General features: G+C 65.9%; 43 protein-coding genes, 1 tRNA gene and 1 pseudogene (2 of these 45 running past the window's edge). 28 read left to right on the top strand and 17 right to left on the bottom strand.

The window, feature by feature from the left end; genetic code table 11:
* Positions 1–1,596 carry the 5' portion of a M23 family metallopeptidase gene (locus tag WT26_RS00555; protein WP_069269469.1) on the bottom strand. It extends 786 nt beyond the left edge of the window, so 1,596 of the gene's 2,382 nt are visible here — the first part of the coding sequence; its start codon is at positions 1,594–1,596; its stop codon lies off the left edge, out of view.
* A 3-nt stretch (positions 1,597–1,599) separates the two neighbouring features.
* Positions 1,600–3,951: a type VI secretion system Vgr family protein gene (locus WT26_RS00550; protein ID WP_069269468.1), complete on the bottom strand. Its 2,352-nt coding sequence runs from the start codon at positions 3,949–3,951 to the stop codon at positions 1,600–1,602.
* 590 nt (positions 3,952–4,541) lie between these two features.
* On the opposite strand from WT26_RS00550, the gene surE reads away from it, so the two are divergent.
* Positions 4,542–5,357 (top strand): 5'/3'-nucleotidase SurE, encoded by an 816-nt coding sequence (gene surE, locus WT26_RS00545; RefSeq protein ID WP_069271971.1) that lies wholly within the window; start codon positions 4,542–4,544, stop codon positions 5,355–5,357.
* A gap of 10 nt (positions 5,358–5,367) precedes the next feature.
* On the opposite strand, the gene WT26_RS00540 is transcribed toward surE, so the two are convergent.
* The 12 genes from WT26_RS00540 to WT26_RS00485 all read right to left on the bottom strand — a co-directional run bounded on the left by WT26_RS00540 (position 5,368) and on the right by WT26_RS00485 (position 19,397).
* On the bottom strand, positions 5,368–6,609 hold the full coding sequence (locus tag WT26_RS00540; protein ID WP_069269466.1) for a DUF6895 family protein: 1,242 nt from the start codon (positions 6,607–6,609) through the stop codon (positions 5,368–5,370).
* 72 nt (positions 6,610–6,681) lie between these two features.
* Positions 6,682–6,915 (bottom strand): hypothetical protein, encoded by a 234-nt coding sequence (locus WT26_RS00535; RefSeq protein ID WP_010094708.1) that lies wholly within the window; start codon positions 6,913–6,915, stop codon positions 6,682–6,684.
* Between the two features lie 47 nt (positions 6,916–6,962).
* The gene (locus tag WT26_RS00530) at positions 6,963–7,346 is read right to left on the bottom strand and encodes a DUF4150 domain-containing protein (protein WP_059529696.1); all 384 of its coding nucleotides are present in this window, start codon (positions 7,344–7,346) and stop codon (positions 6,963–6,965) included.
* Between the two features lie 12 nt (positions 7,347–7,358).
* Positions 7,359–8,027, bottom strand: a complete 669-nt coding sequence (locus tag WT26_RS00525) for a DUF3540 domain-containing protein (protein WP_069269465.1) — start codon at positions 8,025–8,027, stop codon at positions 7,359–7,361.
* A gap of 40 nt (positions 8,028–8,067) precedes the next feature.
* The gene (locus tag WT26_RS00520; protein ID WP_069269464.1) at positions 8,068–9,150 is read right to left on the bottom strand and encodes a pentapeptide repeat-containing protein; all 1,083 of its coding nucleotides are present in this window, start codon (positions 9,148–9,150) and stop codon (positions 8,068–8,070) included.
* Positions 9,147–11,594, bottom strand: a complete 2,448-nt coding sequence (locus WT26_RS00515; protein ID WP_069269463.1) for a DUF2169 family type VI secretion system accessory protein — start codon at positions 11,592–11,594, stop codon at positions 9,147–9,149. The genes WT26_RS00520 and WT26_RS00515 overlap by 4 nt, the downstream gene beginning before the upstream one ends.
* 31 nt (positions 11,595–11,625) lie before the next feature.
* Positions 11,626–13,926, bottom strand: coding sequence for a type VI secretion system Vgr family protein (locus WT26_RS00510; RefSeq protein ID WP_069271970.1), 2,301 nt, complete (start codon positions 13,924–13,926; stop codon positions 11,626–11,628).
* Between the two features lie 71 nt (positions 13,927–13,997).
* A complete protein-coding gene (locus WT26_RS00505) occupies positions 13,998–15,014 on the bottom strand; it encodes an ImpA family type VI secretion system protein (RefSeq protein WP_196774766.1) in 1,017 nt (338 codons plus the stop codon).
* Between the two features lie 62 nt (positions 15,015–15,076).
* Complete coding sequence (gene tssG, locus WT26_RS00500) at positions 15,077–16,180, bottom strand: type VI secretion system baseplate subunit TssG (RefSeq protein ID WP_069272161.1); 1,104 nt, start codon at positions 16,178–16,180, stop codon at positions 15,077–15,079.
* Between the two features lie 2 nt (positions 16,181–16,182).
* Positions 16,183–18,072 (bottom strand): type VI secretion system baseplate subunit TssF, encoded by a 1,890-nt coding sequence (gene tssF / locus WT26_RS00495; protein WP_069271968.1) that lies wholly within the window; start codon positions 18,070–18,072, stop codon positions 16,183–16,185.
* Between the two features lie 28 nt (positions 18,073–18,100).
* Positions 18,101–18,682 carry a type VI secretion system baseplate subunit TssE gene (tssE, locus tag WT26_RS00490; protein WP_069271967.1) on the bottom strand — a complete coding sequence of 194 codons (582 nt, stop codon included), beginning with the start codon at positions 18,680–18,682 and terminating at the stop codon, positions 18,101–18,103.
* 28 nt (positions 18,683–18,710) lie between these two features.
* Positions 18,711–19,397, bottom strand: coding sequence for a TagK domain-containing protein (locus tag WT26_RS00485; protein ID WP_080485590.1), 687 nt, complete (start codon positions 19,395–19,397; stop codon positions 18,711–18,713).
* Positions 19,398–20,033: 636 nt separating this feature from the next.
* Here WT26_RS00485 and tssH point away from each other — a divergent pair.
* The 9 genes from tssH to WT26_RS00440 all read left to right on the top strand — a co-directional run bounded on the left by tssH (position 20,034) and on the right by WT26_RS00440 (position 34,808).
* Positions 20,034–22,778 (top strand): type VI secretion system ATPase TssH, encoded by a 2,745-nt coding sequence (tssH, locus tag WT26_RS00480; RefSeq protein ID WP_069271966.1) that lies wholly within the window; start codon positions 20,034–20,036, stop codon positions 22,776–22,778.
* A gap of 33 nt (positions 22,779–22,811) precedes the next feature.
* Positions 22,812–23,366 carry a type VI secretion system contractile sheath small subunit gene (tssB, locus tag WT26_RS00475; protein ID WP_069271965.1) on the top strand — a complete coding sequence of 185 codons (555 nt, stop codon included), beginning with the start codon at positions 22,812–22,814 and terminating at the stop codon, positions 23,364–23,366.
* A gap of 33 nt (positions 23,367–23,399) precedes the next feature.
* Entirely contained in the window at positions 23,400–24,893 is a 1,494-nt protein-coding gene (tssC, locus tag WT26_RS00470; protein ID WP_069271964.1) for a type VI secretion system contractile sheath large subunit, read from the top strand.
* A 105-nt stretch (positions 24,894–24,998) separates the two neighbouring features.
* Positions 24,999–25,484, top strand: a complete 486-nt coding sequence (locus tag WT26_RS00465; protein ID WP_069271963.1) for an Hcp family type VI secretion system effector — start codon at positions 24,999–25,001, stop codon at positions 25,482–25,484.
* Between the two features lie 90 nt (positions 25,485–25,574).
* A complete protein-coding gene (tssJ, locus tag WT26_RS00460) occupies positions 25,575–26,087 on the top strand; it encodes a type VI secretion system lipoprotein TssJ (protein ID WP_069271962.1) in 513 nt (170 codons plus the stop codon).
* A 27-nt stretch (positions 26,088–26,114) separates the two neighbouring features.
* A complete protein-coding gene (tssK, locus tag WT26_RS00455) occupies positions 26,115–27,461 on the top strand; it encodes a type VI secretion system baseplate subunit TssK (RefSeq protein WP_069271961.1) in 1,347 nt (448 codons plus the stop codon).
* Positions 27,462–27,600: 139 nt separating this feature from the next.
* On the top strand, positions 27,601–28,830 hold the full coding sequence (gene tssL, locus WT26_RS00450; protein ID WP_069271960.1) for a type VI secretion system protein TssL, long form: 1,230 nt from the start codon (positions 27,601–27,603) through the stop codon (positions 28,828–28,830).
* A 19-nt stretch (positions 28,831–28,849) separates the two neighbouring features.
* Positions 28,850–32,968: a type VI secretion system membrane subunit TssM gene (gene tssM / locus WT26_RS00445; RefSeq protein WP_069271959.1), complete on the top strand. Its 4,119-nt coding sequence runs from the start codon at positions 28,850–28,852 to the stop codon at positions 32,966–32,968.
* Positions 32,969–33,191: 223 nt separating this feature from the next.
* Positions 33,192–34,808, top strand: coding sequence for a hypothetical protein (locus WT26_RS00440; protein WP_155123019.1), 1,617 nt, complete (start codon positions 33,192–33,194; stop codon positions 34,806–34,808).
* A gap of 64 nt (positions 34,809–34,872) precedes the next feature.
* Here WT26_RS00440 and WT26_RS00435 read toward each other — a convergent pair whose 3' ends face one another.
* Positions 34,873–36,060, bottom strand: a complete 1,188-nt coding sequence (locus tag WT26_RS00435; RefSeq protein ID WP_069271958.1) for a beta-propeller fold lactonase family protein — start codon at positions 36,058–36,060, stop codon at positions 34,873–34,875.
* 483 nt (positions 36,061–36,543) lie between these two features.
* On the opposite strand from WT26_RS00435, the gene WT26_RS00430 reads away from it, so the two are divergent.
* The 15 genes and pseudogenes from WT26_RS00430 to WT26_RS00370 all read left to right on the top strand — a co-directional run bounded on the left by WT26_RS00430 (position 36,544) and on the right by WT26_RS00370 (position 50,063).
* The gene (locus WT26_RS00430) at positions 36,544–37,572 is read left to right on the top strand and encodes an L-tyrosine/L-tryptophan isonitrile synthase family protein (protein WP_230461545.1); all 1,029 of its coding nucleotides are present in this window, start codon (positions 36,544–36,546) and stop codon (positions 37,570–37,572) included.
* A gap of 2 nt (positions 37,573–37,574) precedes the next feature.
* Complete coding sequence (locus tag WT26_RS00425) at positions 37,575–38,411, top strand: TauD/TfdA dioxygenase family protein (RefSeq protein WP_059489797.1); 837 nt, start codon at positions 37,575–37,577, stop codon at positions 38,409–38,411.
* Positions 38,408–39,850 (top strand): FAD-binding protein, encoded by a 1,443-nt coding sequence (locus WT26_RS00420; protein ID WP_069269454.1) that lies wholly within the window; start codon positions 38,408–38,410, stop codon positions 39,848–39,850. Before WT26_RS00425 ends, WT26_RS00420 begins: the two co-directional genes overlap by 4 nt.
* A 138-nt stretch (positions 39,851–39,988) precedes the next feature.
* Positions 39,989–40,474 carry a hypothetical protein gene (locus WT26_RS00415; protein WP_069271957.1) on the top strand — a complete coding sequence of 162 codons (486 nt, stop codon included), beginning with the start codon at positions 39,989–39,991 and terminating at the stop codon, positions 40,472–40,474.
* Positions 40,475–40,740: 266 nt separating this feature from the next.
* Positions 40,741–42,204, top strand: a complete 1,464-nt coding sequence (locus tag WT26_RS00410) for a PepSY-associated TM helix domain-containing protein (protein WP_069271956.1) — start codon at positions 40,741–40,743, stop codon at positions 42,202–42,204.
* A gap of 70 nt (positions 42,205–42,274) precedes the next feature.
* Positions 42,275–44,388: pseudogene (locus WT26_RS00405) on the top strand (TonB-dependent receptor family protein).
* 23 nt (positions 44,389–44,411) lie between these two features.
* Positions 44,412–44,573: a hypothetical protein gene (locus WT26_RS37920; RefSeq protein ID WP_196774770.1), complete on the top strand. Its 162-nt coding sequence runs from the start codon at positions 44,412–44,414 to the stop codon at positions 44,571–44,573.
* A gap of 217 nt (positions 44,574–44,790) precedes the next feature.
* Complete coding sequence (locus tag WT26_RS00400) at positions 44,791–45,045, top strand: DUF2282 domain-containing protein (RefSeq protein WP_059751681.1); 255 nt, start codon at positions 44,791–44,793, stop codon at positions 45,043–45,045.
* 37 nt (positions 45,046–45,082) lie between these two features.
* On the top strand, positions 45,083–45,979 hold the full coding sequence (locus tag WT26_RS00395) for a DUF692 domain-containing protein (protein ID WP_230461543.1): 897 nt from the start codon (positions 45,083–45,085) through the stop codon (positions 45,977–45,979).
* A complete protein-coding gene (locus WT26_RS00390) occupies positions 45,963–46,826 on the top strand; it encodes a DNA-binding domain-containing protein (RefSeq protein ID WP_155123018.1) in 864 nt (287 codons plus the stop codon). Before WT26_RS00395 ends, WT26_RS00390 begins: the two co-directional genes overlap by 17 nt.
* A gap of 151 nt (positions 46,827–46,977) precedes the next feature.
* Positions 46,978–47,433: a four-helix bundle copper-binding protein gene (locus tag WT26_RS35025; RefSeq protein ID WP_080409406.1), complete on the top strand. Its 456-nt coding sequence runs from the start codon at positions 46,978–46,980 to the stop codon at positions 47,431–47,433.
* A gap of 175 nt (positions 47,434–47,608) precedes the next feature.
* A complete protein-coding gene (locus WT26_RS38980; RefSeq protein WP_080414895.1) occupies positions 47,609–48,028 on the top strand; it encodes a DUF2946 domain-containing protein in 420 nt (139 codons plus the stop codon).
* A 103-nt stretch (positions 48,029–48,131) separates the two neighbouring features.
* On the top strand, positions 48,132–49,040 hold the full coding sequence (locus tag WT26_RS00385; RefSeq protein ID WP_418219974.1) for a hypothetical protein: 909 nt from the start codon (positions 48,132–48,134) through the stop codon (positions 49,038–49,040).
* A 2-nt stretch (positions 49,041–49,042) separates the two neighbouring features.
* Entirely contained in the window at positions 49,043–49,417 is a 375-nt protein-coding gene (locus tag WT26_RS00380; RefSeq protein WP_059956631.1) for a copper resistance CopC family protein, read from the top strand.
* Positions 49,418–49,691: 274 nt separating this feature from the next.
* Positions 49,692–50,063, top strand: coding sequence for a CopD family protein (locus WT26_RS00370; RefSeq protein WP_080411459.1), 372 nt, complete (start codon positions 49,692–49,694; stop codon positions 50,061–50,063).
* A gap of 17 nt (positions 50,064–50,080) precedes the next feature.
* Here the strand turns inward: WT26_RS00370 and WT26_RS00365 are convergent, their stop codons facing one another.
* Positions 50,081–52,414: a hypothetical protein gene (locus tag WT26_RS00365; RefSeq protein WP_069269452.1), complete on the bottom strand. Its 2,334-nt coding sequence runs from the start codon at positions 52,412–52,414 to the stop codon at positions 50,081–50,083.
* Positions 52,415–52,432: 18 nt separating this feature from the next.
* Positions 52,433–52,504, bottom strand: a tRNA-Gln gene (locus WT26_RS00360).
* A gap of 195 nt (positions 52,505–52,699) precedes the next feature.
* On the opposite strand from WT26_RS00360, the gene WT26_RS00355 reads away from it, so the two are divergent.
* The 3 genes from WT26_RS00355 to WT26_RS00345 form a co-directional block, all read left to right on the top strand.
* Positions 52,700–53,611, top strand: coding sequence for a hypothetical protein (locus WT26_RS00355; protein WP_069269451.1), 912 nt, complete (start codon positions 52,700–52,702; stop codon positions 53,609–53,611).
* A 244-nt stretch (positions 53,612–53,855) separates the two neighbouring features.
* Entirely contained in the window at positions 53,856–55,961 is a 2,106-nt protein-coding gene (locus tag WT26_RS00350) for a putative bifunctional diguanylate cyclase/phosphodiesterase (protein WP_069271955.1), read from the top strand.
* Between the two features lie 53 nt (positions 55,962–56,014).
* A protein-coding gene (locus WT26_RS00345) for a putative bifunctional diguanylate cyclase/phosphodiesterase (protein WP_069271954.1) crosses the window boundary here: on the top strand, positions 56,015–57,671 show its 5' portion. 674 nt of this gene lie beyond the right edge of the window; only the first 1,657 of its 2,331 coding nucleotides appear in the window; the start codon lies at positions 56,015–56,017; its stop codon lies off the right edge, out of view.

The raw sequence follows: 57,671 nt of genomic DNA, 5'->3' as shown, positions 1-57,671 counted from the left end.
TAGAGGAATCAATTGGAGCATTTCTTTTTCGCTAAGCCACCCACATTTCCTAAAATGCCGGATGAACGCTAGCGGATGGAAATACCATAGCTTTTTCCCGCCTGCGAGCGGCGTCTGGTCGAGAAACTGGAACTTCTTCAGGAAATCCAGGAACTTGCTGTATCCATCCGGGGCGGTGTCTGCCCGGCTACCGAAGTAGCCGTCCGGTTCGTTGAGCCCACCGTAGCGCTGATCGTTGTTGGCTGGGTCCCATTCGCTTGTCGCATGGCAGACGAAGCCCTTGAGTTGCGCCCGAACCGCAGTGCTTCCCTGCAAGTAGGCCGCCAGTTCCTCGTCCGCGTTGAGTGTCGCGTTATCGTGGTTGCCTAGGTAAAGATTCTCGGCGTCGTCCCCGACGAACTGACGGAGCCGATTCATCTCCCACAGCCCCCGTGGATCAACCGGTGCGTTCGCGGCATCGACCTTTCTCCAGCCCATGAAGAACGGGAAATCAGCATCCGACAGCTTCACAATGGCGCTCTGATTGATATCGACGTAGCCCATTCTGCCCGTCTCGTCGAACGGTACAGCGACATAGGTCGCCCGGGAATTTTCGGGCAGCGTTGGATTCTCCGAGAGAATTCGGCCGAAGCGGATCAGTTCATAACCGTCGCTGGGGCAAGTGGGGTACAAATCAGTCGCACGCTGATACAGGTTGTACTCGTAATCCTTGCAAGGATCCTGGACCACCTCCGGCGTCAGGAGTGTGAGCTTGCCCTGTCCGTCCGGGTCAAGGAACGCGCGCATGTAGCGCTGCCCCTTGTGGAACCACGCCTCGACGTACAGCGTGCAATTCGCGTCGAGCGCACCGCCTGGTTGACTCGGGAAGTGTGAGCTGTCCGCTTGCCTTGGCGGCGCTGCGAGAAACGTCGTTCCGCCCGGGATCACGAAATACGTGTGCCCCCAATAATCCGAGGACGTCGGCTGAGTCGGGTGCTGGTCGCCAAGCTTCGTCTCGCCGAACCACGCATTGAAATCCTCGTCGGTCATGAATATCTCGAAATGCAGGTGCGGGTACCCATGATTACACCCCATGTATCCGAGGATGTCTTTCCGGTAAACCTTTTTGCCGTGTCCCGCCTGCACACCGCCTGTGTCGGTCTCCAGCCACTCCGCTAGATCCGTCGGCGAGGAATTGGCCGGCGGCTCGGTTGTCCGTGGTCGGTCTCTGGCCAGGGTGCCGATGTCCAGCAGATGCATGTACAACGAATAGAACGTGATCGTCCGCCCGTCACCCGTGTCGGTAGTGTGCTTGAGCAGCACGAAGCCGTTGTTGCAGTTCAGGGGGTTACCCTGCTCGTCAGTTTGCCCGTCGGATATGGCGTTCTGGCTAACCCGGTAGGCAACGAGTTCCCCATCGGCAATCGCGCGCACCGGCTCATACTGCTCGTCCGGCACCAGATGAGCACCACAGTGCCAGCGCCGATCCTCCGCAATCGGATAGCATCCGTGATGCGCGAGCTCAAACTGGTCCACAGCATCCATCATCGGATCGGTCACCTCCCGGGCACTGGAAGTCAAACCCGCTGCTGGCAAGAATGGGGGGCTGATAATCATGACTTATCGCGACGAAAAATATTGATCACTGGTTTTCAAGGTGCTCTTGGGGAGAGCGGGTAACGAGATATTTTGGTTGCCAGGCCCCCGGAACACGAACGAGCCGGCCTTGATCTTGAACGCCCCCGGACCGATGAATTCGAACGTACCGTCCTCGATCTTGAGCGCGGCGCCGCCGCTGGCCAGCACGATCTTCTTGCGTGCGACCACCAGCACGTCCTCGTCCGCGCTCGCCAGCTTCAACTGCTTTGCGGCAGCCAGGTCCATCGCATCGCTCTGCGACTGGATTTCGACCTTGCCACGCGCGGCAAAGATCTTCAGGCCAAGCTTGTGCGCGCACAGTGAAATCAGCTCGCCGGCGGCCACGGTGAAGCGCTTGAGCACGCTCACGTCCGCGTGCTGCCCAGCCGTGACGATCACGTTCTCGCCAGCGGCCTGCTGGATCGACTTCGGTGTGACAAACGCCACCCCGGCCGGCGCGCTGGCCAGCAGCCCCGCGCCCTTCAACTGATCCAGCACGTCCATCAGGCTCGCCTGCGTCGCCTTGTCGGCTGGCGTCGCCCTGGCCTGGGTCGTTGCATTGACGAGGGCCGTCACACGCTGGATGGAGGCGCGCAACTCCCGGATTGCCGCAGCCATTTCGAGATGGGGGGCGCTCGGACTTGCCGAATCAGCCGACCAGAACAACCCCTTCGGCGCGCGCACCGTGCCCCAATGCTGGGTCGCCAGTTCAAAACCTTCGCCGCGCTTCTTTTTGCCGCTATCGACCAGATAGCCCATGTTCAGCGACGACTTCCCGAACACCGTCGCCAGCCGGATACCCTCGTGGTCTTTCAGATCCTCGAAGCGCAGCTTGTTGCCAAGCAACGGCGAACGGAACACCGTGCGGCTGTACCAGCCTTCCTTGCCGTGCACGAGATCGCGCCGCGCATAATCATGCAGGGCGCCAAGAATGAAAATTCTGTCGATATTCGATTGCGAGGCCGCGAGCCTGACTTCCGTGCGCGGAAGCAAGGGGATATGCAAGCCACCGCCGTGTGAGGCCGACGGGCGCAGCAGACGCAGCAGCATGCTGTTGGTGCCGCGCTTGCCGGTGTGCCGCGCGAACTGGAACCGCACCCGGTAGCGGCCGTGTTCGTCCAGCCATGCGTAAGGCAGATCGTCGCCCGATTCGATAACGCCAATCAGTGTGCCGCCCACCCATCTCCAATGCGTTGCCGGCACAAATTCGGGACGGTACGTCAGATGTGACGGGATCGCTTCGAACCGGTTGGTCACCGATTTCGCGCGGCCGCCTGTCGTCACCAGTTTCGTGATCACCATGCCATGCGGCGCCTCGGGCACCGTGTCGTTGGTCAGCCGCACGACCATTCCGGGCGTCATGCCTATCACGTTGCTCTTGCCGGTGATCTGCGTCTGCCGCGTCAGCAGTTCATCACGCCGCGCATCGACGAGCGCCTGCCCCTCTTCGATCGAATGGTAGTGCTCGTTGCTGCGATTCACGCTGCCGAACACTGAACGGTCGTCGTGAGCCACGACCGATTCGACCTGCAGCGGATCGTCCGGCCGGCGGTAGTCGTGATCCCAGCCGCGCACGATCTGCGGCACCAGCGCGCGCGTCACGCTCAATTCGAGCACGGCTTCGTGCCAGCTCACGAGACCCGAATGCGGCAGCATCGGCACCTCGAGCGCGCGCATGTAGCCGCGTGGCGAGTTGCCGAACACGAGCGTGTCGCGTTGCGGCCCGTCGCCTTTCTTCGCGTGCTTGAAGTAGTAGTAAGCGCCAGCGCGGCGAGCATGCCGATCCACGAAATTCGCGACCGTCTCCTCGTACATGAGGGTCTGCTCGAATTTGTGGTCGAGGCCCTCGAGCGCGAACTCGACGTCGTAGGATTCGAACAGATTACGGTCGACGATCGCATCGGTGAGCAGTTCGCGAACGGAGCGGTCGAGGAACACTGCCGAATCATGGATCGACTCGAGCAGCGCGAAGCGCGGCTTCAGATGCAGCTGATAGGTTGCCTCGTCCCGCGTCGTCTTGATCCGCGTCCACTGCGTGACGATACCGTGCACGGTGCGTGCGGTGTGAAGCACGGGGTCGATCAACCCCGGCAGGGACGGCACCGACGCGTGCTCGTCGATCGTGAAGGTCGCCGGCCGGCCGACGCAGGCCGCGCCGTCGATATGCTTGTCCGACGACGTGACCGTGATGTCGGCCAGAAATGGCGTATTCATCGCCTCCGTGAGCGTGAATTCGAATACCGAGAGCGGCGAGGCGAGCGTCGCGATCTCAAGGTGGAGAGGCTGGGTGACGATTGCGCTCGGGTGTTTGAGCACATCCTGAATGGTTCGCATGGCCGCCGTTGCATGATCGGTTACACACACCGGCACGCCCATTTTCCGTAACCTTATGGATACGATGCCGTCATATTTTCCCGAGTTAAGCAAATCTTCATAACAAAGTCCACGAGATTAATATGAGATAAGAAGAATTAACATTTTTTTGCACAAGTGAACAACTTCGATTTCCTAATTTGATGATTACACTTCTGCTGAATCGACGACATTCCAGCCTGTAGAACAGCGAAAGATTCACGACCGCACGCGCGGACGCGCCAAGAGGCCTGCACTCGATCTCAAGCGATTCTTCCCTGCAAGACGTTCGCACAAGTTTCCATGGGACTCTTTCCGACTGAGGATAGATCCGCATCAGACAAGTCAGAAATTAAAAGAATTGCCTTTCGGCAATGCGAATTTGATTGATAGGCTCGGACACGGTCGCGCAGTCGGGCCACGAATTACGAGTGGGCCATCCCGAAGCGATTCGAAAATTTCCCGATATCGAACGATTCCATATCGTCATCGCTTCCCGATCTCGCATCGCTGACCGGGCTGCATGCGTGGTACGCTGGCGCCGGTCCATTGCGTCTCCACAAGGATTCCCGATGTCAGAAACCGCGCCGATCTTCAACCGCGTCCTGCTCACCAACGACGATGGATACGATGCACCGGGCCTGAAGATACTCGAACAGGCCGTCGCGACACTGGCGCGAGAAGTCTGGGTCGTCGCGCCCGCCGAGGACCAAAGCGGCACGTCTCACTCGCTGAGTCTTCATGAGCCGCTCAGGGTCCATCACAAAGGCGAACGACGGTTCGCGGTGCGGGGCACGCCGGGGGATTGCGTCGCCGTGGCAGTCGGCCATCTCATGGAAGACGCCAGACCCGATCTGGTGCTGTCCGGCGTGAATCGCGGCGCGAACCTCGGCACCGAAACGGTGTTCTCCGGCACGGTCGGCGCCGCGATGACGAGCATGCTGGTCGGCGTGCCGGCCATCGCGCTGAGCCAGGCGTTTACCGACCGCGAGTCCGTTCCATGGAACACGGCGCTGGAACACGCGCCGAACGTCATTCGTCAGCTCGCCGCGCTCGGCTGGGACAGCGACGCGTGCCTCAACGTGAATTTCCCCGCGATTCCGGCAAAAGACGTCGGACCGATCAGGATGACGAGCCAGGGCGCCGGCGTCCTCCAGGGTGTCGACGTGATTGCGCGCCGAGATCCGCGCGAGCTCGACTACTATTGGCTCAAATTGAGCAGAGCGCCGCGCGAGGATGCGGCGGATTCGGAAACCGTCTCGCTCAGGGCCGGACACGTCACCGTCACGCCGCTGAAGTTCGAGCGGACCCATGAGCATGCGCTGTCGGGCCTGCGTTCCCGACACCTTGCCGGTGAGCAAAAGACGAGCGACGATCCGACGTTTTGAATTCCCTGTCTTATTCGACGGCAACGTACGCAGCAGATCCTCGTTCGGTCGCGCGATCCGAGAAGTAACGAACCAGGAATTGCCCGCGGCGGAGCAGCGCAGCCGCCTGCACGGCGGACGGCGAACCGCACAGGTCATGCTTGACCGCGACAGCCAGCGCCTGTCGCACCAACCGCATATCGCCGCCGTTCTTTGCTCGGCGAAGGATGGTGGCGAGCAGCAATGGCGAGACCCGATCCTGTTCATCCGGCGTGAGCGTGTCGAACAGCCGTCGCCACGGAAGCGTTTCGGCCGCGTCGCCGACGAGATCGATCAGGGCGGCCGCCGCGCCCCGATAACGCCGATCCGCGGACACGGAAACGGTTGGCGTGCCGCCGCGTCGCAAAGCCAACGCGCACAGGAATCCCATCACATAGTTTGCGTGATACGACGTCACGAGCGCATATTGCCTCTGCTCGTCACCCGTCAGCTCGTCGTATTCGGCCGCAACGAAGTTGTAGCCGGGCAGAAATCCCCGTTCATCCGCCACGGCGGTGAGCCGCCGAAACGCGAATACGGCCGTGGGGCTCCATGGCCGACCGAGCATGGGCCATGTCAACAGCACCTCCGCCGCGAGATCCAGGTCGTCGGTGTCGAGCGCGAACGCAAGCGCGGTCTCGGCATCGAGGACAATCGCGGACAGCTTGCGCGGCAGCCTCGGACGGCGATCGCCAAAATCCGTTGCATACATCAGCGCATGCGTGAACGCATAAACGTCGAGCCGGCTCGAACCGAACGCGTCGAGCGCCCGGCCCAGCATCGATTGAACGAGAAGCGCTCGCTCGCCATGATCGGGCCGATGCGCGACACCCCACAGGCGGGCAAGCCACTGCTGTTCCAACTGCCGATGCGGCAGCCGTTCCGGGCCCACCGCCGCGCCGCCGGCGTGGCACAGCGAAAACAGCTGGTCGAGCTTCACATCCGGATAACCCAGGCGGCCGAGAATGATGTGCGCGACCGCATGTTCCAGCGCCCGCCCCGGATCGACGCATAGCGCGCTCACCACCTGCTCGCTCCTCGCGAAGCGATGGATCGGGCCGATGACGGCGTCGACGCATTCCGATATTCGCCGATCGTGATTTGCCGCCCCTTTCGCGCATAAAACGAGCATCGCGGATTCCGCGACGATCTTGTCGCGGCAGGTTGCCTGAAAACCCGGAATGCCCGGATCGCCTCCGCGCGACGGCCGCGCCTCGTCGATCGACGCAAGCATCCGCGCGGCAATGTGAAGGGCGTTGAGGACTCGCCCGACCAGGTCGGGCGAGCGAGCGTGCTCTCGCATCGTTCAGGTTTTCAATTCCCGCTCGGATACGCGCTCGACGAATTGCTGTTGATACGGTTCGGGCGGGATGCAGAAATCGATCAGCCGCCAGTTGATCACCAGCCCGATCGCGTCGCCGGTGGCGGCCGCTCGAGGGCCGAACTTGGCAATGATGGTCCCCAGCGCGTCGAAGTCGACCGCATTGCTTTCGTTAAGCGCACGGACCACTTCCGCCTGCAGCTCTGTTCGCTTCGTCATATCACCTCCAATGTAGGCTGATGGCCGATGTCGCGGCGGCAATCCAGTCACGAAAGAACGAGCACCTTCATCTGGCTCGGCGACACGCCCGCGCCGCTGGCGTTGCCGGTATTCTGCAGCGTCGGATCGGTCATCCGGGTGACCGGGCTGCCGGACAGGATCACCTTGCCCGACCCCTGCGGATTGCGGGACGTCCCCCCTACCGTTCCCGACGCGACGCCGCCCATCGCCCCGCCTGCGTCGCCGCTCGACGACGGAACGATCGTCGCGGCATTGTGAGCGGGGCCGCCGACCAGAATCACGTTCGGAACATTCGGCACCGCGCCGGCACGCTGCGCCTCGTTCTGATACGCGACAGGCGTGCTCGCCGGCGGCGTCAGGTTGACGCTCGTCGCCATGTTCTTGCCGCCCGCACTCGAATTCGCAAACATGAATACGTCCTCCTAACCGAGATGGATCTGTCCGGCATCGATCTTCGAAAGCTGCGCGGACGTGATCAACGTGTTGTTCGCATGCAGCCGCATGGTCCCGGTCGCCGCATGATCGACATGCGACGCGCGCAGGTGCTCGACGGTTTCCACCGTGCGGAAGCTGCTGCGGCAGGACTGGACGACGCGGTCCATCACCATCTCGAGAATCTTGCCGATCAGCCGGATCTTGCCAACCCTGCCGTGGAATTCCACGCTCGTCATCGTCGCCCGCTCGGACGACAACGACGCCTCCTGCGCCGACATCGCGAGCCGCGCCGTCTTGATCGACACGTGCTCGCCGCTTCGCAGCAGGAGCGCATCGCGGCTCTTCACGCAGACGTCGCGCGTCGACTCCAGCACGAGATCGCCGTCGACGACGATGTGCACGCCGTCCGCGTCCGGACGCTCGAGGATCGCGGTCACGTACGTCACATGCGCGCCTCGCTCGTCCGCTCGCGAAATCGCGACGCGATCGCCGGGCCGGGGTTCGACAAGGCAACTGAATGCGCGCCGGCAATGCAGCTTCGCGCCGTCGCATGCCGCGACGAACCTGCCGTCGGGCAGCACGTCGACGATCGTGGCCACCGTTTCCGGCGTCGCGGGCGAAACGCCGGCGGGCCGTTCTGCGACTGTTGGATGCATCTTCTCTCCTTCGAATCAAGACGGTTCGAACGCGTCACGCCTACCGATCGTCGCGCTCGCTGCGTTCATCCCGGCGCCGCGACCACGCCTGCGCGTCGGCCAATTCCTGATCGCGCTCGATCGCGCCGGGATGCGCGCGCCACGCGATATCGGGCGAAATCGCCCCATGAAAACCGGTCCTTGCAAAGCACGCGTCGTCGAATTCGGCCCCGGTCAGGTTCGCATACGAGAAATCCGAACCCTCGAGGCTCGTGCGCGAAAAGCGCGTGCCATTGCATTGCGCATGTTGAAGCACGGCCCGGTCCAGTTTCGAGCCGCTGAAATCGACGTTGCGGATATCCGCCTGAACCCAGATGCTGTCGCTCAACGCGGCGTCGCGGCAGGCCGCGCCCTGCCCGTCGGCCTCGTAGAAAATGCTGAACGGCGCGTCGACGCCGTCAAGCCGCGCCCCCGACAGCTTCGCGCCGTGGAAATTGCAGTACGCGAGATTGGCGGCGGTGAAATCGGCATCGCGCAGATCCGCGCGCACGAACTGGCAGCGATGCATCCGCTGGCCGCGCATCTGCTGGCCGACCAGACTGGATTCGGCGAAGACCGTGTCGTGGAAGCTCGCATCGGCCAGCCGCAATTGCGTCAGGTCGAGCTGGTAGAAAACCGCCTTGCGCACGTCGGCCCGCGTGAAATCGGCGCCCGCGAGCCGCGTCTCGCAGAACACGGCGGCTTCGATCCGCCCGTCATGAAACCGGCAATCACTCAGGTCGCTCCTGATGCAGCTGAATCCGTCCGCCTGCGCGCCGCTGAAATCCGTACCGGCGGCCTGCGTCGCATTCATCACGCAGCCGTTCAGATTGCCTTGCGCGACGCAGACGTCGTCAAGGCTGCATTGCTCGAACACGCAGTTCGACAGGTCCGCCTGCGTCAGGTCGACGCGTTGAAACCGGCATCCGTTGAACACGGCGTCGCCGAACCGCGCGCGCGTCATGCCGGCGTTGACGAGGCTGACGCGCTCGAACACGCCTCCGGAAAAGTCCAGCGCATCGTAACGCGCCGAATCGATCACGATATCCCGGATGACCTGACCCTGGCGGATCGCTTCATGCAACTGTGCTGCGCTCGTTCTCATGTGCGTTTCTCCGCCAATGGATACCGCATGGCCTTATTGAGGTAAGCGTCGTCCCAGCGCGTGTCGTCGTCGGCCAGGATCTGCGCGAGGTTCGCGCGAAACAGGTTGGCCCGGCGCAGGTCGGCGCCGTCCAGCGTCGAGCGCCGCATGAATGCGCCGATGAGGTCGGTGTCGCGAAGGTCGGCTTGCGTGAAATCGGTTCGCACGAGATTGCTCCCTTCGACTTTCGCACCGCGAAGTCGGGCAGCGCTCAGGCATGCGTCGGTAAAGTCGCAGTTGCTGATGTGCGCGCCGCCGAAATCCGCGCCGCCGAGATTCGTTTCGCGGAAATTGACTTCATTCAGCATCGCGCACGAGAAATCGGCGCCGCCCAGGTCGCAGTGCCGGATGAAGCAGGCCTTGACCACGCGCGCGCGATCGAAGCGAAGCTGCCCGTTCGCCTGCGTGTCGACGATCCCGAATCCCTCGATGTCGGCGGCCGAGAACCGGACGTTGACGATCGAACAGTTCATCAGCAGCATCTTGCGGATCGTCGCGCCCGAGAAATCCACGTCGTCGAAAGACTGCTCGATGAAAATCAGGTTGCGCAGCGTCGCGTGACTGAAATCGACGGCGTGGAAACGGCATTCGCTGAATCGCGTGTTGTCCAGCACGCCGCCGTTCAATCTGCACTCGCGCCATTGAACGCGCTCGACGATGCCGTCGCTCAGGTTGGCCCCGGCGAAATCCGTGTGGTCGCACGCCGCGAGAGACAGGTTTGCGCCGGTCAGGTCCGCATTGCGGAACGTCGTCCGGTTCAGGTTGGCGCGCACCAGCACGGCATGGTTCAATGCCGCGCCAGTCAGGTCGGCGTCGCTCAGATCGGCGTTTTCAAGCATCGCGCCGGAAAGCCTTGCGCCGCGCAGATCCATCCTGGAAAGATCGACGCCGGTGAGGTCGGCGCCCTCCAGCGATTGTCCTGCAGCGACAGCCGCGGCGACGCGTTCGCGATGCGGTCGCGACGCGGCCGCACTCAACCGGTCCGGCGCCTCCTGATGATGCGCGGACTGCAGGTACAGCTTGCGCAGGCTTGCATCCGCGTCGTGCTGCATTTGTTGCATGCGTGAGCGACCGGCCGGTCCGGCTCCGTCATCCGGCGCGGCAATGCGTTCCGGCGGACCGCGCCGCGCCGCCTTTGCGATTGCTTCGTTTGCCGAAGCTTCTTCGCGCAATTTTTCCAGACGGGCGCGCTGCGCTTCAGCCTCCGCCTCCTGACGTTCGACGAACTCGACCAGCTGGTCGGGACGCGGTTCCTCGATCACGCGGGCGTCCGGGAAAGCGCTCAACTTGTCCTTCAGGATCTGCTGCCTCACGCTTTGCGACGCCGCGCCGGACATCCCCGGTAATCCGGGCGACAGATAGCGCTCGGGCAGCAAATCCTGATCACGCAGCGCATAGAGCGCGGCCTTCTCGTGCCGGGTTCGCCAGTCGATCACCTGGCGATACCAGTCGGCCGGCCTCGGCTGCCCGCTCGCATCCGCGCCGAACAGCAGCGCGTCCACGTCGCTCGCGTCGAATTCCCGGACCGTCGTGACGCCGTGGTAGATCATCAGCACGCGTTCGCGGTGCGGGATGAACCATGCGGTCGTCAGGCGCATCGGGATTTCCTCGGGCGTGTCGCTGCCCGCGCGCACGATGAACGACCGCGCGCGCAGCGCCGGCAGGTGTCCGGTCAGCAACGCGTGGTCGGGATGCAGGTGCACCAGTTCGTAGGCCGCGCCGTCAGGCCATTCGTCCTGTTCGATCCATTGCTGGTCGGCCGGCGCGATGTTGAAGTAGCGCGGGTCGAGCGAGCGCGGAAAGCCCGGGAAGTCTTCCTCCAGCCATTGCCGGTCGTGTTCGCCATACAGGCTCGCGCGCTGCGGCCACGCGGCGTCGATCGGGCAGAAGCCTGCCGGCGCGGGGCGCTGGTCACGGAAGCGCATCGGGTCGTGCGGAGATTCGATGTTCGGCAGAAGGTGCACGGCGTCATCGGGCATCGCGATGCCACGGCCGCGCGGATTGTCGGCGCAGCCCACGCCGCCGTAGGCGAGATCCCAATCGAGCTTCAGGCGCTCGAATGGCTCCGGTGCGGTGATGCGCGAGCCGTCCCATCGACGATCGCCGGATACTCGCAGCCGCTTCTCGATGCCGTTGAAATGGACGCCAACCTCGCAGGTCCCGCCGCCGTTGCCGTACGCGTAGCCGGAGACGAGAAATTCCGGATGCGCTTTCGGCAACGCCATGTCGAGCGTGTAGTCGCCCAGCTCCTCGCCGGCCAGACTCCAGAGCTCCGTATCCATCAGCAATTGCGGGGCGTCGCCCAATGTCGCGACCATCAGCGCCGCGATGCCGAGACGCTCTTCGCCGCGCATCCGGTAGAGGCGTGTCAGCGGGCTGAGCCTGAGGGGTTTGATGATTTTCATTCGAAGCGCGGGTGCTTGTGGGACATTTCTGTCAGAACTTGACTTCGACGCCGTCGATCTTTTCTACACGGAAATTCTTGGTCTCAATCTCTTTTCCCGTTTCAGATATCTTCAATCCCACTACCTCGATGCTGGCTCCAAATGCAAACATATAGGCACCCTTCGTGTCGACGCTCGTTCCCGCATGACTCGAACTGAAGCCGACGAGATCCGTGCTGATCCCCGTCATCGAAACGCTGCTCCCCTTGATCGAGAAATCCGTTCCATTCACTTCCGACCGCGCGTCGCCACTGGTGACCGTCACGGTATCGCCGACGTAGACGCCCTTCGTGTCGCCGAATGTCACGGACGCGGATGCGCCTTGCACGGTGTTCACCGACGCCGTCGCGGAAGGGCTCATGAGCACGCCGATGATGCCCTGCAGCGCCGCCCCTACGTTCGCGGCGAGCGTCTGGAACGCCCCCGTCAATTGCAGTTGACGCTGCTGCTTCAGCGGCTGGTATTGCCGCTGCTGTTGTTGCTGCTGTTGTTGCCGCTGTTGCTGCTGCAACGCGGGCCGCTGCCCCGAAGACCCGGCAGGCGCCGCGCCCCCTCGCCGCAGCACGTCGACCAGCCGATCCAGCGGCGACTTCGTGGACGACACCGGCGGCAATTCGAGCCCCACCAGCGTCAGGTGCTTGCGCCCGACCGCCGTCGTCGCATCCCTTTCCACCGACACGTCGTAATTGCGCTGCGCGTGCAGCTTGACCTGCTCTTCACCGGGCTTGTCCTCGAAGCGCAGCATGTTCGCCTGCTCGCCGCTGCCGGCGGGCGTGCGGCTCAGCATCCCGCTTTGCGTCGCATGGTCCGGCAGCGGCCACGGCGGCATGTGCAGCGCGTTGAACACCTGTCCGGTCACGATCGGTCGATCCGGATCGCCGTTTTCAAAATCGACGATGACCTCGGTGCCTACTCGCGGAATATGGATGCCGCCGAAGTTGCTGCCGGCCCACGGATACGACACCCGCACCCAGCACGACGAGTTCTGGTCACGCACCGGCGAGCGGTCCCAGTGGAACTTCAGCTTCACGCGCCCGTACTGGTCGGTCCAGATGTCCTGCCCTTGCGGCCCGGTCACGACCGCCGTCTGCGGGCCGCGCGTGCGCGGCCGCGGCACCGTGCGCGGCGGCCGGAACACCGTGGTCGCGGGCTGCACGACGAACGACGTGCCGATCCGGAATTCGCCCGGCCCGGTCGCGCCGACCGTTTCCACGGCTTCGAACGACGCGTCGAGCACCAGGTACTCCCGGTTCGCGTCGCCGTGCGGATAGCCCTCCAGCGTGAACGTCGTGCCGCACACCACGTCGCGCACGTTGCCGCCGCCCGACGCGCGCTCCCCCTGCGCGCGCACTTCCTCCATCCGCACCCGCGCGAAATGCTCGCCGTGCGCCGGGTCCGCATAGTCGCCCGGCCATTCGTAGCGTTCGAGCCCGTTGTGCGCGGTGTCCTGCGGCAGCGCGTTCTCGACGCCGAGCCGCGCGTTCGGCTTCTCGAAATCGAAGTCGTTCGTGGTCCAGCGGCCGGACTGGATGCGCTCCGTCATGTTGAACACGTCAACGTGCTCCATGTCGATCTTGTGCCCCGGCGGGTAGTACCGCAGCGTGCGGTACGCGGCGCTGTCGACCGGCTTGTGCGCGCCCAGGTGATCGACGAGCACCATCCGGTGCACCTTGTTCGAATGCTCGAAGAACCAGTAGATGCCGTGCTCCTGCATCAGCCGCTGGATGAACGCGAAATCCGTCTCGCCGTACTGCACCTGGTAGACGAGCTTCGGATACCGGCCGCTCAGCCGCTTGTCATAGGAATACGAATACGCGTTCAGCACGTCGTCGATGATCTCGTCGACGCTCTTGTTCTGGAAGATCCGGTAGTCCGAGCGCTGGTCGGCGAGGTAGATCCACGGCTGCATCGTCAGGCGGTAACGGCACTGCCGGTTCAACTGCCCTTCGAAGCTCGCGCCGGTCACGATGCCGCTGATCTCGCGCTTGCCCTGCCCGATATGGGCGGCGCCGGAGACGCCCGGCATCCCGGGCACGAACGAACCCATGCCGTCGAGCTGCACGGTCACGGTCAACTCCTTGCCGATCATCGCCTTCAGGTCGAGGTTGGCGGCCTGCTCTTCCGGCATCGTCAGGTCCGGCGGCGTCAGGCAGTCGAGCGTGTACGCGTAGATCTCCGACAGCGCTTCGTTGCCGTGGATCGCGCTCAATTGCAGCGCGGGTTCGCCGACGGGCGTCGTCGGCAGCGCGGGGCCGCCGACCATCACGGTGCGTGCGGCAGGAACGTTCGGCATGACGGAATCCCTCCAGAAACGGTATCAAGCTGTGAAGCGCGCCGAAGTGCGCGCGGCGTGTCCCGATGCTGTCACGGCGCGTCGCCGGCCCATAGCGACAGCAGCTCGGCCGGAATCGCATGCACCACTTCCGCATAGCGCTTCCCGACCAGATGCTCTGCACGCCTGAGCAGCACCGGAACCGGGCTGCTCGGCTCGTGCTGCTCGAACCACAGGCGCGCGTCGCGGATCAATTCGGCTGCGGCGATACGATCCGGCGGCGTCCCGCGCACGCCGGGGCGCACGGCATCCGCAACGCCTTCGGCGAGCGCCGGCCGCGCTTCGTCCGGCTGCGCGCCGCCGGCGTCCTGCATCGGCAGCGCGTCGTCAGGCGCCGCCTCCAGCGCCGCATCCGCCGCGCGCGCCTGCCGTCTCGCGACGAGCCGCAGCAGCGCATCGAGCGCCGACAGGTCGGGCGCATACGCGTCGAGGTGGTCGCGGCTCCAAGCGTCGATCGCGGCGACGCTCGCGAGCGCATCGTCGAAGCCCGCCAGCGCGGCCGGCTGCTGCGCGCGCAATTCGTCGAGCTGGCGCAGCACGGATTCCGGCGCCAGCGCATCGGCCGCGCGCGGCTGCGCGAACGCGCGTTCGACGTCGCGCATCTGCAGGCGGATCGCGGTCGACCGGGCCAGCGTGATCTCGCGCACGTCCGCGAGCAGGCCGTCAGGGTCGGTCAGCGCCTGCAGCGCGTTCATCCGGATTTCCAGCGCGGCGTCGCGATCGGCGTCGACGCCGGGCTGCGGGTGAATGCCGTCCGCAAACGCGGCCAGCCAGCCGGCGAGCAGCCCGGCGCCTTCCGCGAGGCCCGCCGCGCCGCCGAGCCGGGTGCGGCAGCGGGTGAACAGGATCGCGAGGCGCATGTCCTTGCTGCGCATCATCAGCCGCCGGCAGTCTCGCTCGATCTCGCTCCAGTTGAGCGGGTCCGGCGAACCGACGAAGGCGCCGTACTGGGCTTCCGCGCGCGGCGCGACCTTCGCCGCCAGCACGACGAACTCGGGATCGTATTCAAGGTCCGCGCCGCAAGGGGCCGCGGGATCGACCGGCGCCATCCAGTCGTGCGTGTTCGGCGTGCGCGCGGCGGCGAACTGGCCGGCGTGGGTTCGGTGGTGGCTCATCGTATGCATTCCTGCGCAGTGGAATCGTGCGGGCCGCCGTGTCGGACGAACTGGTCGACATAGCGCTCGGGCTCGAAACGCATGCCCGTCACGGGCTCGCCGGAGGGCGAACGCCCAAGCCATCCGGACCAGCCGAGCTGCTGCGGCCCGCCGATCACGGCCGGCGGCGCACCGTTCGGCCGGATGCGCAGCTCCAGCTCCCATTCGAATTCGTAGCCGACGAATGCCCGCACCCATTCGACGAGTCGCGGCAGGTCTTCGCCTTGCGGCGTGAAGCGCAGGTAATCGGCGATGTCGAGCGGCCCGACGACGAGGCGGAACTTGTGCTGACGGTCCGGCACGAGCTCGCCGAGCAGCGCGCCTTCGGCCATCGTCGACGCGCTGCCCGGCCTGCCCAGACGGCTGTGCTCGAGCGGGTCCACCGCGATCCAGTGCAGCACGTTCTCGTCGAGCGCGACCGGCACGCCGAAGTAGCGCTCGAGCGTCATGCGCAGGCCGTCCGGATTGCGCGCCTCGCGCACCAGGTGCGGCGACGCCGACAGCCGCGCATGCGCGGGCAGCAGGCGGCGGCCGATCTCGCCGGCGTCCTGGCCGGTGAGGCACGCGACGTAGAACGAGAACCGTTCGTCGCCGGGCCGGTCGAGGCCGGCCGCCGCCTGCGCCGATGCCCACGCGCGGTACAGCAGCGTCAGGTAGCGGTGGTGGAAGATGTCGAGGAAATTGCCGAGCGTCGGGTCACGGCGGCTTTCCTCGCGATCGCGCGCGATCTCCGTCACGTGGATCGGCAACGGCCCGTTCGGCCCAAGCATGCCGAGGCCGAACAGCCGCACCCGGATTCGCCCGCCCGCATCGCCGACGCTCGCGATCTCGCGCGGCGAGAACGCGAGGCTCGGCTGCTGGCCGAGCCGGAACGGCTCCGCCTGCGGGCGCTTCGCGGTGCCGACCGGATCGATGCGCGGGTCCGCGCCGATGCGCCGCAGCAGCGACAGGAAGCCGTAACGCCACGGCTCGGCCTGCAGGCACGCGCGCAACTGCGGCGACAGCGCGGCTTCAGGCACGGCGGGCACGGCAGGCACGTCGGTCTCGGGTGTCGCGCGCATCGTCATGCTCCTCCCCGCGCGCCCATGCGCACTGGCCAGCGGGCGATCCGGCCGCGTTGCATCGAGTGCAGCTCCGTCTGCGTGAAGACGTTGATCGACACGTGCCGCGCCAGATAGTGTTCGAGCACCACGCCGAACAGGTACGGGCTCACGCCGGAAAACCCCGGCTCGTCGACCGTCAGCGCGCATTCGATGCCGCGGCCGAACACGAGCGGCCCCGCGCCGGGCAGCTTGCGGGTCACCGGCCGCGTCTTCACGCCGATCAGGCTCTCGATCTGCCGGCGGTTGTCGGCCTCGTCGCCGGCCACGAACAGCCGCAGCAGGTCGCGCAGGCCCTGTCCGCCGGGCCGGTGGTCGAGTTCCTCGAGCGGCAGATAGTTGAAGTTCAACTGGCGGATCAGGCGCCACGCCAGCTCGCGCTCCGCGAACGGCGGCTTCGGCACGCTCGGCGCGCGGATCAGCCCGACGCTTTCGAGCGGCGCGGATTCGGCCACCGTCAGGTCGTTCACGCCGTCGCGCGGCACGAGCGTGGCGAGATCGCGGTTCGTCAACAGTGCCTCGACCGACAGGAAGCGGATGTTTTCGCCATACGGCGCTTCGTTCTGGTCGACGAGCGACACGAACATCTCGGTGCCGACGTATGGCGTGCGCGTCCCGTAGCGGCGCGCCGAATCCGATGCGAGCCGGCTTTCGCGGCGCGTCGAGAAATAGCGGCCGTGGTTGCCTTCATCGTTGTTCAGCGTCTGGTAGAGCGGCCGGAACTCGAGCTCGGCCGAAGTCGCCGCGACCTGCCCGTACATCGCCTCGACCGAATACACCTCGTAGTCGAGCGGGGTGAGTCGAGCCGGTACCAGATGGAATTCGGTCTGCCCGGACGACAGCTCGATGCGGTCCAGGTGGCGCGGAAACAGGTTGATCACCGGCGTGCAGAAGAGCGCGAAGCGCGACGCATCGACGAGATTGGCGAGCGGCCCGGGAGCCCGGTCGAGCAGGACGACGATCTCGACTTCCGGCCCGCTCACGCGGCGCAGGCCCGCCTCGAGCCCCGTCAGCGCGAAGAAATAGAACCGCGCCGGGCACGCGAAGTACTCGTGCAGCAGGTTGTGCCCGTGGAACTTCGACCACGTGAGCGGCAGCAGGCCCTGGTCGGCGCCGAGCCCTTCGTGGACGACCGCCTCGGCCGTCACCGCGGCAAGCGGCCGGCCCGGCGTCGCGAATTCGCCCGGCGCGCCGGTGATCGTCGCGATGCTGCCCGCATGCAGCAATTCGAACAGATGCGACGCGACCTGTTCGTCGCCTGCCAGATAGACCGGAAGCCGGTCGAGCCCATTCAGGTCGGCGATGCGGGCGTTGCCGGTCGTGCGCAGCCGCAGGCGCAGCGCGCCGCGCACCTGCGTGCCGGCCGGCACGTAGCGGTCGAGCGCCGGGATGTCGGGCGGAATCCCGGTCAGCCGCGCGTCGGCGATTTCCAGCGGATAGAGCACCACGTCCTGGCTGCTGCGGAACTGGCAGGCGGTCTTCTCGCCGGCCGGCACGCGCGCGGCGAACGCGGTGCCGCGCGCGATCCGGAAGCCGTCCGCGAGATTGCCTTCGGTGCGGCTCGGATACAGGCGCGCGACCGACATCGACGGCGTGGGCGCCACGTAGTTCGGATACAGCACTTCGAGCAGCCGTTCCGTGAAGCGTGGAAACTCCGCGTCGAGCTTGATCTGCATGCGCGCCGCCATGAAGCTGAACGATTCGATCAGGCGCTCGACGTAAGGGTCGGCCACTTCGCCGGCCTGCATGCCGAGTCGACGTGCGATCTTCGGATGCGCATGCGCGAACTCGGCGGCGAGCTCGCGCATGTAAATGAGTTCCTGGTTGTAGTAATCGAGCAGTCGCGGGTCCATTGGATAGCCTCGTTGGTCGGGTCGCGCGTCAACGCGCGCGCATGCCGGTAATGCTCACCTGGCTCGTTTCCAGGTCGAGCGCGCTCTGCACCATGAATTCGAGCGGATACGGATCCATGTGAATCAGGCCGCGCACTTCGAAGGCGAGCACGTTGGCGCGCTGGCCGGCCTCGATCTCCCGCGACGGCGCGACGACGAGCGTCTCCGGTATCAGCCGCGGCTCGAAGTCGAGAATCACGCGGCGGATCACCCGCTCGATCTCGGCCCATTTGCGCGACGCCATGAACGCGCCGGCGAGCGGCGGCATCCCGAAGTTGACGGTCGAGGCCGCCGCTTCGGGATAGCGCTCGCGGTCGATGTGCGAGTCGATGTTCATCGCGTTGAGCAGGAACGCGAGATCGCGCTGCACGATGTCGCGCATCTGCTTGCGCGTCACCGCGTACTCGCCCGGGGCCTCCGTCTGGCGGCGCGGCGCGTCGTCGCGCAGGCGGTCGAGCAGCGTCGGCAGCAGGTAGGCGTTCGCGCGGCGCGGCGGCGCGACGCCGTCGCTGCCCGGGCGCGCATCGGGGCCGCCGCGCGGCGCGCTCGTGCCGTTCTCGTGTGGGTTCATCGGCGCCTCCAGTGCATGCCGGTCGTCATCACGCGCCGCAGGCCGGGGCCGGCGGGCAGGCCGGCAGCGGGCTGTCGATCGCGAGCGTCTGGTGTTCCTGCCGCGTAAGCGCCGGCGGCAGGCCGCCCTGCCGGCGCGCGGCCGTCGCGTGGTACTCGGCCGGCGCGAACAGCCGCAGGATCTCCGGAACCGGCTCGGTGGCGGCCGGATCGGGTTCGTCGCCCGGCGTCAGCGGGCCGAACGCGTCGTCGAGCACGCGCGCGCCTGACAGCAGCCCGTCGATCGAGTCCGTCGCGTCGACGCCCTCGCGCGCGTCCGCCCGCAAGTCGGGCAGCGGCCGGTGCGCCGCCGTCATCTGCGCCGCCCAGCCGGCCGACAGCGACGCCTGCGGATTCTCGAGCGCGCCGCAGTATTGTTCGTACAACGAATGCATCAGGTCCCGGGCCGGGATGGGGCCGCCGGCCGCCGGCGCGTCCGCGATCGTGTCGTCGGCCTGGCGGGACGCGAGCGCATCCGCGGCGATCACCGCGTCGATCAGGTCGAGCACCGCGTCGGCGTCGCGCGGCATCGCGTCCGGCGAATCGGCAGGTCGCACGTCCAGCGCCGGCGCGTCGTCGGCGCCGGCGGCTTCCGCCCATGCATCGGCGCGATACGGCCGTGGCTCGGTGTAGTGCCAATCCGGCTCGATACGGCGAACCGTTTTAAATGCGCGCATGCCCGCCTCCTCATACGCAATCGATCAAGGATGATTATTTCAATCCAGCGCTCGCATATTTATCGATTCGAATTCTTAAAATATGCACTCGAACAATTCAATCGACCAAAAATCCCGATTCGGCAATTTTCAATATTTAACAATCTGACGCATCGCTTCCCGAAACCTATCGATTAATTTAACGGAGTTTTGCAAATCCGCCACGCGAATCCGCCGCTTCATGTTCCGAAACAGTCGAGCCGGACGTTGCACATTTCATGTTGCCCCGCTGCCGCGCCCGGCTGGCCTTCCCTTGCACCGTGCTCAACCGCGAGCCGGGGTTCCTGAAAGCAGATCATATCGATTGAATTTCGCATGCGTCGCCGTCGCGAATGAAAATGAGACATATAAACGTGCCGCGCGAGACAAATCGCCCGACACCCATTTTCATGAAACCGCGCCTTATTCAAGAAAAACTCAAATGAGACACGCAGGCGCATCATGCGAGACAAATTGCTTGTCACCCTTATTTAAGACGATTGATTTCGCATTCAGTCGGCAGATAGCATGTGTCAACGGATTCACGCAGCACATCGCATCACCCGCATATTCCGGCGACAAGGAAAATCCGGAATCAACCCACGCAAGGATCTGCTCATGGCGATTTCGCGTCTGGCGCTGTTCGGCAAGCTGGGGGGGACGCTCTTCAAGGGCGTCGAATCGGCGACGGCATTCTGCAAGCTGCGCGGCAACCCCTACGTCGAGCTGGTTCACTGGCTGCACCAGTTGCTGCAGCAGACCGACTCGGACCTGCACCGCATCGTCCGGCATGCCGGCATCGACCGCGACGCGCTGGATCGCGACGTGGCCCGGGCGCTCGCGGCGTTGCCGGCCGGCGCGAGCTCGATCAGCGACCTGTCGCATCACATCGAAGCGGCGATCGAACGCGCGTGGGTGCTCGCGACGCTGCGCTTCGGCGACCGGCGCATCCGCGGCGGGTGGCTCGTCGCGGCGCTCGTGAGCACGCCGGACCTGCGGCGCGTGCTGCTGTCCATTTCGCCGTCATTCGACAGGATTCCTCTGGATCAGATCGACGCGCTGCTGCCCGCGTGGATCGAAGGATCGCCGGAAGCGTCCGACGCGCCGCACGACAACAGCGATTTCGCCGCCGCGGCGCCCGGCGAGGCGTCCCAGGCGATGCCGGCCGCCGCGAAAGGCTCCGCGCTCGAACAGTACTGCACCGACCTGACCGCCCGCGCGCGCGACGGCGAGATCGACCCGGTGATCGGCCGCGAACTCGAAATCCGCACCATGATCGACGTGCTGCTGCGTCGGCGACAGAACAATCCGCTGGTTACCGGCGAGGCTGGCGTCGGCAAGACGGCCGTGGTGGAAGGGCTCGCGCTCGCGATCGCGCAGGGCGACGTGCCGCCCAGGCTCGCCGACGTGCGGCTGATGAGCCTCGACGTCGGCGCGCTGCTCGCCGGCGCGAGCATGAAGGGGGAATTCGAGGCTCGCCTGAAGGGCGTGCTCGAGGCCGCGGCAAGATCGGCGGCGCCCATCATCCTGTTCGTCGACGAAATCCATACGCTGATCGGCGCGGGCGGGCAAGCCGGCACCGGCGATGCCGCCAACCTCCTGAAACCGGCGCTCGCACGCGGCAAGATCCGCATGATCGGCGCGACGACCTGGGCCGAATACAAGCGACATATCGAGAAGGACCCGGCGCTGACCCGCCGCTTCCAGGTGCTGCAGGTGCCGGAGCCGGAAGAGCCCGCCGCGATCCACATGGTGCGCGGCGTCGCGCAGACGTTCTCGCGGCATCACGGCGTCGTCGTTCGCGATGAAGCGATCCGTGCCGCAGTGACGCTGTCGCAGCGTTACATTCCGTCCCGTCAGTTGCCCGACAAGGCGATCAGCCTGCTCGACACCGCGTGCGCGCGGGTAGCGCTGTCGCAGCAGGCCGCGCCGCGCGAGCTGCAGGACGTCCGCCAGCGCCTGCAGGCCGCGCACGCCGAACTCGCGCTGCTCGCGCAGGAAGCGCGCATCGGCCTCGCGGCCGACCACGCGCTCGCCGCCGCCCGCGAGCGGATCGCCGCGCTGTCGGCCGAGGAGGCGGCGGTCGAGACGCGCTGGAACGCGCAGGCCGACGCCGCGCAGGCGCTGCTCGCCGCGCGCGAGGCGGCGCTGTCCGACGCGCCCGAGCAACCGGCCGATGCAGGTGACGCCGCGTTAGCCGTGTCGACCGATGCGCTGCGCGAACTCGAGCGCGCGCTCGCCGAGGCGCAGGGCGATGCGCCGCTCGTGTTCCCGGAAGTGAACGAGGCGATCGTAGCGGAGATCGTCGCCGACTGGACCGGCATCCCGGTCGGTCGCATGGTCACCGACGAGATCGCGGCGGTGCGCGCGCTGCCCGCCACGCTCGGCGCGCGCGTGATCGGCCAGCCTGATGCGCTGCACCTGATCGGCGAGCGCGTGCAGACTGCGCGGTCGGGCCTGACCGATCCGAAGAAGCCGCTGGGCGTGTTCCTGCTTGCCGGCCCGTCCGGAGTAGGCAAGACCGAGACCGCGCTGGCGCTCGCCGAGGCGCTATACGGAGGGGAACAGAACCTGATCACGCTCAACATGAGCGAGTATCAGGAAGCGCACACGGTGTCGGGTCTGAAAGGCGCGCCGCCCGGCTATGTCGGCTACGGCGAGGGCGGCGTGCTGACCGAAGCGGTGCGCCGTCGTCCCTATGCGGTCGTGTTGCTCGACGAGATCGAGAAGGCGCATCGCGACGTGCACGAAATGTTCTTCCAGGTGTTCGACAAGGGCTACATGGAGGACGGCGACGGCCGCCATATCGATTTCCGCAATACCACCATCCTGCTGACGAGCAACGTCGGCGCCGACCTGAGCGCGAGCCTGTGCGCCGACCCCGCGCGCGCGCCGGACGCCGCGCGCCTGCGCGATGCGCTCGCGCCCGAGCTCCTGAAGGTGTTCCCCGCCGCGTTCCTCGGGCGCGTCACCGTCGTCCCTTACCGGCCGCTCGAACCCGCCGCGCTCGCCAGCATCGTTCGCCTGCATCTGGACCGCGTCGTGCAACGCATGGCGGACAGCCACCGGATCGCGCTTGCCTACGACGACACGGTCGTGAACTACATCGTCGGCCGTTGCCTGGTTCAGGAGACCGGTGCGCGCGTGCTCATCGGATTCATCGAACAGCACGTGCTGCCGCGCCTTTCCGCGCTCTGGCTCGACGCGTACGGCGCGCAGGATGCGCTCGCGCGCATCGACGTCGGCGTCACGGACCCGGCCGCGCCGGCCGCGGACGCGCTCGCGTTCCGCGCCGGCCGCGCAGGCGATGCAGTTGACGCCGCGTCCGCGGCGGCGCCGCTTTTCGTCCGGCAGGTCGACTGATCCTGCCCCCTTCCCTCGTTGATGGAGCCACGCATGTCCACATCCAGCAGCTCTCAGAAGTTCATCGCGCGCAATCGTGCGCCGCGCGTGCAGATCGAATACGACGTCGAAGTGTATGGCTCGGAGAAGAAGGTCGAACTGCCGTTCGTGATGGGCGTGCTTGCCGACCTGTCCGGCAAGCCCGTGACGCCGCTGCCGGCCGTGGCCGACCGGCGCTTCCTCGATATCGATATCGACAACTTCGACGAGCGCATGAAGGCGATCCGGCCGCGCGTCGCGTTCGGCGTCGACAACACGCTGACCGGCGACGGGAAGCTGATGGTCGACATGACCTTCGAAAGCATGGAGGACTTTTCTCCGGCCGCGATCGCCGACAAGGTGGAGCCGCTGCGGCAGCTGCTCGAGGCGCGCACCCAGCTCGCGAATCTGCAGACGTACATGGACGGCAAGTCGGGCGCGGAGGCGCTCGTCACCCAGTTGCTGCAGGACCCCGGGCTGCTGCGCTCGCTCGCGGCCGCCCCGAAGCCCCAGGCCGCGAGCGAAGCGGATGCGGCCGACGCCGCCGGCCGCGAAGACAACGCCCTCTGACCGGCCGAACGGCGCAACCCGGAGAAACGCATCATGAAAAAAACACACACGCAAGCGGCCGTCGCCGAATACGAATCGCAGTCCGACTTCGCGCAACTGCTCACGCACGAGTTCCGGCCGAAGACCGAGCAGGCCCGCGAGGCCGTCGAGTTCGCGGTCCGCACGCTCGCGGAGCAGGCGCTCGTGCAGTCGATCACGATCAGCGACGACGCGTACAAGAGCATCGCGGCCATCATCGCGCAGATCGACCACAAGCTTTCCGAGCAGATCAACCTGATCCTGCATCACGACGACTACCAGGCGCTCGAATCCGCGTGGCGCGGCCTGAACCACCTCGTGTCGAACACCGAGACGGACGAGCACCTGAAGATCCGCGTGATGGACGTCTCGAAGACCGAGCTGCATCGCACGATGCGTCGCTACAAGGGGCTGGCGTGGGACCAGAGCCCGCTCTTCAAGCAGATCTACGAGCAGGAATACGGCCAGCTCGGCGGCGAGCCGTACGGGTGCATCGTGGCCGACTACTACTTCGACCATACGCCGCCGGACGTCGACCTGCTCGGCTCGATCGCGAAGGTGGCGGCGGCCGCGCACACGCCGTTCATTTCAGGCGCGTCGCCTTCAGTACTGCAGATGGAGTCGTGGCAGGAGCTGGCCAACCCGCGCGATCTGACGAAGATCTTTACGCAGAACCTCGAATACACCGCGTGGAATTCGCTGCGCAATACCGAGGACGCGCGCTACGTCGGCCTTGCGATGCCGCGCTTCCTCGCGCGCCTGCCGTATGGCGCGAAGACCAATCCGGTCGACGAGTTCGATTTCGAGGAAGACACGAACGGCGCCGACCACCGCCACTACGCGTGGGCCAACGCGGCATACGCGATGGGTGTCAACATCAACCGCTCGTTCAAGCAATACGGCTGGTGCTCGCTGATCCGCGGCGTCGAATCCGGCGGCACGGTCGAGAACCTGCCGTGCCATACGTTCCCGACGGACGACGGCGGGATCGACATGAAGTGCCCCACCGAGATCGCGATTTCGGATCGTCGCGAGGCCGAACTGTCGAAGAACGGTTTCATCCCGCTCGTGCATCGCAAGAACACCGATCACGCGACCTTCATCGGCGCCCAGTCGCTGCAGAAGCCGGCCGAGTATCACGACGCCGACGCAACCGCCAACGCGAACCTGTCGGCGCGCCTGCCGTACCTGTTCGCCTGCTCGCGCTTCGCGCACTACCTGAAGTGCATCGTGCGCGACAAGATCGGCGCGTTCAAGGAGCGCGAGGCCATGCAGCGCTGGCTCAACGAATGGATCATGCACTACGTCGACGCCGATCCCGCGAACTCGTCGCAGGACACGAAGGCACGCCGGCCGCTGGCGGCGGCCGAGGTGCTCGTCGAGGACGTGGAAGGCAATCCCGGCTACTACCAGGCGAAGTTCTTCCTGCGCCCGCACTTCCAGCTCGAAGGGCTGACCGTTTCGCTGCGGCTCGTGACGAAGCTGCCGTCGATCAAGGAAGCCGCCTGAGCCCATGCAGGCCGGCGTCCCCACCGCCGGCCGGAATCACGGCCCCGCCGCATCCGGCGCCCCGTGAGACCGGCCGTTTTTACCTTCACCTGAGAGAGCAAGCACATGGCACAGGACATTTTTCTGAAGATCGACGGCATCAACGGCGAATCGCTCGACGACAAGCACAAGGACGAGATCGAGATCCTGAACTGGGACTGGGAAATCCTGCAGGAATCGTCGATGCATTCGGGGAGCGGCGGCGGCGCGGGGAAGGCGACCGTCAGGGATCTCACGTTCGAACACAACATCGATCGCGCGAGCCCGAACCTGATGAAGTACGCGCTGACGGGCAAGCACATCGACCAAGCCGTGCTGGTGATGCGCAAGGCCGGCGGCAACCCGCTCGAGTATCTGAAGCTCACGATGAGCGACGTGATCGTCACGCGCGTGAAGCCGTCGGGCAGCCGCACCGACACCGAACGCAGCCGCGAGACGGTGTCGCTGTCGTTCTCGAAGGTCAAGCAGGAGTATGTCGTGCAGAACGCGCAGGGCGGTAGCGGCGGCGCCGTCACGGCGAGCTTCGACATCAAGGGCAACAAGGAAGCCTGAGCGGCGGCCCCGCGGCCCCGGCGGAGCGTCGACGACGCCCGCCGGGCCGCGCCCGCCTTCGACCGACCTCCCCCGGCACCGTGCACCCGAATGCGCCCGATCACTCCCGTTACCGCCGCTACCGCCGTGGCCTGCGCGCTGCTGTTCGCCGCGTGCGCGAGCGGCACGCCGAAGCCGAAGGAACCGCTGCTGCTCGACCTGGCCGTGAACGCGGCGCCCACGGTCAACCCGGACGACCGCAACCGCGCGGCGCCGATCGTGGTGCGCCTCTACGAGCTGAAGACCGACGGCGCGTTCAACGCCGCCGACTTCTTCACGCTGCAGGACCGCGACAAGACCGTGCTGGCCGACGATCTCGTCGCGCGCGAGCAGTTCCTGCTGCGCCCGGGCGAGCACCGCGCGATCAAGCGCAAGGCCGATCCCGCGACGACCGCGCTCGGCGTGGTCGCGGCCTATCGCGACCTGCCGAACGCGGTGTGGCGGTCGGTCTACCCGCTGCCGGCCGCGCACGACGCGGCGTGGTATCGCGTGTGGTCGTCGAAGCTGAAGCTGACCATCGATCTCGACAGCAACGCGGTCAAGATCACCGAACCCGCCAAATGACACTGACACGAACGTCGGAAAGAAACCATGAGCTGGCATAACAAGGTCGTCTGGAGCGAGGGGCTGTTCATGCGCCCGCAGCTGTTCCAGCAGCAGGAGCGCTACCTCGAACACTATGCGCACAAGCGGGCGGCGCCGCTGTCGCCGTTTTTCTTCGGCTTCAGCCATTACAGCCTCGACACCGAGGCGCCCGCGCTCGGCAAGATCGTCGTGAAATCGGCGAGCGGCGTGTTCGCCGACGGCACACCGTTCGATGCGCCCGGCAGCACGCCGCCGCCCGCGCCGCTCACGATCCGCCCCGAGCACCTCGACCAGCTGATCTACCTGGCCGTGCCGATCCGCGTGCCGAACGGCGAGGAGACCGCGTTCGAGCATGCCGCGGACTCGCTCGCGCGCTACGTCGTGTTCGACACCGACCTGCGCGACACGAACTCGATCGGCCAGGGGCCGAAGACGGTCCAGCTGTCGAACCTGCGGCTGCGCCTGGTGCCCGAGAAGGAATTGACGGACGCGTGGATCGGCCTCGCGCTGACGCGCGTGAAGACGATCCGCGCCGACGCGAGCATCGAGCTCGACGACACTCTGGTGCCGCCGGTGGTCGGCTACGGCGCGAGCGACCTGCTCGCGAGCTGGCTCGCGAAGCTCCACGACTTGACGCGGCTGCGCGCGAACGCGCTCGCCGAGCGCCTGACCGGCGCGGACGGCAAGCCCGGCACGACCGCCGAAGTGTCCGACTACCTGCTGCTGCAGATCCTGAACCGGTACGAGCCGTTGCTGCAGCACATGCTGCGCGTGCCGACCACGTCGCCCGCCGACCTGTATGCGCTGTTCGTCAGCATGGCGGGCGAGCTGTCGACCTACGTGCGCACCGACACGCGCCGCCCGCTCGACTCGCATCCGCCGTACCAGCACGTCGCGCCGCATCTTTGCCTGAAGCCGGTGGTCGACGACACGCATCGGCTGCTCAACGCCGTGCTGGTGCGAAGTGCGCAGAGCATCGCGCTCGCCGACCAGGGCCACGGGATGCGCAACGCCGTCGTCGACCCGGCCGACATGCAGGGCTTCAGCGCGGTCGTGCTCGCGGTGCACGCGCAGATGCCGCCCGACCTGCTACAGCAGCAGTTCGCCGCGCAGGCGAAGGCCGGGCCGTCCGAGCGCCTGCCGGACCTGGTGCGCAGCCACCTGTCCGGCATCGCGCTGCAGGCGCTCCCGGTGCCGCCGCGGCAGATTCCGTTTAACGCGGGCTACGTCTACTACGAGCTCGCGCGCACCGGGCCGCTGTGGGAGGAAGTCGCGCGGCACGGCGGGCTCGCGCTGCACGTCGCGGGCGAGTTTCCGGCGCTGAAGCTGGAGCTGTGGGGCATTCGCGGCTAGCCGCGTAGTGCACGAGCGGACGGCCGTTCCGCATGGTCCGTCATCCTGACGAATCGAACCAATCGGGGGAAAGCCAGTGACCTCAGAAGCCGTGTACCGTCCGGAGCCGTCCGGTCCGGAAACGCGTGGCGCTGCCACCATGACGCCCACGCCGCTCGCACCGCGCGGCGCCGCGCCCGTGCCGCCGGCGGAGCCGCCCGCCGCCCGCCTCGCCGCGATCCAGGCCGCCCGCAACCCGCTGCTGGAAGCGAGCCGGCCGCTGTTGCGGGCGCTGGCCGACATGCCCGACCAGCTCGACCGCGAAGGCATCCGCCAACTGCGGCTGCTGCTCGAACAGGAAGTGCGGCTGTTCCAGCGCTTCTGCGAGCAGGCGAACCTGCGCCGCGATCACGTGCTCGGCGCGCGCTACTGCCTGTGCACCGCGCTCGACGAGGCCGCGATGCAGACCGCGTGGGCGCGCTCCGGCGACGGGAGCCTCGGCGCATGGATCAGCGAAGGGCTCGCGACCACCTTCCACGAGGACCGCCAGGGCGGCGACAAGGTGTACCTGCTGATCGGGCGGCTGATGAACGCGCCGCAGGAGCACCTCGACCTGCTCGAAGTCATCTACCGGGTGCTGAGCCTCGGCTTCGAGGGCCGCTACCGCTACGAAGCCGACGGCCAGCGCAAGCACGAGGCCGTGCGCCAGCGGCTCCACAACGAGCTCGCGGCGCAGCACGGGCCGGTGTCCGTCGCGCTGTCGCCGCACTGGCAATCCGGCGCGCGCGGCAGGCGCCTGTCGATCCACGATTTCCCCGTGTGGATCACGGCCACCGCGCTGTCGGTGCTGCTGCTCGGCGCGTTCGGCTACTTCAAGTACGCGCTGCTGACTCGCGGCGAGGAAGTCGAGAAGCAGATCGCCGCGATCGGCCGCATGACGCCGCCGCCGCCCCCGGCCGCGCCCGCGCTGCGTCTTGCCGCGCTGCTCAGGAACGAGATCGCCGCCGGCACCGTCAGCGTCGACGAAGACGCTCGCCGCAGCGCCGTCACGTTCCGCGGCGACGCGATGTTCCGGCCGGGCAAGGCGGCAGTGAACGCATCGAGCGGGCCGCTGATCGCGAAGATCGCCGCCGAGATCGCCAGGGTGCCGGGCAAGGTGACGGTGCTCGGCTACACCGACAACGCCCCGGCCAGGGGCAGCGCGTTCCCGTCGAACGAAGCGCTGTCCGACGCGCGCGCGACGCAGGTGATGCAGATGCTGCAGGCCGCCGGCGTGCCGGCGAACCGGCTCGCGGCGCTCGGCAAGGGCGCGGCGAACCCGATCGGCGACAACCGCACCGCGCAGGGGCGCGCACAGAACCGCCGCGTCGAAATCACCGTCGCGCCCTAACTGCCACTCGACTACCGACATGAACAAGGTCCTGTCGTTTCTGGCTTCGCGCCAGTTCCTCGCGTTCGCCGCGCTCGCCGTCGTCGCGCTGGTGATCTGGTTCGTCGGTCCGTTTTTCGCATTCGGCGGGCTCAAGCCGCTCGCCGGGGCTGGCATGCGCGTCGTCGTGATCGCGCTGCTGCTGGCCGGTGTGCTGCTCTGGCTCGTGGGATGGTCGATCAGCATCGTGTTTGTCGCGCTGCTGTGCCTGCTGATCTGGCATGCGTCGCCGCTGCTCGCGTTCGGGCCCGCCACGCCGTTCGCGCCGGAATCCGCGCGGGTGATCGCGATCGCGGTCGTGCTCGCGCTGTTCGTCGTCTACCTCGCGTTCCTGCTGCTGCGCAAGATGCGCAGCGACCCGGACTTCCTCAAGCACCTCGTCGAGTTCGGCAGCCGCAGCGAGGCGTCGCCCGCCGCCGGCCGGCTGGTGCGCGTGAACGCTGCAGTTGCCGGCGCGCTCGCGCGCCTGAAATCGATGCGCACCGGCGCACGCGGCCTCGGCAAGCTGTTCCAGGGCAAGCGCTATTTGTACGAGTTGCCCTGGTACATCACACTCGGCTCGGCGGCGTCCGGCAAGACCAGCGCGCTGCTCAACGCCGGCCTGTCGTTTCCGGTGGCGTCGCAGATGCAGCGCGCGGCAGGCATGCCCGCGCACCATGACGGCGCCGTCGACTGGTGGCTGACGAACGACGCGGTGCTGATCGACACGGCCGGCCATTACACGCGGCACGGCACGTCGCGGCATGCGCTGCCGCCGCGCCCGGCCGCGCCGTCGACCGCGCCGTCGACCGATCCATCGGCCGCGCAGCGGGACGCGGCCGGGGCCGCAGGCCACGCCGACGCCACCCGTCACGATGCGCAGGCTGCGGCCCGGGATCGCGCCACCGCGTCGGCCGGCACCGGCGGCGCGCAGGAAGACGACCGCGCATGGCGGCAGACCGTCGACGAGGCCGAGTGGCTCGGCTTCCTGCGCGTGCTGCGCAAGCATCGCCCTCGCGCGCCGATCAACGGCGCGCTGCTCGCCGTCGACGTCGCCGAGCTGGCCGGCGCCGACGAGCATGCACGCGACGCCGAAGCCGCCGCGTTGCGCGCGCGGCTCGCCGATCTGCGCACGGAGCTCGGCATCCGCTTCCCCGTCTATCTCGTGATCACGAAGATGGACCAGCTGCCCGGCTTCAGCGAGTACTTCAGCTCACTGACCACGGAAGGCCGCGCGCAGACCTGGGGCTTCACGCTCCCGTACGGCACGGAGACCCTGGCGACCGACGGGTTCCGCGCACGCTGCGCGGCCGAGCTGGACGCGCTGGCCGCGCGGCTCGCCGCCGGCGTCAATGCGCGCTTGCTGGAGGAGCACGATACGCTCAGACGTCGCCGGCTCGCCGCGTTCGCCGAGGAATTCCTCGTGCTGATGCGCTCGCTCGACGCGTTGATCGACCACGTGTTCGTCGATTCCCGCTACGACGACACGCAGCGCCACGCGACGCTGCGCGGCGTGTACTTCACGAGCGCCGCGCAGACCGGCGACGAGATCGTGGTTGAGCGGCGCACCGTGGTGCAGCGTCTCGCGGCCGTCATCGGACGCGTGCCGGCCACGGCCGCGCCCGCGCACGAAAGCAACCAGGGCTTCTTCCTCCACGACCTGCTCACGAAGATCGTGTTTCCGGACATGCATCTCGTGTCCCCCAACCTGCGCTGGGAGTACCGCTTCCGCACGCTGCGCCTGACCGGCCACGCGCTCGCGCTGCTGCTGTTCGCGTGGCTGGCGATCGGCCTGCGCGTCAGCATGGGCAACAACAGCGACTATCTCGACGCGATCGCGCGCAAGACCGCCGCGCTCGGCGCCCGGGTCGGACAGCTGTACAAGGCGCCGAAGCCCGAGGCCGTGCCCGACGTGCTGACCGACGCGCGCTACCTGCCGACCTTCCCCGGCCTCGACCTGTCGGACCCGTCGGGCGGCTGGCGCTTCGGCCTGTACACGCCGCCCGGCGTCGTCGCGGAAAGCCGCCGCACCTACGATGCGCTCGAAGACAACCTGCTGCTGCCGCAGCTCGTCAAGCGCATCGAGGCCGTGCTCGCGCAGGCGATCGCGAACCGCGACCCGAAGGCCGCCTACGATGCGCTTCGCGTGTACCTGATGCTGTACGACAAGACGCGCTTCAATGCCGCGCAGGTCGAGACGTGGGTGCTCGACGACTGGGCCCGCACCGACAGCGCGGCGGTGTTCGGCGGCCGCGCGTCGATGGTTTCCCACGTCGGGCAGCTCTTCTCCGGGGAGCGTGTCGTGCAGTCTCCGCTGATTCGCAATGACGCTCTGGTACAGCAGGCACGTGCCTTTCTTGACGGCAGCAATGCCACCGACCGCCTTTACCAGCGCGCGAAGGCGGCAATGCTCAAGGAAGCACCCGATGAGTTTACGTTGCTGCGCGCGGTTGGCCCGCAGGCCGGCACGGTGTTCACGCGTGCGAGCGACGCACCGTTGTCGCGCGGCGTGTCGGGTCTTTTCACGTTCGATGGCTATCGGAATCTGTTCGACAAGCGGCTGCCTGAGTTCGTTCAGATCGCGCGCGACGACGACGCATGGGTGATGGGGCGCTCGTACTTGGGCGAGGCTCAAAAAAAAACGGCGTCGCTCGCGCGTGACGTGACCGGCGCGGACGATCCGCTCACCGAAGCGATCCGCCGCCAGTACCTGATGGAGTACGCGCAGCAGTGGGACGATTTTCTCGGCGACATCCGCACCGTGACCGGCACGAGCCTCGGGTTCAACCTGAAGGTGCTGCGCAGCTTTGCCGCGCCCGATTCACCGCTTGCGCGCCTTGCGCGCGCGGCGGTCCGCGAAACCACCCTCGCCCAGCCGATCGCGGCGGCGGACCCGTCGTTCCTGCAACGGGCGACCGACTCGCTCGGCCAGAAGGCGGAGAAAGCGGACAAGGCGCTCGGCATCCGCGCCGAGGAGCGCGTCGAGCGCGAGCTCGTCGACAGTCATTTCGCGGCGCTGCGCGAAATCGTGACGGGCAGCGCGGACACGCAGGCGGGCGCGCCGCCCGCCGCCGCGCCTGCGGCCCGGACCGGCCTCGACGGCGTGACGAGCCTGCTGAACGACTACTACACCGCGCTGACCGTGGCCGACGACGCGCCGCTGTCGAACAACAGCATGCCGCCCGCCAACGACGCCGCGGCGAAGCTGAAGATGGCCGCGAACACGATGCCCGCGCCGGTTCGCGCGGTGCTGCTGGAACTGTCCGCGCAGGGCTCGCGCGAGGTGAACCGCGGCATCGGCCAGCTGCTGTCGCGGCAGCTTGCAGCGACCGTCGGCGACGCGTGCCGGCTCACGATCGAAGGCAATTACCCGTTCGTCGCGACGAGCAGGCGCGACGTCGGCATCGACGATTTCACCCGGATGTTCGCGCAAGGTGGCGTGATCGACGACTTCTTCACGAAAACGCTTGCTCCGTTTGTCGATACTGCCGCGAAGCCGTGGCGCTACAGGACGTTGCCGGGCGCGACCGAACCCGTTCAAGGGCCGGACCTGGAGCCATTCGAGCATGCGAAGGCGATCCGCGAGATCTTCTTCGGCGACCCGGGCCGCAGGCAGCTCGCGTGGAAGGCCGACCTCCGGGTGCCCGAGCTGGACCCGTCGATCACGGGCCTGATGATCGACGTCGACGGGCAGACGACGCTCTACCAGCACGGCCCCGTCGCGCCTTTCACGGTGACATGGCCGGGGCCGCGTGGTGGCGTCCACGCGGAGATCACCGCGCAGCCGCGCATCCGGCCCGACACGTCGACGGTGTCGACCGACGGCCCGTGGGCGCTGCTGCGCCTGCTGCAGAAGGGGCAGGTGATCGAGACGGCGACGCCCGGGCGCACGCGCGTCGCGCTCGACTTCGACGGCCGCAAGGCCGTGCTCGACATCACGAGTGCGGGAAGTGTCGCGAACCCGCTGACCAGCAACGTGCTGCAGACGTTTCATTGTCCGGGGTCGATGCCGACGTTCAGCCTGACGGACACGGGGCCGCCGCCGGGGTTGCCGCCGGGGAGCCCGGGCGGCAATTCCGGTCAGGACGGCGGGCAGCGGCGGGTTCGAGACCGGATCTGACCATACCTGCCGTGGACCGTGCGTGCGACGGGGCCCCGTTGATTCCGATGCGTCATCTACGCAGGAACCCGAATCGTGGTCCGAATCGCGACCGGCGCTTGCACGCGTAAACGGCGACGCGCCGCGCAGCGCGCCCGATATATGCAACAATTCCGGCACCCTGCGGTTCGACGTGCGGAACGTCAGGGTCGTGTGACGGCCGACGTCACGTCCATATATAAACATGAGAGATTCCGAGGAAATGCTTCGTTACGCTTGCCTGTTCGCGCACGCTCACCCTTCCACGCCCGCGAGCGTCTGGGATATCGACACTGGACACGTCGACGGCTGGGCCGAATGGTTCGAGCAGATTCCGCAACTGTTCCTCTATCTGATCGGCGACGCAACACACCTGCCGCAAGTCGCATCGTGCGCGATGTATGGCGACGCCGAGTCGCCCTCATGCCTGGTGGCGCCGATGGCCGAGGTGCGAGCGCGCTGGCACGCGCTGGCTCGGCACATGCAGCCGCTACTGCCGCAACTGCCGGCCGATGTCCAGGCGCAATGGGCGCACATGCACACCACCATCGCCACGACGACGCGCGAATGGCTGATCCTCGATTGCAGCCAATTTTGCGAAGCGGCCATCGGCACGCCCGAAATGGAAGCGTTCCTGCTGCAGGTGCGCCAACGCTGCGCCGAATGGGGCGCGGTGGCGGAGCCGGACGCCGGCGACCTGCCGCCCGTCCTGTTGCCGTTGCTCAGCGACGCGACGGGGCAATGGGGATGGTGGAATCCGAACGTGATCGAGCGCATCTACGCGATAGAAGCGCAGCCGCATGAAGAATGGCCGGCCGATCTGCGGGAGTCCTATGAGCCGGCGAGGAACTGGCAGCCATGGATCGACGAGGTGCAGGCGTACTACGTGAGACGGATCGATCGCGGTGCCGAGGAATCTTCCCCGGCCGACGCCGATCCGGCGCGCGGCCCGGCCGGGCTCGTCACGCCATATGGACGCTGGCTCGTGCATCCCGACGACGGAGCGGAATGGATCGACATCGAGGCAGGCTATATCGTCATCAGGCAACACGGTGACTGGAATGCCGGGATTCCGGGCGGACTCAAGGATCTGAATGGCCGGTGGATCGTACCGCCATCGGCCGGCTACGTCGATTTGTCTCCCCTCACCCGAACGCTGGCGCTGGGGCGACGTTCGCCACGGTCCCAAGGAATGGACAACAGGATGGTCGAGTTGCTTCGTTGGCCCGGTGGCGAGCTGCTCTTCGACAACCTGACCGGCGGGATGCTCCACGATGATGGCCGGGTGCGCATCTTCCATGCCGACGATACGCAGTCCGTTCTCGATGCGGCGACCGGCGAGCCGCTGTTCGACACGCGTTACAAGAACGTGTTCGCGTTCCACAAGAAGCTCCGCCTCGCCGTGGTCGAGTGGTGCCGGCCCGGCGAGCCGTCGCCGGACAATCCGGGCATCCTCCAGGGCGTCGTGCACGAAAGCGGCCGGCTGGTCATTCCTTGCGAATACGCACACATCCATCATGCTTACAAGCAGCCGCCGAAGCTCCTGCACGGACGCCAGTTGCTAGCCATTACAGTGGACGGGCGGCCCCATTTCTACAGGCCCGACGGTGTCCTGCTGGCAGCGCTGGAATTCGATATGAAGCCGTGGATCTGGACGCCGATCGTGAAGAACAATCAACTGTTGGCGTTCGACCGCGAAGGCATGGACGCGCGAGTGATCTGGGTCGCGTTGAGCGACTACAGTTTCATCGAGACCGGCCAGACCCGCGCCGATTGCGTGAATATGCTGAGAGAAGGCCTGAGTGGCTGGCTGCCGAAGTAGCGGCGTGCGCGCACGGCTCGCCGCGAAAGTCGGCAACCCCACCGGGCCTTTTTGAAACCGTCTCTTAGCGCGGCATCGTCCGCAGCGACGACGGCCCGCCCGTCAGCGCGATCCGCTTGCCCGTATCGCGCAGCTTGCCGCCTTCCACCGCATAGAACGCCAGTTGGCGTTCGACGTTGAACTGCACGATCACGTGCCGGCTGTCTGCGGTGAACACGATGCCTTGCGCGGCTTCGCCGCCGGCTGCTTCGCCGGCCTTGACGGCCTGCCCGTCACGGATCTCGAACAGCAGCACCTTGCCGATCTTGTGGCGGCCCGGATTGTCGGCCGTCAGGTTCGAACCGTCCATCGCCTGCACGGCGATCCACTTCCCGTCCGGCGAAAGCGCGACGCCTTCCGGCAGCGACGGCACCGTCAGGTACTGGACCGTGCGGAACGGCACGCGCGACACGTCGATCAGCGCGACCGAATCGGCATCGCCCGCGAGCGTGCCCGTATAGCCCGGCAGCCCGGCCAGCCCCACGTTGCTGACGACGGCCCAGCGGTTGTCGCTCGACACGTCGATCGTGTAAGGCGCGACACCCGTGCTCAGGCGCGACCCGCTGTCGGTCACCTTGCCGTCGTCGACGTTCAGCACCGCGATGCCCTGCTCGTCGCGCAGCGACACGAGCGCATGCTTGCCGTCGTGCGTGAAGCTGATCCCGGCCAGCCGCTTCTTGCCGATCTTCAGGCTGCCGTCGAGCGTCACCTGCGTGCCGTCGATGCGCAGGATCGACACGCTGCCGTCGACGTTCGCGACGAGCGCGAGCTTGCCCGAGCGGTCGATCGCGATCCCCTGCGGATGCGTGCCGAGCTCGATGCGCGTGACCGACGGCAGCGCGGCGTCGAGATTCACGACCTGCAGGAACGTGTCGAACACGAGCTGCTTCGCGGCCGTGTCGTAGCGCGTCGGCGCGCCGACAAGCGCGAGCTTCGCGTCGGGCGTGATCGCGACGGCCTGCGGCGGCCCCTGGATGCCGTTCTCGACGTCGACCTGCCGCGCGACCTTCGGCGGGAACGTGCTGGCGTCGAGCAGCGTCAGCGTGTCGGCGGGCGGCGACGCGAGATAGGTGTCGCGGCCCTCGACGCGCTGGTACTTGCCGTCGTTGCCGGACACGATCCAGTCGGCGGCGTGCGCGGCCAGCGAGGCTGCCGCGAGCGTGAGCCCGGCAAGCCGGCGGACGTGCCGCACGCGTGAAAGATTCGATTGCATTTGCGCTCCGTATTTCGTTGTTTGAATAAGGCTCGCGCGACGCGGCCACGTCGCGCCGCATCATGGTACCGGGAACGGGATTGTCGCCGAAATTTCATAAGAGCCTCGACTTCATTGACAATCAAATTTAATTGCATTACCGCCATATCCATCATTATTTAATAACGAAAAATCACACTTCTTCGTTCAATCAATTCGATCAATTCAAGCAAATGAATCGAAATTCACGCGACATAATTTCGTTTTTTGTTTCAAATGATTCATTTGTTTCCGATTTGAACGAGTCGATAAGGCGAAAAACCCACGACATCGCCGAACCCTTCCAATTATCAAGTCTCGACTTGAAATTTATTTAATGTTAAAAGTATCCAAATGACTTTCCATATCTTTCGGCCATCTAAATACAGTGCGCAAAGCAGGCCTGCGCAATGTCCGCCTGCTTCCCTTTAATCACGTCAACACGCTCCAACCTCGAGATCATTGATGCACACCGCCATTTCTTACGCGCCCCCCGAGAAACGCCGTCTGTCCGGTCAATCCATTCACGCGCAGGCCGTGGAGATTTTGGGGCTTGTGATGAAGCATCGCCGTGTCGCGGCCCGGAGCCCGTGTGAGGAAGACACACTGTGCATGGCGTGTCTTCGTCCGCATCTCGAGCGGGTCATGAAGGCGATCGAGCGCGACGAGCCCGTCGTGTTCGTCCTGCCTGCTTTTCCCGCCAAATCGCCCAACCCGGGCAAGGTGCTCGGCCCGACGCCGGACATGGCCGAGCGGCAGTCGCTCGCGTTTCTCAACGATCTCTGCAGCCGCATCGGCGCCGTGTACGCCCCGGGGGCGCGAATCATCCTGTGCTCGGACGGCCGCGTCTTCAGCGACGCGGTCGGGATGAACGAAGGCGACGTCACGGCGTACCAACAGGGCATCTCGGCGTTGATCGAAGAGCTCGGCGCGAACGCGCTCAGCACCTTCAACCTGGACGACGTCTTCCCCGGCAGCGGCTTCGACGAGATGCGCGCGCGCCTGATGGCAAGCCATGGCCAGCCCCTCGAAGAGCTGCGCGCCGCCGTCCGGGCTGGCGGCGAGGCCGAGCGCATGTACTGCGGGATCACGCGGTTTCTCGTCGAAGACGCCACCCGCCCCGACATGAACATCAGCAAGACGGCGCTGCAGAAGGAATGCCGCGAGCGCGCGTACCACGTCGTGCTGCGCAGCAAGGCATGGGACGGGCTCCTCGCGACGATCTTTCCCGATGCGGTGCGCCTGTCGATCCATCCACAGAGCTGCGGCAGCAGGAAGATCGGCATCCACATGATGGAGACGGCGGACAGCTGGCTCACGCCCTGGCATGGCGTCGCGGCACTGGTGAACGGCAGTTTCACGTTGCTCAAGCGACGTGAGGCCGAAGCGGCGGGCGCGGAGCTCGTCTTTCAAAACGGACGTCCGAGCCATTACGTTCTCGATGATGCGGCGTCACTTGATCGGGAAATCGGCGCGGCCGACAGGGAGGCATGAAGATGAACTACGAGACTACACAGGTGACGCCGTTCGGCGTGATGGTGCGGCCGGCGGCCGGCAACGCGGACGTGCGCGAACTGCCGACCGAACGCATGCGCGAGCTGGCGCGGCAACACCACTTGCTGGTGCTTCGGGGTTTCAAGACGTTCGATGGCGCCGAGGCTTTCGAGGAATATTGCGGCGGTTGGGGCGAGATCAGCGTGTGGCCGTTCGGCAAGACCCTCGAGTTGGTCGAACACGAAAAACCCGACGACCACATCTTCGACAACAACTACGTGCCTCTTCACTGGGACGGCATGTACCGCAAGCAGGTGCCGGAGTTTCAGATATTCCACTGCGTCAGCGCCCCCGAGGTCGAGCAGGGCGGACGCACGACGTTCTCGAACACGAAAGCTTTGCTGGAGCGGGCTGAGCCGCAAGTCCGCGCGCTCTGGGACAAGGTGACCGGCGTCTATCATCGCAAGATGGAGTTCTACGACAGCAAGACGATCGCGCCGATCGTCACGACGCACCCGACTCAGGGTTTTCCGGTCGTCCGCTACAACGAGCCGTCCATCGAAGGCGACGACAGCTTCGTCAACCGACCGACGTTGGCGTTCACCGGTGTCGACGAAGCCGACATCGGCGACTTTCATCGCAGTTTGCGCGCGGCGCTGTACGCGCCCGAGAACTTCTACGCGCACGCATGGCAGACCGGCGACGTGGTGATTTCGGATAACTACACGCTGCTCCACGGTCGCGAAGGGTTCACGAGCGGCGCACCGCGACACCTGCGTCGCGTGCACGTGCTCGGCAACCCGCCGCTCGACAACCCTCACCTGGTGGCATACGCATGAGCGCGCCTGAAACTGACGTCGTCATCGTCGGCGCGGGCCCCGTCGGGCTGCTCTGCGCCTATCTGGGGCGGTTGTGCAATCTGCGCACGCTGGTCGTCGACAAATCGGCGGCGCCGCTTCAGGTGGGGCGGGCCGATGCGCTCAATGCGCGCACCTTGCAACTGCTGGAGGTCGTCGATCTGTTCGACGATCTCTATCCGAAAGGAAAGCCGTGCAACACCAGCTCGGTGTGGGCCGGCGGCAAGTTCGTCTCGCGTCAGTCGACGTGGTGGGAAGCGCTGGAAGGCTGCTTTCACAAGCATTTCCTCATGCTCGGGCAGTCGTACGTCGAGCAGCTGCTGGACGAGAAGCTCAAGGACGTGGATGCCGCGGTACGGCGCCACACGTCCGTCACCGACATCAAGGTCGCCGACGATGGATGCACGACGACGCTGTCGACCGGCGAGACCATCAAGTCCCGGTTCGTGATCGGCGCGGATGGCTCACGTTCGTTCGTGCGTGACCTGTTCAAGGTTCCGTTCGAGGTGACACGTCCGCAATTGATCTGGGCGGTCCTGGATGGCGTCATCGAGACCGACTTCGTGAAGGTGCCGGAGATCATCGTGTTTCAGGCCGAGACCTCCGACGTGGCGTGGATTCCGCGCGAGGGAAATCTCGACCGCTTTTATGTTCGGATGGATACCAAGGAATTCACCGTCGAGCAGGCGGTCGCGAAGATCAACCGCGCGATGCAGCCGCACACGCTGCGCTTCAAGGAGCTCGTCTGGTTCTCGCAGTTCTCGGTGAAGGAATCGGTGGCCGAGCACTATGCCATTGCCGACCGGGTCTTCCTGGCTGGCGACGCCTGCCACATTCACTCGGTGAACGGCGGTCAGGGTTTGAACACCGGTCTGGCGGATGCCTTCAACATCATGTGGAAGATCAGCATGGTGCTCGGCTCCGGCGCACCGGCGGCGCTGCTGCGCACCTACGAGCAGGAGCGCAAGCCGGTGGCCATGGGCGTGGTCGAGACGTCCAGCCAGCTCGTGCGCTCCACCAAGTACTCCGAGACCGGAACGCACGCGGACGACTACGTCAAAATCGTCGAGAAGCGAGCCGGCTACATCACCGGAATGGGCATTCGCTACGGCGAGCACGAGCTTCACGGCAAGCGCTTGCTCGACTTCATGGTCCGCAACGATGGGGAGCAGGCCGACACGCGCATCTATTCGCTTCTGGACTATCGGTTTTTCACGCTTCTCGTGTTCGGCGACTGCAACGCGACATTGGACCTGCCTGCATTCGTCAAAGTGATTCGGATTCACGAAGAAACGAGCCCGTATGCGAATCAAATGATCCTGGTTCGCCCCGATTCGTACATCGCCGCGTCTTCGTCGCTTTCCGATATCTCCCCGATCACGGCTTATTTCGATTCAATGTTGAGCCGGGCTGTGGCGTAGAACCCGCGATTCCGGCGCGGCGTTGCGCAGGTCGAACACATGGCACTCGGCGTGGCCGAGTGTCCGATACTCGATGGATGGTGCGTATTGCAGCGGGGCTATCGGCCGTTGCACCGAACCCATGTACAATCGCGCGCCATGAACGCACTTCGCCGCTTCCTGCTCCGGCCAGGCGTCGCGCGACAGCTGCTGTGGGGGTTCCTCCTCGTGACGCTGCTGTCCCGCGCGCTGATGTCGGGCGCCGTGATGCTCGATCCGGACGGTCCGGATGCGGGCTCGGTGGTGCTGTGTTCGGGCCGTGGCCCGCTGATCCTCGGCACGACCGGGCTGACGGCGCACTTCGATGCGAGTGCGCCGATCACGCCGGCCAACGATGCGCTCGCGCTCGCCGATGCGCTCAAGCACGGCGCCCACGCCGGCAAGCCGGCGCCCGCCGATAGCGGCAACGGCGTCTGCGCGTTCAGCGCGGCACTGTTCGCCGCACTGGCGTCGTTCGTGCTGCTGGTGCTGCTGTTTCCCGCCGCGCCTCCGCGGCGTTTCCGGCTTCCGCCCGACTGCCCTCTTCCGGCGCGATCGATCTTCGACGATCGCCCTCCCTCCCGCGCCCCGCCTCAGTTCTGCTGAACGTTTCGGTGCATTGCCCGCGCGCGTCGACGTGCGCGGGTTTCCATGCCATTCGTTTCGCTGAACCCGCTTCATCCATTCAACCGAATGCTCGCGTCGCGCGGGTGACGCCGGCATGCGCGCCGCTTGCGCGTGCCGTACCGTGCCGCCGCCCGTCGGTGCCGCGCGTAACCTGCGACGACGTCGTCGCCGGGTTGCGCGTCGCATCGTGACGCGGGCCGGCGCGGGCCGCCCGTTCCGATCGACGACAACGAGGAGCTGACACCATGTCGACCACCGTCGAGCGGGCCCTCTCGCCCGCCCATTCCGCCCACGCCGGCTACCGGACGCTCTGGCGCTGGCACTTCTATGCCGGCCTGTTCGTCATGCCGTTCCTGGTGATCCTCGCGATCACGGGCACGCTGTATTGCTTCCAGCCGCAGATCGAGCCGCTGCTGTATCCGCACCGGTTGATCGTCGAGCCACGCGACACGCCCAGACTCGATGCCGACACGCTGCTCGCGAACGCGCGCACCGCGATGCCGGCCGGCGCGACGCCGGTTTCCGTCCAGGTCTCGACCGCACCGGACCGCAGCGCCGAATACGTATTCCGGCAGCGCGACGGCAGCCGCGAGAGCGTGTACGTGAACCCGTACGACGGCAGCGTGCTCGGCACGCTGAGCGTCGAGAACCGCTTCATGCAGATCGACCGGATGCTGCATCGCAAGCTGCTGCTCGGCAAGACGGGCGAACTGCTGATGGAACTCGCCGCGTGCTGGACCCTCGTGATGATCGGCACCGGCATCGCACTGTGGTGGCCGCGCGGCACGGCGCGCGTCGGGCGCGCGTTGCGGCCCGACCTGTCGCTGCGCGGCCGGCCGCTGTGGAAAAACCTCCACGCGACGGCCGGCATCTGGCTCGCGGCCGGCACGGTGGCGTTCATCCTGACGGGGCTGCCGTGGTCGGGCTCGTGGGGCAAGAACTTCAAGGCGCTGGCCGCGACCGTGAACCTCGGCGCGCCGGAAGGCGCATGGGGCGGCCTGCCATTGCGTTCGTCGCGTCCGGGCGCGGCGCCGGCCGGCACCGAAACGCGTGTCGCCTCGCCCGCCGGGCATCACCACGACGGAGGTGACGCGATGCCGGGGATGGTGATGGACGACCTGCCGTTGCCGCAAACGCCCTGGGCGGTCGGCAACGTGCCCGTTCCGCATTCGCCGTCGGCGCCGACTCCGGCCCCGCTGCCGCTGGCCCGCGCGATCGCGATCGTCGCGGGCCTCGGCGTGACGAGCGGCTACACGCTCGCGCTGCCATCCGGCGCGGACGGCGTGTTCACAGCGTCGTACTTCCCGGACGACCCGCAGGCCGAGCGGACGATCTACCTCGACCAGTACAGCGGCGCCGTGCTGAAGGACATCCGCTACGACGACTACGGCGCGGTATCGCGGGCCGTGTCGTACGGCACGTCGCTGCACATGGGCCGCTACTTCGGGCTCGCGAACCAGATCGTCTGCGCGGTGCTGTCGCTCGGGCTGGCCGCGATGGCCGTCACGGGCACCGTGATGTGGTGGAAACGGCGCCCGGCCGGCAAGCTGGGCGCGCCGTCGCGCGAACGCGGCACGCCGCCGATGCGCGGCTGGATCGCGGGGCTCGTGCTGCTCGGCATCGTCTTTCCGCTGATGGGGGCGACGATCGTCGCGGTCTGGTCGATCGACCGTCTGCTGTTCGGCCGTGCGGCACGCGCGGCAGCCTGATTCGTCGCGCGCCGGCGCGCAGCGCGTGCCGTACACGATCCGCTTGAAACATCACCCTACGTACAACGACATGTTTCCCTCGACCCGTATTGCCGTCGCGCTGTCCGGCGCGATCTCCGTGCTCTCCGCGTCGGCCGCATGCGCACAAGGCGCCGCCGCGGCGACCGATACACAGGCCGTGCCGGCGTTGCCGGCGATCACGGTCGACGCCGCACGCACGACCGGATCGCTGACGTCGAAATCGACCATCGACCTGAAGCGCACGCTCGACCGGACAATCGGCTCGGTAGGCTTCGTCGATGCCGACAGCTACCGGAACACCTACGCCTTCACGCTGCGCGACGTGCTGAAGGATGTGCCCGGCGTGTTCGTCGAGAACCGCTACGGCCAGGAGTTGCGCCTGTCGATCCGCGGCTCGGGGATTGCCCGCGCGTATCACACGCGCGGCCTCGAGATCCTGCAGGACGGCATCCCGACCAACCTCGCGGACGGCAGCGGCGACTACTACCAGATCGATCCGCTCGCGCTGCAGGCGGTGCAGGTCTACAAGGGCGGCAACGGCCTCGCGTACGGCGCGTCGACCCTCGGCGGCGCGATCGACTTCGTCACGCCGACCGCCCATACCGCCGACGCGCCGAACGTCGTGCGCGTGGAAGGCGGCAGCTACGGCACGGTGCGCACGAGCGCGCAGATCTCGCGCGTGATCGGCCCGCTCGACTTCCTCGCGAACTTCAGCGTCAATCATTCGGACGGTTATCGCGATCATCGAAGGGGCAATACGAGCAGTTCAACGCGAACGTCGGCTACCGGTTCAGCCCGGCCGTCGAGACGCGCTTCTACGTCGGCGTGTACGTCGTCGACCAGCTGCTGCCCGGCACGCTGTCGCTGTCCGACGCGCTGAACCATCCGACCAGGGCGGCGCCGAACGCGATATCGGGCGATCAGGCGCGCAACACGCGCACCGAGCGGATCGCCAACCGCACGACGGTGAAGCTCGATTCGGGCGAACTGCAATTCGACACGTGGGCGATTCACAAGAGCCTCTATCACCCGATCTTCCAGGCGCTCGACCAGGACGGCTGGACCTACGGTTTCGCGCCGCGCTACACGGGCCGCCTGACGCTCGGCGGGATGCGCGACGACCTGATCGTCGGCGCGCGCTTCTTCGGCGGCCGCACGCAGGTGAACCAGTACGTGAACGTCAACGGCAACAAGGGCGCGCAGACGCTCGACTCGACGCAGACGGCGTTCAACTACGAGGCGTACGTCGAGAACCGGCTGTTCTTCCTGCCGACCGTCGCGCTGATGACCGGCGTGAAGGCGCTGCACTCGGTGCGCGAGTACATCGACAACGGCGGCCTCGCGACCGATCGGGCCTACAAGTCGACGAGCGCGAGCTACAGCGGCGTCAATCCGAAGCTCGGGCTGATGTGGCAGCCGGACGCGAACACCCAGGCCTACGTCGACATCACGCGCAGCCAGGACGTGCCCGACTTCACCGACCTCACGCAGACCTTCTCGAACACGACGCGCTTCACGCCGCTCGCGGCGCAGCACGCGTGGACGATCGAGTTCGGCACGCGCGGCTCGCGCGAGCGCGTGAGCTGGGACGTGACCGCCTATCGCTCGCTCGTGCGCGACCAGTTGCTGCAGTACACGACGAACCCGGACGTGCCGGCGGCGACGTTCAATGCGAACAGGACGGTGCTGCAGGGGATCGAGGCCGGTGCGTCGGTCGAACTGTTCCGCAACGTCACCGGCCGCGGCGTGGGCGACACGGTCACGCTGTCCGGCATCTGGAACCTGAACGACTTCCGCTTCAGGAACGACCCGCAGTACGGCAACAACCGGATCGCGGGCGTGCCGCTGAACGTGCTGCGCGCGACGCTGGGTTACGCGCGCCCGAGCGGCTTCCACGTCGCGGCCACCCTCGACTGGGTGCCGTCTGGCGCATGGGCCGACGACGCGAACACGTTGCGTGTGCCGAGCTACGCGCTACTCGGGCTGCAGGCCGGCTACGACTTCCGCAACGGACTGTCGCTGTTCGTCGACGCGCGCAACCTGACCAACAAGCGCTACGTCAGCGACATCAGCACCGTCGCGAATGCGCGCACCGCGAACACCGCGATCTTCTATCCGGGCGAGGGACGCAGCGTGTTCGCCGGCATGCGGTACGCGTTCTGAGGAGAACCAAGATGAAAGACGGAATGTCCCTGCTTGACCTTATCGTTCGTTACAAGACGCACCTGAACATCGGCGGCCTGATCGCGTGCGGGCTCTGGGCCGGATGGATCGCATGGATGACGCGGCCTGGCGACATCGACGTTCCTGCAGCGAGTGCGTCGAACTGCGTGCGTTCCGTGCGTTGACAGGCAAGAAGCAACGCCGCAGCGGGATTGTCCCCATGAAAGTGGGGTATCCGACCCGCTGCGGCTGCAAAAAACTTGTATCACGCTCGTTTTGATAGTGGCAGGATGGCGCAAACGGTGTTTTGCCAGCCCGGCGCCCGCGAGCGCAGTTTATCCGGCCGATGTGTGGCGTCGACACCGTCGACAACCGCTTGCCGCCCCTACCCTGGAGATGCAAATGAAATCGAATCTCAGCCGGCAGGCCCTGCTTGCCATGGCACTCGCCGGCGTGGCGGCAGCCGCCGTCGCCGCTACGCAGGAGGAAGCAAAGGTGCAGTGCTATGGCATCGCGAAGGCCGGCCAGAACGACTGTGGGAGCAAGACCGGCGTGCATGGTTGCGCGGGCGAGGCGAAGGTCGACTACGACAAGGGCGACTTCAAGATCGTGCCGGCGGGCACCTGCGCGAAACTGGGCGGCACGGTCGGCCCCTGATGTCGCAAAGCGTTTGGCACAGCGAGCCGGTGTTCTCGTGATCGCGATCGGTCCCGTCGCCAGCGCGCCAGCCGGCATCGGCATCGGGCTGCGTCAGGCCCACTACGCCGACTTTCTCGCAGCACCGCCCGCGGTGGACTGGGTAGAAGTGCATAGCGAGAACTATTTCGGCGATGGCGGGTATGACCTGCACGTGCTCGACACCGTGCGACGCGATCTGCCGGTCAGCCTGCATGGAGTCGGCCTCGGGCTCGGCTCGGTCACGCCGCTTGACGCCGGTCATCTGGGCAGACTCGAGCGCCTCGTCGAGCGGATCGCACCGGCGGTCGCCTCCGAACATCTGTGCTGGGGCGCGACGGCCGCCGGTCATCTGAACGACCTGCTGCCGATGCCGCTGACCGACGCAGCACTCGCTCACCTCACGGCGCGAGTCGACGAAGTGCAGGAGGCACTTGCCCGGCCGATCCTGCTCGAAAACGTTTCCAGCTGGCTCCGGTTCAACGACGACCGGTACGGTGAAACGGCATTCCTCTCCGAGCTGGCTCGGCGCACCGGGTGCGGCGTGCTGCTCGACGTCAACAATCTATACGTGAACCAGTGCAATCACGGAGAGGATGCGATCGCGGCAATGGACGCGTTGCCGCCCGGCGTGGTCGGCGAAATCCATCTTGCGGGCCATCGCGTGAGCGGTGCCGCTGTAATCGATGACCATGGCTCACGTGTCGCGCCCGCTGTCTGGAACCTCTATGAATATGCACTGCGCCGGTTCGGCCATGTCCCGACGTTGATCGAATGGGACACGGACATTCCGCCGATGAGCGTGCTGGTCGACGAAGTCCGGCTCGCGCGTGCAGCGCAGATCCGGGCTGGTCTGAACGTGCGACAGGAAGTGAAGGCTGCTCAGGGGCAGGAACGTGATGGCCTCACAGCTTGAATCGCTCCAGCAAATGTTCGCGAGCGCACTTGACGATCCGGCGCAGGAGGGGTCGTTGCTCAGACTCGTGAAGCCGTGGTCGCCGGTCTCCGGCAGCGCATCCGGTCAAGTCGGTGCACATGCGATGCATGAACTGCAATTTCCGGTAGCCACCGGTTTCGATGTGCTGCACGAGCGCGTCGGACTATACCGCGGCAACGTCCGCTCGCGCTGGCGCGCCGCGCTCGCGAATGCATATCCCGTGTTGCTGGCGCTGGTTGGCGATGCATATTTCGATGCGCTTTCACTTGCCTACGCCCGCGCGCATCCGTCCGGCAGCGGTGACCTCAATCGCTTTGGCGATGCATTGCCGGCCTTTATCGGCGAATACGAGCGAGACTCACGCTTGCGATATTTTGCGGATGTTGCACGCGTTGAGTGGGCACTGCACGTTGCCTGCTTCGCCGCCGACGCCTCGGTATTCACACCGCAGCAATGGCTCGAACTCGGTGACGAGCGCCTGCTGGAAGCGCAGCTTTCGGTGCATCCGGCCTGCACGGCCATCGCCTCGGATTACGCCATTGCCGACATCTGGCGCGCGCATCAACCAGGCGGCACTTTTCCGCGTCGGCTCGACGGCCCCACGTGGGCGCTCGTCGTCCGTCCGGTGTGGCAACCCACGATACTCGTTCATCCGGAGGCCGCGCACGCGGCCTTCATCGCACTACAAAGCGGAAGTACCCTGGCCGTTGCGCTCGACGCCGCATGTGCGATCGATCCGGAATTCGACTTCGCCGCGCAATGGCACGCGTGGATAGCAGCATCGGCGATTACCGGCACAATCGCAGGTACGGCACGGTCGGTTTGACCTGTGCGTGCGTGACTCCACCCCAACAGACAGAGCCATCGGCGTTTCCTTGATGTTAGGATCTGGTCGTTCCAGCCCCATTCCCCGGCGGCTGCGAATTCGGGCGTTCGGACGTATTGTCATTGGCGTGAATTTTTTCGGAGATTTTCACATGGACAGACGTGACGCACTATTCGGTACCGGGCTGCTTGCGCTTTCCGCATTGGCGACAATGGAACGGGCCTCGGCCCAGGAAAGCGCTCCTGCACAAACCTCTCACATGCATCATGGCGGTCACTACAGCGCGCTCGCCGATGCAGCGGGCGGGTGCGTATCAACGGGTCAGGTATGCGTGAGCCATTGCATCGGTCTCCTTGGCAAGGGGAACAAGGACCTGGCGGCCTGTGCAACCAGCGTGTCGCAGATGCTTTCTCTTTGCAGCGCGCTGCAACAGCTTGCCAACCAGAACGCGCACTATCTTCCGGCACTCGCCAAAGTCACACTGGATGCATGCAACGATTGCGAGGCGGAGTGCAAAAAACACGCTGACCGACACGAGCCGTGCAACGCGTGCATGGAGTCATGCCGCGCATGTGCCAACGAGTGCCGCGCAGTACTGGCAACCTGAGCCGCGCCGGATTCCTCCTTTTCTCCAGTAGCACAACCCCTGCCGCCTGGCGGCCGCAACCGGCGGCCGCCGTCTCCGATTCGGACGCTTTGCGGGTTTTTACCTAACGCAAAGTTCAACCATTCCGCCGCGGATTTTCCGCATACTGTTCGTATCGACGTCTCGTGGGTCTGCCATGCCCAGCCGTTGCCGTCAGAAGATCGGGGTTGTCCTCGGGATCTTCGCGATCCTGCTGAGCGTGGTCGCGCCGACGATATCCCAGACACTGCGCGGCGCGTCGGCCGAAGGCGCGCATCACGCCCTTCATGCTCATCACGCACACCACTCGCACCACGCGCATCCTGCGACCGTAGCCTCTCATCTCGCCCAAGCCGAAGCTGCCGCGCACCATCACGGTTCCGCTTCGTGGCCGGGCTGCGACGCATGCCCGTATTGCAGCCTGATTGCGCACACACCGATGCTGCCTGGCGCGCACGCGGCTTTCGGCATCCCTGCACAACCGGCCGGGTTTGCAGCGCCGGTTGCGGCTGCGGCGTTTCGACCTTACACGGTTCTGACTCTCGCGCAGCCGCGCGCCCCACCCGTATTGTCCTGATCCCTGCTGACGGCTTTCCCGCGATGCCGACGGACTGAATGGCATCGCGGTGATGTCGCGCGCCAGTTGCAGCAACACCTTGATAACCAACCAGGACATCAACATGCGAACCACTCTCAAACGGGGCGCCGTAACGCTATGCGCGCTCGCTTCTTGCCTCCTTTCAGTCGATGCGTCGGCCCATGCGGTGGCCGGCAATCGCGTATTTCCTGCCACGATGGCGGTCGACGATCCCGGCGTCGGTGACGAGCTGAACCTCGAATTCGGCCACCTTCAGTCCAGCACGGATGACGGCGACAAGCAGAACACCAATACGACGACGCTCGAATGGGACAAGCGAATCACACCCAGTTTCCAGCTTTCCGTGACGGGCACCTACGTCAACCTGAACGCGCCGAACGGCGGCTCGGCGCGTGGTTTCGACAACTGGCAGGTCGGCGCCAAGTACCGCTTCTACGTGAACGAAAAGCACGAGTTCATGGCATCGGTCGGCGCGAGCGCAGAGTTGGGCGGGACCGGGGCGCATTCGATCGCCAATCCGCACTCGGCGATCACGCCGACGCTCTATTTCGGCAAGGGCTTCGGCGATCTGCCCGACAGCCTCAAATACCTGAAGCCGCTGGCGATCACGGGAACCGTCGGCCCGCGCCTGACATTGAACAGTGCCGATCCGAATGCGTTGAGCTGGGGCGTCACCGTGCAATACAGCCTGCCTTATCTGCAGAACTTCGTGCAGGACGTCGGGCTCAAGGCGCCGTTCAGCAACCTGATTCCGGTGGTCGAATTTCCAATGAGCACGTGCACCGCCAGCCCGTGTTCGGGCCACACGACCGGGACGATCAATCCCGGCGTGATGTGGGGAAATCGCTGGGGCCAGTTCGGCGTCGAAGCGCAGATTCCGGTCAATCATGCGAGCGGAACGGGTGTGGGTGTGCTGCTGCAGGCCCATCTGTTCCTGGACGACGTATTGCCGAACTCGCTCGGCAAACCGATCTTCGGCAAAGGAGAGTAGCAATGAAGCGGTTCAGCAGTCTTCTGCGCAGCTACGGCGCGGCTACCATCGCGGCGGTCATGCTGATGCCGTCTGCCGCGCTCGCGCACGTGTTCCCGCAAACCCAGTCTCCGTCGGCGGGCGCCGAAGTGCCGGCGCCCGCCAGCGTCACGATCGTGTTCGACGGGCCGCTCGAACCCGCATTCAGCTCGCTGACCGTCAGCAATTCCGCGGGCAAGCAGATGAACACCGCGAAAGCGCAGGTCAGCCCCGACAACACGAAGTCGATCAGCGTTGCGTTGCCGCCGTTGCCCGTCGACCGCTACACCGTTCATTGGGTGGCAGTGGCTGCGGATGGACATCGCACGCATGGCGACTATTCGTTCAAGGTGAAGTAATGGACCCGGCGGCGGCATTCGCATCGATCGTGGTGGCCGCCGTCGCCAACGTAACGTTCGCGTGCGCGGTGGGTGCGTGTCTGGCGGGGCTGATGAGCGGGTCGACGGCGGGCGCCGTGTTCGAGGTGATTGTTCCGGTGCTGGCGCAGACGCATTTCGGGGCGGCGTGGTCCACGGGGCTTGCCGCCCTGATCGTCTGGACGGGCCTGCTGGCCGGGATTCGGGAATCCGGGCGGGCGGCCTGGTCACCGCAAGTGGACTATCGGCGCTGCCCATGCTTTTCGCCGACTCGACCGGCGAAGTCGTCGCCCGGTTCGCCGTGCGATTGTCCCGCGCAGCGCTTGTTGCCGTGCCGGTGGTTGTCGTAAGCGGCATCTACAACGCCGATCGCGGGCTGGGCGGCTCTCTGATGCCGCTCGCACTCAGCGGCTGGGGACACATACTCGCCGCCAAACGCATGCACGTCAGCGTGGCCGTGGCATTGGGCGGGATCAACCGCCTGATTTTTCTGCCACGCATTCGGTTCGGTGCTTCAGCGGGCTCATTCCTGATCATCCTGAGGATGGAGGCCGTCACGATGCTTTGTGTTCTGTCTGCCGCTGCCGCGCTCGCCCACACTATGCCTGGGGCACACCTCGGCGCCTGATCCATCGGAAAGCGCAATCATTGCGAGGTATCGGCGAGCAGCCAGTGTGTGGCATCCGACCAGCCAAGGAACCGCCGGCCGATTGCCGCATCGACAGCGCCGCTGCCGAGTGGCTGACCGTTCGTCACCTGTACCAGGCCATCAAGCACCGGCCGAAATCGGATGCGAAAATTCTCGGGCTGCTCGGCCAGGTGCCGCTCGGCCCATTGCACGAAGCCAGCGACATCCTGCGTCGAGAGCAGGCCAAGGTAGAACACCATCTGTCGCCATGCATAGGCGGTATTCTTCACCATGATCAGCCGGCCGTGCCACCGACCGGTCTTCGCTTGCTGCCGCTTGCAGATCCACCGGAAACATCGCTTCGCCATCTCCGCGAGATCGTGTTTCAGCGAGCCGGCCAGGCCGATGCCGAAGAACAACGTCGCAAGATTCTGCGTGGTGAGTATCTGCTGCTGCTCGATGATCATGCCGTTGACGGCGGGGCGCCAGCCTCCCAACGCAACCCCGGCCCTGCCGGCGCAATACTCCGCAAAACCACTCCCTGCCGGTGCTGCGATTCGAAGTCGAACGGCGTCGTCGAGACGTTCGTTTTCCGATTCGCGCATTATTTCCGAATAGTCGACGTCGTAATAGCGTGCGTAGAGCGATCCCGCCAGATGAGTGGCGGCCATGCGCGTTGCGTCAACGAACGTGCCGGAGAATCGCCCCATGAAGATGTCGGCTGCGACCTCGTCGACGAACGGCAGCTGCAATCCCGCGCTTTGCGCAAGCGACCGGAATTCCTGCAACAGCTTGTTGGGCACGATCACATGCGGAAACGACACCATCGTCAGCGATGCGATTTCCTCGAGCGCCTGTTTCGACAGGGCCTGGGTCGACGCGCTTTCGCATCGAAACCGATCGAGCGCGGCAATCCACGGCAGCTCATCGAATTTGACCTGGGTTTCGAGATTGAAAAGCAGGACTGAGCGACGGCGCCGAAATGCCTGATAAATCGCTCCCACGAGCTCGCGCAGACGCGCATCCGCGATTCCGGCCGCGCGAATGCTCGCCGTCACCTGCGGCAAGACTCTGGCGAGCGCTTCGCCCGAGGTTATCAACCCGCGTTCAATCAGCAGGCCGATGGGCGCATTCAGGCATCGTTCGACTTTCCTCCGAATGGAATCGGGAATGGGCGTGCCTGCCGGCAAGCCTCTGGACGACGCCTCATCTTGCGTGACGGGTTGAACCAGATGCGCAACGTCATCCAGGGCGTCATTCGCGGCGCAACCGGACAGCCGCCCGGCGACCACGCTTGCGAGTTCATGGAAGGTCGGAGCGCTGACCGATTCAATCTGTCGTCTGCGCGCGTCTTCGCATCGCGCTGACCCCGGAGCGCCGCGCTTTGCGATATAGCTGTTCAGGATCGACTGAACCCGTCTGGTTTCCCACGCGCAGAGCGAATCCGCTTGCGCGGCGGCGCGTTCGAGCAGCCCCCGGAGCTGCGCGTGATGCCCTTTGTCGCGATGGTATTTGCCGTTCGCGGCACATCGCGCCTTCAGCGCCGCATGGTCCCGAAGCAACGCCCGAGCGCGCGCCTGCCAGCCGTCGGGATATTTCCGGCAGGGGCAACCGTCTTCGACCGTTTCGAGAAACAGGCCGACGACGCGGTCATGCAACGGCGCCCAGACGTTCACGGCTTCCTTCTGCGCGAGGATGCGTTTGTTTGGCCTGATCCCGTTGACATCCGCAAGCGTCTTGCCGGCATCCTGAAGGTGAACGCTCGATCCGGAACGCCGTTGCCGATCTGACGGGACCGGATAGAAACGCAGCCGATCGAAATACGGCAACAATTCGTCGACGAGATTGCGCGCTTCCTCCGAATGTCCGTGTTCCAGCAGCCACGCCACGACCATCAACGCCCCTTCTTCCGGAACAGACAGTTCGTAGCGCCCCGAAGACAGCCTGTCCCGCAATTCGCTCATCCCTTGATCGGTGAGGAAATGCGCGTTCAATTTGCGACGATCCGGATCGCCGGCCTCCGGCGACATCGACAAACGGCGAAGCAGGCTCACCTCATGGTCTTGAAACGGGCCGCCGGCAACGCATTCGCCGGTCGCAAAGCCGCCGGTGACGACCTCCAGCGTCACCCATGCCGGCATCGATCGCAGCGGCGCCCTGGAACCGTGCGCGATGGAACCGTCAAGGACGCTCCTCAGCACGGCCTCCCATTTCGACATCCTTTCTTTCGCCCGCTCCCGTACCGCGGGGTCGGGATGCGCTTCACAGGTCGTGAGGGCCTTTGCAACCTGAAAGGCGGCATAGCCTGGATTGATGCTGGCGTTCGCGCCTTGCTGGCGATCTGTTGTCATTGCAACATTCCATGAGGGGTCCGGAGGCTGGATTCGAACCAGCGCCCTCTCGGTCCAGAGCCGAGCACTCTACCGCTGAGCTACTCCGGAATGGATCCTTTCGATCCCTGCGCCGGCCGCGATTTTCCGTATTCGAATTGCGACCGCGCGAAGGGCAGGAAGCACGCGATTTTAGCGCAACTCGCCAATCACTCGCGCCATATTGGAGATGGCATACACTTCCCGGCTGATCGGCAAGCCACAGGTATCTAAATGATTGCGGTTCCAATATGGTCCAACGGGCAGATGGCCATCATTCTGGTCTCGCTGTTCGCAACGGTTGCGCTCGTCATCGGCGGGCTTCTCCTCGCACTCATCGCACCGTTACGCCGCGGCATCGGGCGTCGTCCAAAGCTCCAGGTCGGCCTGGTCGTCGCATTCCCGTTGCTCCTGATCGCATCGCTTCCAACACTCGTATTGGTGATCGCCGGTATCGGCGCATCGCGATCGGTCAATGCGCCCGAATCCGAGCGACATGTCACGCTCGAACGCGCGCGGACGATCGACACATTCGACATGCCTGTCGGCACTCGGCTCGATCTCGTCGCCGCCTATGAGCTGAGCTCGTTCAAGCACGCGGAATTTCCTCATCCGGTCAAGATTTTGGGCGTCACCGCAACGGCCATGAACTCGGTGCTGCCTTATTCGATCGGCTTGACGGGAACCGGCGAACAGGTCGTTGACGGCTGGACCTGCAATGCGACAGGCGAAATCAAGTTCAGCAGGAGCGACGATCAGAATCACAACCTGGACGTCGACTTTCCATTCCATTTTTCCGGGTGCATCCTCGGTCGTGGAAACCGGATCGCGGGCAACGTCGTCATCCCCGAGCATGCCCGCCTGAGCGAATCGATGCTCGATAAAAGCGCGCTGAACATCCGGGTCGCAAAGCCTCTGCCGATCGGGCCCGGGGGAGCGCTTCTGGAAAGAAGCTGCGTCACGATCAATCGGGACAGCCGGACCCTGACGCGCATTGACGACGCAAGACTGGTACGCCCGCTGAAGTGGAAGAACGTCGTCTGGCCGGCGGGAACCCAGGTTGACTGGTATCCGCCGTCGCAGGAGACGCAGCCTGCGGAAGAACCATGGAGATTTTCCAAGCCGTCGTTTCCCCCTTCCGGCACTTCGGACGACAACGGCAATACCTGTCTGGTTTAGATAGCTGCCCGTACTTGATAAGCAGTTGAAATGGCTGCGCGCCCCCTTCCCGCCGCCTCCACTTGTTCCGACACTATTTCGCAATAAAAAATATTCCGCGAAATCGTTTGCGCATCGCCGCGCGGCGTTCAGTTTATTCATCGCATGCCGATATCTCTACTGCGTTCCGGATCGAAGCGGCGTCGCTCCGCCGCTTCGATCCGATACGACAACAAACGGCGAGACGGATAGGGGAAGAAAGGTTTTGGCGACAGTTTTAGGGTGCATCGTTCATCGGCACAATCACTGGCTGGTCCTGCTTGCCGCACTGTTGTGCGGGGCCGGCTCGTGGGTCACCGCGCGCCTGTTCCAGCGCGCGGTGAACACCTCCGGCACGCAGCGGTTCGGCTGGCAGGTGCTGACGGCCATTTCGGCCGGCGTGGCGATCTGGTGCACGCACTTCATCGCGATGCTCGGCTTCGATGCCGGCGCGCCCGTGCAATTCGACCTGCCGCTCACGCTCGTGTCGCTGCTGATCGCGGTCGGCGGCAGCACGGTCGGCTTCGCGCTGACGACCTTCCGCGCCGCGAAGGCCGCCGCCCCCGCGCTCGGCGGCGCGGTCGTCGGCATCGCGATCGTGCTGATGCATTACACCGGCATGCTCGCGTGGCGGGTCGAGGGCATCGTGTCGTGGGACATCGGCTACCTGTCCGCGTCGGTGCTGCTGGCGATGGCCCTCGCGGCGCTCGCGCTGCACCTCGCGCTGCGGCCGTCGCCGCACGCGGTCAACCAGATGGCCGGCGTGCTGTCGCTCGCGATCCTCGCGCTGCATTTCACCGGGATGTCGGCGCTGCGCATCACGCCGCTGATGCTCGACGGCGCGTGGACCGACCTGAACACGCTGCGTCCGCTGGCGCTGGCGGTCGCGGGCACGTCGCTCGTGATCGTCTGCACGGGGCTCGTGAGCTACGTGATCGACAGCGACGTGCGGGCCGAATCGCTCGAGCACCTGCGACGGCTGGCACTGAGCGACATGCTGACCGGCCTGCCGAACCGGGCGAGCTTCAACGAGCGGCTGGACCTCGAAATCGCGCTGGCGCAAGCGCAGGGCACGAAACTCGCGCTGATCGGCATCGACCTGAACCGCTTCAAGGAAATCAACGACCTGCGCGGCCACCACGCCGGCGACGAGGTGCTGCGCATCCTCGCGCGGCGCATGTCGAACCTGCTGCGCGAAGGTGAATTCGTCGCCCGCATCGGCGGCGACGAATTCGCGGCACTTTGCCGGATGGGCGACGACACGCACCTGATGGACCTGCTCGAGCGGCTCGAGCCGGCGCTCTACAAGCCGGTCAGGCTGGACGACTTCGAGGTCGTGCCGGGCGCGAGCTTCGGTGTCGCGATCTACCCGGACGACGCCGCCACCAAGGCGATCCTCATCAACAACGCGGACCTCGCGATGTACCGTGCCAAGGGCAGCGTCGCGCAATCGATCTGCTTCTACGAGCCGGCGATGGACCTGATCGTCCGCGCGCGCCGCAGCCTCGCGGCCGACCTGCGCCGCGCGGTGGCCGACAACCAGCTGAGCATCCACTACCAGGTGCAGACCTCGCTGACGACCGGCGAGGTCCGCGGCTACGAGGCGCTGCTGCGCTGGCAGCATGCGACGCTCGGCACGATACCGCCGGCCGAGTTCATACCGCTCGCCGAGGAAAACGGCGTGATCCTGGAGATCGGCGCGTGGGTGCTGCGCGAGGCATGCGCGCGGGCGGCCACGTGGGAGCCGCCCTATCCGGTCGCGGTGAACGTATCGGCCGTGCAGTTCATGCATGCGGACCTGACGGCGCTCGTGGCGGACGTGCTCGAGGCAACCGGCCTGCCGGCATCGCGCCTGCAGCTGGAGCTGACCGAATCGACGATCTTCGCCGGCCGCGAGCGCGCGCTGGACACGCTGCGGCAGATCAAGGCGCTGGGCGTGAGCATCGCGCTCGACGATTTCGGTACCGGCTATTCGTCGCTCGACACGCTGCGCTCGTTCCCGTTTGACCGCATCAAGCTCGACCAGTCGTTCGTCGCGGACGCGGAAGCGAAACCGCAGGATCGCGCGATCATCCGCGCCGTGCTCGCGCTCGGCAAGAGCCTGGGCATTCCGATCCTGGCCGAAGGCATCGAGACGCGCGACCAGCTCGTGCTGCTGGCCGACGAAGGCTGCGACGAAGCGCAGGGCTTCCTGCTCGGCAGGCCCGCACCACTCAACGAGATCGTCGGCAGCGGGCAGATCGCGCTGACCGGCGGCAACCGCGCCAGCGCGCCGGCCCCCGTGCCGGAAATGGCCGCCATTTCCGACATGGCGCCGCGCCCGTACGGGTAACCGACGACGCCGGATACGGCAACCCGAACGCGGGTTGCAGCAGGCAGGCTCACATGAAAACCCACTACGCACGGATCGCAAGACTGGCAAGCATCGCGGCGCCGGCCCGGAACCCGGACCTGCTCGCGGCGCAATACCGGGTATTCGCCGGCCAGCTCCCGGTGATGTACCTGATCCTCATATCGAGCACCTGGAGCCTTGCCGTCACGCATCTGCGCAGCACGCCGTGGTGGCTGTCGGTCGCGATGCCGGCCGCGATGACGCTCGTGTCGCTCGCGCGGCTGCTGCACTGGCGCCGCGCCCGGCTCGCGGAGCCGACGCCTGACACCGTGTTGCGTGCGCTCACGACGACGAACTGGCTGGTGATCCCGATCGCGGCGACGTTCACCCTCTGGGCGCTGCTGCTGTTCCCCTACGGCGATGCGTGGCAAAAGGCCCAGGTCGCGTTCTACATGGCGATCACGGTGATCGGCTGCATCTTCAGCCTGATGTACCTGCGCACGGCCGCGCTGATCGTGGCCGTGATCGTCAACGCCGCGTTCATCGCGTTCTTCCTTTCGACGGGCCAGCCGACGCTCGTCGCCACCGCGGTCAACATGGCTTTCGTGTCGACGGCGCTGATCGCCGTCATCTCCGTCAACTACCGGGGCTTCGTGCGCACCGTCGACGCCCAGGCTGAATCGCGGATGCGCGAGCAGGCGCAGACGCGGCTGATGCGGATGATCGACGACATGCCGGTGGCCGTGATGACGGCCGACCCGGAAACGTTCCGCATCAACTACCTGAACGCGGCGTCGCGAAACCTGCTGCGCTCGATCGAGCATTTGCTGCCGATCCGCGCGGACGATGCGCTCGGTGCGTCGATCGACTTCTTCCATCCGCACCCGCAGCACCAGCGCCGCCTGCTCGCCGATCCGGCGAACCTGCCGCATCGCGGCCGCGTGCGGCTCGGGCCGGAAGTGCTCGACTTCCAGGTCGCGGCGGTGCGCGATGCCGAGGGGCGCTACATCGGCCCGATGCTGTCGTGGGCGATCGTCACGCAGCAGGCCGAGGCGGAAGCGCGCATCCACCAGCTCGCGCATCACGATTCGCTCACGGGCCTGCCGAACCGCGCGACCTTCCTCGCCGAATTCGACACGAGCCTGCGCCGCTCGGACAAGATGCTCGGGCTGCTCTTCATCGACCTCGACGGCTTCAAGCTGATCAACGACGCGTGCGGGCATTCGGCGGGCGACGAGGTGCTGCGCCAGGTCGCGGAACGCCTTCGCGGGCAGTGCCCGGAAGCGAGGACGATGCTCGGGCGCATCGGCGGCGACGAATTCGCGGTGCTGCTGCGCGACACCGACGCGGACGGCGCGATGGGCGCGGCCGCGCGGCTCGTCGACACGCTCGTCGCGCCCTATGCACCCTATGCGCCGTCGCCCGAGCGGCAGTTCCGCATCGGCGCGTCGATCGGCTGCGTGCTGGCGCCGCATCACGGCAACGACGCCGGCGTGCTGCTGTCACGCGCGGACATGGCGCTCTATGCGGCCAAGAAAGCCGGGAAGGGTACGTACCGGATGTTCTCGCCGGACATGGAAACGCGCGCGCAGGAGCGGATCGCGCTCGAATCGAAGCTGCGCGCCGCGCTGGACGCAAACCAGGGGCTGTATGTGTTCTACCAGCCGATCGTCGATGTCCGGACCCGCCAGGTGACGACGCGCGAGGCAC

The organism is Burkholderia cepacia, assembly GCF_001718835.1.
In the GTDB taxonomy this organism is placed as follows: domain Bacteria; phylum Pseudomonadota; class Gammaproteobacteria; order Burkholderiales; family Burkholderiaceae; genus Burkholderia; species Burkholderia cepacia_F.
The sequence above is the reverse complement of the archived record's forward strand: the minus strand, read 5'-3'. Positions and strand labels throughout refer to the sequence as shown.

What these genes read in the sequence shown, in the direction of transcription:
- WT26_RS00550 (WP_069269468.1), bottom strand. Translation starts at nt 3,951, where the DNA reads ATGCGAACCATTCAGGATGTGCTCAAACACCCGAGCGCAATCGTCACC.
- surE (WP_069271971.1), top strand. Translation starts at nt 4,542, where the DNA reads ATGTCAGAAACCGCGCCGATCTTCAACCGCGTCCTGCTCACCAACGAC.
- WT26_RS00540 (WP_069269466.1), bottom strand. Translation starts at nt 6,609, where the DNA reads ATGCTTGCGTCGATCGACGAGGCGCGGCCGTCGCGCGGAGGCGATCCG.
- WT26_RS00535 (WP_010094708.1), bottom strand. Translation starts at nt 6,915, where the DNA reads ATGACGAAGCGAACAGAGCTGCAGGCGGAAGTGGTCCGTGCGCTTAAC.
- WT26_RS00530 (WP_059529696.1), bottom strand. Translation starts at nt 7,346, where the DNA reads ATGTTTGCGAATTCGAGTGCGGGCGGCAAGAACATGGCGACGAGCGTC.
- WT26_RS00525 (WP_069269465.1), bottom strand. Translation starts at nt 8,027, where the DNA reads ATGCATCCAACAGTCGCAGAACGGCCCGCCGGCGTTTCGCCCGCGACG.
- WT26_RS00520 (WP_069269464.1), bottom strand. Translation starts at nt 9,150, where the DNA reads ATGAGAACGAGCGCAGCACAGTTGCATGAAGCGATCCGCCAGGGTCAG.
- WT26_RS00515 (WP_069269463.1), bottom strand. Translation starts at nt 11,594, where the DNA reads ATGAAAATCATCAAACCCCTCAGGCTCAGCCCGCTGACACGCCTCTAC.
- WT26_RS00510 (WP_069271970.1), bottom strand. Translation starts at nt 13,926, where the DNA reads ATGCCGAACGTTCCTGCCGCACGCACCGTGATGGTCGGCGGCCCCGCG.
- WT26_RS00505 (WP_196774766.1), bottom strand. Translation starts at nt 15,014, where the DNA reads ATGGCGCCGGTCGATCCCGCGGCCCCTTGCGGCGCGGACCTTGAATAC.
- tssG (WP_069272161.1), bottom strand. Translation starts at nt 16,180, where the DNA reads ATGCGCGCGACACCCGAGACCGACGTGCCTGCCGTGCCCGCCGTGCCT.
- tssF (WP_069271968.1), bottom strand. Translation starts at nt 18,072, where the DNA reads ATGGACCCGCGACTGCTCGATTACTACAACCAGGAACTCATTTACATG.
- tssE (WP_069271967.1), bottom strand. Translation starts at nt 18,682, where the DNA reads ATGAACCCACACGAGAACGGCACGAGCGCGCCGCGCGGCGGCCCCGAT.
- WT26_RS00485 (WP_080485590.1), bottom strand. Translation starts at nt 19,397, where the DNA reads ATGCGCGCATTTAAAACGGTTCGCCGTATCGAGCCGGATTGGCACTAC.
- tssH (WP_069271966.1), top strand. Translation starts at nt 20,034, where the DNA reads ATGGCGATTTCGCGTCTGGCGCTGTTCGGCAAGCTGGGGGGGACGCTC.
- tssB (WP_069271965.1), top strand. Translation starts at nt 22,812, where the DNA reads ATGTCCACATCCAGCAGCTCTCAGAAGTTCATCGCGCGCAATCGTGCG.
- tssC (WP_069271964.1), top strand. Translation starts at nt 23,400, where the DNA reads ATGAAAAAAACACACACGCAAGCGGCCGTCGCCGAATACGAATCGCAG.
- WT26_RS00465 (WP_069271963.1), top strand. Translation starts at nt 24,999, where the DNA reads ATGGCACAGGACATTTTTCTGAAGATCGACGGCATCAACGGCGAATCG.
- tssJ (WP_069271962.1), top strand. Translation starts at nt 25,575, where the DNA reads ATGCGCCCGATCACTCCCGTTACCGCCGCTACCGCCGTGGCCTGCGCG.
- tssK (WP_069271961.1), top strand. Translation starts at nt 26,115, where the DNA reads ATGAGCTGGCATAACAAGGTCGTCTGGAGCGAGGGGCTGTTCATGCGC.
- tssL (WP_069271960.1), top strand. Translation starts at nt 27,601, where the DNA reads ATGACGCCCACGCCGCTCGCACCGCGCGGCGCCGCGCCCGTGCCGCCG.
- tssM (WP_069271959.1), top strand. Translation starts at nt 28,850, where the DNA reads ATGAACAAGGTCCTGTCGTTTCTGGCTTCGCGCCAGTTCCTCGCGTTC.
- WT26_RS00440 (WP_155123019.1), top strand. Translation starts at nt 33,192, where the DNA reads ATGAGAGATTCCGAGGAAATGCTTCGTTACGCTTGCCTGTTCGCGCAC.
- WT26_RS00435 (WP_069271958.1), bottom strand. Translation starts at nt 36,060, where the DNA reads ATGCAATCGAATCTTTCACGCGTGCGGCACGTCCGCCGGCTTGCCGGG.
- WT26_RS00430 (WP_230461545.1), top strand. Translation starts at nt 36,544, where the DNA reads ATGCACACCGCCATTTCTTACGCGCCCCCCGAGAAACGCCGTCTGTCC.
- WT26_RS00425 (WP_059489797.1), top strand. Translation starts at nt 37,575, where the DNA reads ATGAACTACGAGACTACACAGGTGACGCCGTTCGGCGTGATGGTGCGG.
- WT26_RS00420 (WP_069269454.1), top strand. Translation starts at nt 38,408, where the DNA reads ATGAGCGCGCCTGAAACTGACGTCGTCATCGTCGGCGCGGGCCCCGTC.
- WT26_RS00415 (WP_069271957.1), top strand. Translation starts at nt 39,989, where the DNA reads ATGAACGCACTTCGCCGCTTCCTGCTCCGGCCAGGCGTCGCGCGACAG.
- WT26_RS00410 (WP_069271956.1), top strand. Translation starts at nt 40,741, where the DNA reads ATGTCGACCACCGTCGAGCGGGCCCTCTCGCCCGCCCATTCCGCCCAC.
- WT26_RS37920 (WP_196774770.1), top strand. Translation starts at nt 44,412, where the DNA reads ATGTCCCTGCTTGACCTTATCGTTCGTTACAAGACGCACCTGAACATC.
- WT26_RS00400 (WP_059751681.1), top strand. Translation starts at nt 44,791, where the DNA reads ATGAAATCGAATCTCAGCCGGCAGGCCCTGCTTGCCATGGCACTCGCC.
- WT26_RS00390 (WP_155123018.1), top strand. Translation starts at nt 45,963, where the DNA reads ATGGCCTCACAGCTTGAATCGCTCCAGCAAATGTTCGCGAGCGCACTT.
- WT26_RS35025 (WP_080409406.1), top strand. Translation starts at nt 46,978, where the DNA reads ATGGACAGACGTGACGCACTATTCGGTACCGGGCTGCTTGCGCTTTCC.
- WT26_RS38980 (WP_080414895.1), top strand. Translation starts at nt 47,609, where the DNA reads ATGCCCAGCCGTTGCCGTCAGAAGATCGGGGTTGTCCTCGGGATCTTC.
- WT26_RS00385 (WP_418219974.1), top strand. Translation starts at nt 48,132, where the DNA reads ATGCGAACCACTCTCAAACGGGGCGCCGTAACGCTATGCGCGCTCGCT.
- WT26_RS00380 (WP_059956631.1), top strand. Translation starts at nt 49,043, where the DNA reads ATGAAGCGGTTCAGCAGTCTTCTGCGCAGCTACGGCGCGGCTACCATC.
- WT26_RS00370 (WP_080411459.1), top strand. Translation starts at nt 49,692, where the DNA reads ATGCTTTTCGCCGACTCGACCGGCGAAGTCGTCGCCCGGTTCGCCGTG.
- WT26_RS00365 (WP_069269452.1), bottom strand. Translation starts at nt 52,414, where the DNA reads ATGACAACAGATCGCCAGCAAGGCGCGAACGCCAGCATCAATCCAGGC.
- WT26_RS00355 (WP_069269451.1), top strand. Translation starts at nt 52,700, where the DNA reads ATGGCCATCATTCTGGTCTCGCTGTTCGCAACGGTTGCGCTCGTCATC.